Source organism: Pantoea latae (genome assembly GCF_002077695.1).
Classification (GTDB): domain Bacteria; phylum Pseudomonadota; class Gammaproteobacteria; order Enterobacterales; family Enterobacteriaceae; genus Pantoea; species Pantoea latae.
In genome coordinates, this window is the sequence record NZ_MWUE01000019.1 from 113134 (window position 1) to 159216 (window position 46083).

Genomic DNA, 46083 nt, shown 5'->3' on the forward strand with positions numbered 1-46083 from the left:
CTGGCTAGTTTTAACCATCCGGTGGCCGACGCGCAGCGCGCCTTCCGCCGTATTCTGAAAGCGATGAGCGAGCCGGGCGTAATGGTCTCGCTGCCGCTGGCGCAGGGCTGGGGGGCGCTGTCGCCCGCCGCGACCGCAGTACTGCTGACGCTGGTGGATCAGGAGAGTCCGCTGTGGATTGAGCCGCAGATCGACAATGAGATCCTGCGCAGCAACCTGCGCTTTCATACCGGCGTGCCGCTGAGCGAGAGCCGCGACGCGCCTTTTGCGCTGAGCCACGCCAGCAGCAGCCCGCGCCCGGCGGACTTCGCCGCAGGCGACAACCTGGCGCCGGAAAAGAGCACCACGCTGATTATTGAGCTGCCGTCGCTCAACGGTGGGCTGACGCTGCGCCTCTCCGGGCCGGGCCTGCGCGAACCGCGCGCCATCGCGCCGCAGCTGCCGGAGAGCGTGCTGGACTACCTGCGCAACCGACCGCATCCCTTTCCGCAGGGCGTCGATCTGATCTTCACCTGCGGCGAAGCGATGATGGCGTTGCCGCGCACCACCGACGTGGAGGTGTGCTGATGTACGTGGCGGTTAAAGGAGGCGAAAAGGCGATAGCCAACGCCCATCAGCTTCAGGCGGACCTGCGGCGCGGCGCGCGCGAGGTGGCGGAACTGGGCTGCGATCAGGTGGCGCAACAGCTCGGCCTGGCGGTCGATCGCGTCATGACCGAAGGCGGCATCTACGATCCCGAACTGGCGGCGCTGGCGATCAAGCAGGCGAGCGGCGACTTAGTGGAGGCGATCTTCCTGCTGCGCGCCTACCGCACCACGCTGCCGCGCCTGGCGGATAGCGCGCCGCTGGCCACCGGCGAGATGCGCCTCGAACGCCGTATCTCCGCCGTCTATAAAGATCTGCCGGGCGGCCAGGTGCTGGGGCCAACTTACGACTACAGCCATCGCCTGCTTGACTTCACCCTGCTTGCCAACGGCGAGACGCCCGCCGCGCCGCGCGGCGACGAAGCGCTGGCGAGGCGCTGCCCGCATATGTTCGCCATGATGAGCGACGAAGGGCTGGCGGCGCGAGAAAGCGACGACGGCAGCGAGCCGGTGGATATCACCCGCGAGCCGATGGGCTTTCCGGCGACGCGCGCGGCGCGGCTGCAGCAGCTGGTGCGCGGCGACGAGGGCTTTCTGCTGGCGCTCGGCTACTCTACCCAGCGCGGCTACGGTCGCACCCATCCCTTCGCCGGGGAGATCCGCACCGGCTACCTCAGCGTCAGCATCTGCCCGGAAGAGCTGGGCTTTGAGCTGGAGATCGGCGAACTGCTGCTGACCGAATGCGAAATGGTCAACGGCTTCACCACTCAGGGCGACGAGGCGCCGCACTTTACCCGCGGCTACGGCCTGGTGTTTGGCCGCGCCGAGCGCAAGGCGATGGCGATGGCGCTGGTGGATCGCGCGCTGCAAACCCGCGAGCACGGCGAACGCATCACCAGCCCGGCGCAGGACGAAGAGTTCGTGCTGGCGCACGCCGACAACGTCGAGGCCGCCGGCTTCGTCTCCCACCTCAAACTGCCGCACTACGTCGACTTTCAGGCCGAGCTGGCGCTGCTCAGACAGCTGCGCCAGGAGCATCAGGAGGCGAACCATGAGTGAGCTGAGCGGCTATAACCCAGGCTATCTCGACGAGCAAACTAAGCGCGCCATTCGTCGCGCCATCCTCAAGGCGGTGGCGATCCCCGGCTATCAGGTGCCGTTCGCCGGACGCGAGATGCCGATGCCCTACGGCTGGGGCACCGGCGGCATTCAGATCACCGCCAGCGTGATCGGCGACGCCGACGTGCTGAAGGTGATCGACCAGGGCGCAGACGACACCACCAACGCGGTGTCGATCCGCCGCTTTTTCCAGCGCGTCAGCGGCGCGGCGACCACCGAGCGCACCCGCGACGCCACCCTGATCCAGACGCGCCACCGCATCCCGGAGACGCCGCTGGAAGAGGATCAGATCCTGATTTTTCAGGTGCCGATCCCGGAGCCGCTGCGCTTTATTGAGCCGCGCGAAACCGAAACCCGCACCATGCACGCGCTGGAGGAGTACGGCGTGATGCAGGTGAAGCTGTATGAGGACATCGCGCGCTACGGCCATATCGCCACCACCTACGCCTATCCGGTGAAGGTCAACGACCGCTACGTAATGGACCCGTCGCCGATCCCCAAATTCGATAACCCGAAGATGCACAGGATGCCCGCGCTGCAGCTGTTCGGCGCCGGACGCGAAAAGCGCATTTACGCGCTGCCGCCCTTTACCAAAGTTGAAAGCCTCGACTTCGAGGATCACCCCTTTAGCGTGCAGCAGTGGGATGAACCCTGCGCCCTGTGCGGTTCGCGCCACAGCTATCTCGACGAGGTGGTGATGGATGACCAGGGCACGCGCCTGTTCGTCTGCTCCGACACCGACTTTTGCCACCAGCAGCAGGAACAGCAACATGCACAGTGAACAGCCGCTGCTTGCGGTCCATAACCTGACGCATCTCTACGCGCCGGGCAAAGGCTTTGAAGCCGTCAGCTTCGATCTCTATCCCGGCGAAGTGCTGGGCATCGTCGGCGAGTCCGGCTCCGGCAAAACCACGCTGCTGCACAGCCTCTCGGCGCGCCTGACGCCGCAGCAGGGCAACATTCTCTACAGCCAGCGCGACCTGTACGCGCTGTCGGAGAGCGAGCGCCGTCGCCTGCTGCGCACCGAATGGGGCGTGGTGCATCAGCATCCGCTTGACGGGCTGCGCCCACAGGTGACGGCGGGCGGCAATATCGGCGAGCGGCTGATGGCGGTGGGCCATCGCCACTACGGCGACATCCGCGCCCAAGCGGGCCGCTGGCTGCAGGAGGTAGAGATTGCCGCCAGCCGGATTGACGACCTGCCCACCACCTTTTCCGGCGGCATGCAGCAGCGTCTGCAGATCGCCCGCAACCTCGTCACCCAGCCGAAGCTGGTGTTTATGGACGAGCCGACCGGCGGGCTGGACGTTTCGGTGCAGGCGCGCCTGCTCGATCTGCTGCGCACCCTGGTGCGCGAACTGAACCTGGCGGTGATTATCGTCACCCACGATCTCGGCGTGGCGCGCCTGCTGGCGCACCGGCTGCTGGTGATGAAGCAGGGCCGCGTGGTGGAGAGCGGCCTGACCGACCGCGTGCTGGACGATCCTCATCACCCCTACACCCAACTGCTGGTCTCATCGGTGCTGAACTAATGACGGAGTCAGGCATGAACAGACAACTGCGCGTCGAGAATCTGTGCAAAACCTTTGTGCTGCACAATCAAGGCGGCGTCGCGCTGCCGGTATTACATAACGCCTCGCTGGAGGTCAGCCAGGGCGAAGTGGTGGTGCTGCACGGCCGCTCCGGCAGCGGCAAGTCGACGCTGCTGCGCGCGCTTTACGGCAACTATCAGGCCAACAGCGGCCATATCTGGCTGCGTCATCATGATGAGTGGGTCGATATGGTTGACGCCCCGGCGCGCCAGATGCTGGCGATGCGCCGCGACACCCTGGGCTGGGTCAGCCAGTTTCTGCGCGTGATCCCGCGCGTGCCGACGCTGGAGATTGTGATGCAGCCGCTGCTGGAGCGCGGCGTTGAGCGCGCCTTATGCGAGAAGCGCGCAAAAGAGCTGCTGACGCGGCTCAACGTGCCGCCGCGCCTCTGGTCGCTGGCACCTTCGACCTTCTCTGGCGGCGAGCAGCAGCGCGTCAATATCGCGCGCGGCTTTATCGCCGACTATCCCGTGCTTCTGCTGGATGAGCCCACCGCCTCGCTGGATAAAACCAACAGCGCGGCGGTGGTGGAGCTGATTGAGCAGGCGCGCGCGCGCGGCGCGGCGATTGTCGGCATTTTTCATGATGACGTGGTGCGCGAACGGGTGGCGGATCGCCTGCACGTAATGCAGCCGATGAGCAGCGGAGCGGAAGCATGATTATCAATAATGTTCGACTGATTCTGGAAAACGAGGTGGTGGCCGGATCGCTGGAGATGCGCGACGGCCTGATCGCCAGCTTTAGCGAAACCCCGAGCCGCCAGCCTGGCGCGCTGGACGGCGAGGGCGCGTATCTGCTGCCTGGGCTGGTGGAGCTGCACACCGACAATCTCGACAAGTTCTTCGCCCCGCGTCCGAAAGTAGACTGGCCCGCCCACTCGGCGATGAGCAGTCACGACGCGCTGATGGTAGCCAGCGGCATCACCACGGTGCTGGACGCCATCGGCGTCGGCGACGTGCGCGACGGCGGCCATCGCCTCGACAACCTGACTAAAATGATCGACGCCATCCGCGACAGCAACCGCAAAGGGCTTAACCGCGCCGAACATCGGCTGCATCTGCGCTGCGAGCTGCCGCATCACGCTACCCAGCCGCTGTTCGAGGCGCTGATGCAGACGCCGGAGCTGTCGCTGGTGTCGCTGATGGATCACTCGCCGGGCCAGCGCCAGTACGCCTCGCTGGAGAAGTACCGCGAATATTATCAGGGCAAGTACGCGCTCAACGATCGGCAGATGGACGCCTTCGAGCAGGAGCAGCTGACGCTGGCGGCGCAGTGGTCGCAGCCGAACCGTGAGGCGATCGCCGCGCTCTGCCGCGCGCGCCATATCGCCATCGCCAGCCACGACGACGCCACCGAGGCGCACGTCGAGGAGTCGCACGGCGTCGGCAGCGCCATTGCCGAGTTCCCTACCACGCTTGCGGCGGCGCGCGCCTCACGCGCGCGCGGCATGCAGATCCTGATGGGCGCGCCCAATATCGTGCGCGGCGGCTCCCACTCCGGCAATGTCGCCGCCTGGGCGCTGGCGGCGGAAGGCCTGCTCGATATTCTCTCCTCTGACTACTATCCGGCGTCGCTGCTGGACGCGGCGTTCCGCCTCGCCGCCGACGAGCGCAACGCGCTGGCGCTGCCGCAGGCGATGGCGCTGGTGACGCGCAATCCGGCGCGCGCGCTTGGCCTGGAGGATCGCGGCGCCATCGCCGAAGGACGCCGCGCCGATCTGGTGCTGGCGCACACCGATCACGGCCATCCGCATATTCGCCACGTATGGACGCAGGGCAGGCAGGTTTACTGATGGCGCGTCTGATCTGGCTTATCGGGCCGTCAGGCTCGGGCAAGGACAGTCTGCTCAACGCGCTGCGCGAAGCGCCGCCGCGCAACCTGCTGATCGCCCATCGCTATATTACCCGGCCGGCCGATGCTGGCGGCGAGAACCATATCGCCCTGACCGAAACGGAGTTCGCGCGGCGTGCGGCGCAGGGGCTGTTCGCCCTGCGCTGGACGGCGCACGGCCTGCACTACGGGCTGGGTCTGGAGCTGGATCTCTGGCTGACGCGCGGCCATGACGTGCTGGTCAACGGCTCGCGCCAGCATCTGGCGCAGGCGCAGGCGCGCTACGGCGCCCGGCTGCTGCCGCTCTGCCTGACGGTGTCGCCGGAGGTGCTGGCGGCGCGTCTGCGCCAGCGCGGGCGGGAGAGCGAGACGGAGATCGCGCGGCGGCTGGATCGCGCTGCTCAGCTGCCGCCGGCGGGCTGCCGCCTGCTGAACAACAACGGCGCGCTGTCGCAGACCCTGCTGCAGCTGCGCCAGCTGCTGGAGCCGCTGCCATGAAGCTCACCTTTCTCGGCACCGGCGGCGTCACCGCCGCGCCGCTCTTTGGCTGCGACTGCGCCGCCTGTCAGCGGGCGCGCCGCGAGGTAAAGCGGCGACGCGCGCCCTGCAGCGCGCTGATCGAGGCGGGCGGCGAGCGCATTCTGCTCGACGCCGGGCTGCCGCTGCTGGCGGAGCGCTTCGCCCCCGGCGCGCTGTCGCGCATTCTGCTGACGCACTACCACATGGATCACGTGCAGGGGCTGTTCGCGCTGCGCTGGGGCGTCGGCGCGGCGATCCCGGTCTGGGGGCCGCCGGATGAGAAGGGCTGCGACGATCTCTTTAAGCATCCCGGCCTGCTCGACTTTCGCCCGTCGCTGACGCCTTTCGTGCCGCATCCGTTCGGCGCGCTGCAGGTGACGCCGCTGCCGCTGCAGCACTCGAAGCTGACGCACGGCTACCTGTTCGACTGGCACGGCGCGCGGCTCGTCTGGCTGTGCGACACCTGCGGGCTGCCGCCCGACACCGACGATTTCCTGCGCGGCCAGCGCATCGATGAGCTGGTGATCGACTGCAACGATCCGCCGTCGCCTGCTGCGCGCAATCATAACGATCTGACGCGCGCGCTGGCGATTATCGACCGGCTGGCGCCGCGCCGCGCCTGGCTGACGCACCTGTCGCATCAGATGGATAACTGGTTATCTGACAATGCGTTGCCGACGTCGGTGCTGGCCGCCGCCGACGGCCTGACGCTGTCGCTGGGCGCCGACGACCCTGTCACCGTTTGATCACCTCTCTGTCATCAGAGAGTCATGGCGTCGGGCCGTAATAGGCGTCAACTTACGACCTGTCAACGACTACGGAGTTAATCATGGCACAGGCACTGTTAAGAACCGTGGTGGACAACCGCCGCGCGCCGCTGCAGCCAGGCGGCCAGAAGCTGTTATCCGTGCAGGGACTGGGCAAAAGCTGGGGCGAAAACCGCGTGCTGGACAATGTCAGTTTTGATCTGCATGCGGGAGAAATGGTTGCCGTGATCGGCCGCTCGGGCGCAGGCAAATCGACGCTGCTGCACATGCTGAACGGCACTATCGACGCCTCGGAAGGGGCGGTTTACAGCCTGCGCGACGGCGAGGCGCAGCGCAATCTGCTGGCGCTCAACAGCCGCCAGCTGCGCCAGTGGCGCAGCGAGTGCGGCATGATTTTCCAGGACTTCTGTCTGGTGCCGCGCCTCGACGTGCTGACCAACGTGCTGCTGGGCCGCCTGAGCCAGACCTCGACGCTGAAATCCTTTTTTAAACTCTTCTCCGACAGCGATCGCGCCCACGCCATCGAGCTGCTGCAGTGGATGAATATGCTGCCACAGGCGCTGCAGCGCGCTGAGAACCTGTCGGGCGGGCAGATGCAGCGCGTCGCCATCTGCCGCGCGCTGATGCAGAACCCGAAGATCCTGCTGGCCGATGAGCCGGTGGCGTCGCTCGATCCCAAAAATACCAAACGCATTATGGATGTGCTGCGCCAGGTGAGCGAGCAGGGCATCAGCGTGATGGTGAACCTGCACTCGGTTGAGCTGGTGAAAAGCTACTGCACCCGCGTCATCGGCATTCAGCGCGGTCGCGTGCTGTTCGACGGCCATCCGGCGCAGCTGACCGATAGCCTGCTGCACCAGCTCTACGGCGATGAAATCAATCAGCTTCACTAACCTCCACGGCAAGAGAAAAACCTCGAATGAAACTGACTTTATTAGCGTTACTGACCGGCGTAATGACCTTTGGCGCGCACGCAGCGGATGCGCCGAAAACGCTCAATCTGGGCATTCTCGGCGGCCAGAACGCCACCCAGCAGATTGGCGATAACCAGTGCGTGAAGGATTTTTTTGATAAAGAACTCAACGTCGACACAAAACTACGCAATTCCTCCGACTACGCGGGCGTGATCCAGGGCCTGCTGGGCGGCAAGATCGATATGGTGCTGAGCATGTCGCCCGCCTCGTACGCCTCGGTCTATCTGCAGGATGAGAAAGCGGTGGATGTGGTGGGGATTCTGGTGGACGACAAAGATGGTTCGCAGGGCTATCACTCGGTGGTGATCGTGAAGAACGACAGCCCCTATAAGAAGCTGGACGATCTAAAAAACAAGTCGTTCGGCATGGCCGATCCCGATTCCACCTCTGGCTTCCTGATGCCGAACCAGGCGTTTAAAAAGCAGTTCGGCGGCAGCGTCGACGACAAGTACAACGGCTTTTTCTCCAGCGTCACCTTTTCTGGCGGTCACGAGCAGGACATTCTCGGCGTGCTGAACAATCAGTTCGACGGCGCGGTGACCTGGAGTTCGCTGGTGGGCGACTATAACAGCGGCTACAGCTCCGGCGCCTTTGGCCGCCTGATCCGCATGGATCATCCCGATCTGATGAAGCAGATCCGCATTATCTGGCAGTCGCCGCTGATCCCGAACGGCCCGCTGCTGGTGAGCAATAAGCTGCCGGCGGACTTCAAGCAGAAGGTGGTGGAGACCATTCGCAAGCTGGATAAAGAGCAGCACGCCTGCTTCGTCAAGGCGGTCGGCGGCGCGCAGCATATTGGCCCGGCGTCGGTGGCAGACTATCAGACGATTATCGATATGAAGCGCGACCTGGCGAAAGGCCAGCGCGGCTAAGGTCGATACCCGGCGCTGACGCGGGTGACAGGGAGAGATCGCAAAGACGCAAGGGCGGCATCCCTGCCGGCTCGGCCCGCACCTTCCATGGCGCGGGACGCTTTGCTCTTCTCTCCCTGTCACCCGCTAATCTAGCTTTTTTGCGGCCTGAAAATCTGCCTGTTACACGCACCGGTTAATTGCTTTTATTATGCAGGACTCTTCTTTTGACTGATTTCGAACGCTACTACCAACGCATCCGCCGCCAGCAGAAACGCGACACGCTGATCTGGTCGCTGCTGCTGGTCACGCTCTACCTGATCGCGGGCAAGATGTCAGAGTTCAGCCTGACAACGCTCTGGACGTCGATGCCGCACTTCTTCGACTACCTGTGGGAAACCCTGCCAGTGCTGCACCTTTCCACGCTGTTCGACAGCGTAAAGACGGAGGGATCGCTCGCTTACTGGGGCTACCGGCTTCATTTTCAGCTGCCGCTGATCTGGGAGACGCTGCAGCTGGCGCTCGCCTCCACCCTCGTGGCGGTAGCTATCGCCGCGGTGCTGGCGTTTTTCGCCGCTGACAACACCAAAACCCCGGCCAGCCTGCGCGTTGCCATTCGCGCCGCCGTCGCCTTTCTGCGCACCATGCCGGAGCTGGCCTGGGCGGTGATGTTCGTAATGGCGTTCGGCATTGGTGCCATTCCCGGCTTCCTCGCGCTGGCGCTGCACACCATCGGCAGCCTGACCAAGCTGTTCTACGAGGCGATCGAAAGCGCCTCCGACAGGCCGGTGCGCGGGCTGGCCGCGTGCGGTGCCAGCAAGCTGCAGCGGATGCGCTTCGCCTTCTGGCCGCAGGTGAAACCGATTTTCCTCTCCTACAGCTTTATGCGTCTGGAGATTAACTTTCGCTCATCGACCATTCTCGGGCTGGTGGGCGCGGGCGGCATCGGCCAGGAGCTGATGACCAATATCAAACTCGATCGTTACGATCAGGTCAGCATCACGCTGCTGCTGATTATTGTGGTGGTGTCGCTGCTGGATACGCTCTCTGGCCAGCTGCGCCGCCGCGTGGTGGAGGGATCATCATGATTGCGCTGGCGCCAGATATCGGCAAGCTCATGCGGGAACACCCGGCGCTGTTTAGCGCGCAGCGGCGCTATCTGCGCCGACTCGCGCTGACCGCCGCAGCGATCCTGCTTTACTACCTCTTTTTCTTCGAATTTTACGGCATCGAGTGGAGCCGCGCCGCGATGGGCGCGCAGCAGCTGGGGCGCTACTTTGTGCGCATGTTCGTCTGGCACGATTTTATTAACTGGCCGTTCGGCTACTACTTCTCGCAAATCGGCATTACGCTGGCGATCGTCTTCGCCGGCACCCTGACCGCGTCGATTATCGCGCTGCCGCTGTCGTTTTTCGCCGCGCGCAACGTGATGCACAACCGCGCGATGCGGCCAGTCGCCTGGGCGGTGCGTCGCCTGCTCGATCTGCTGCGCGGCATCGATATGGCGATTTGGGGGCTGATCTTCGTGCGCGCCGTCGGCATGGGGCCGCTGGCAGGCGTGCTGGCGATTGTGATGCAGGATGTCGGGCTGCTCGGCAAGCTCTACTCAGAGGGGCATGAGGCGGTGGAGCGCTCGCCGAGCCGCGGGCTAAGCGCGGTGGGCGCCAGCAGCCTGCAAAAGCATCGCTTCGGCATCTTTACCCAGTCGTTTCCGCACTTTCTGGCGCTCAGCCTCTATCAGATCGAGTCCAATACCCGCTCGGCGGCGGTGCTCGGCTTTGTCGGCGCGGGCGGCGTCGGGCTGGTCTACGCCGAGAATATGCGCCTGTGGAACTGGGACGTGGTGATGTTTCTGACCCTGATCCTCGTGGCGGTGGTGATGATCATGGATGCGATCTCCAGCCGGCTGCGCAAGCGCTATATTAGCGGGAAGCCGGTGCCGCTCTGGCAGCCTGCCGCGCGCGACTGAGGCGCTCGCTGCGCTGCCAGGCGCGCGCCAGCGCCTGCGCCAGCTGCGCCTGCTGCCAGGGTTTCGCCAGCCGCTCGCACAGCGGCAGCGCCACCGGCTGCAGGCGCAGATCCTGCCCGCTGATCAGCAGCGTTGCCAGCTGTGGCCAGTGCTGCTGCGCCTGACGGATAACGTCGGCACCGTTCAGCGCGCCGGGCAGCATCAGGTCGCTGATCAGCAGATCGATATCGGGCGTCTGGCGCAGCAGCGCCAGCGCCTCCTCGCCGCTGGCGCACTCCAGCGTCACGTAGCCGAGCTGATGCAGATGCTCGCACAGCGTCTGGCGCACTGCCGGCTCGTCATCCAGCACCAGCACCAGCTTGTCGCGCGGCGTTGGCGGGTCGACCGGCTGCACCGGCGGCGCTGCGACGGCGCTTTCGGGCGCGCGCGGCAGCAGCAGGCGCACGGTGGTGCCGCGTGTCGGCGCGGTATCGATCTCGATCTGGCCGCCCGACTGGCGCACAAAGCCATACACCATCGACAGACCGAGCCCGCTGCCGCTGCCGGTCTCTTTGGTGGTGAAGAAGGGTTCGAACACCTGGGCGCGCACCTCCTCCGTCATGCCGCAGCCCTGATCGACCACCTCAATCACCACGCGCTCGCGCGTCTCCCGCCGTTGATTACAGATGCGCAGCCGGATCTCGCCGCCTCGCTGCTGCATGGCGTCGCGCGCGTTGACCACCAGATTCATCAGCGCGTTTTCCAGCTGGCTGGCGTCGATCCAGGCGAGCCAGCCGGGCTGCTGCGCCTCAATGATCAGACGCTGGCCAGGCAGCAGCGAGTGCTGCAGCAGACCCTGCAGTTCATCTACCAGCTGTGCCACCGAGACGGCGCGCGGATGCAGCGCCTGCTTGCGCGAGAAGGCGAGCAGGCGCTGGGTCAGCAGCGCGGCGCGATCCGCCGCCTGCCGGGCGCGATCGATGCGGCTCGCCAGCGCACCCGGCGGCAGCTGGCCCTGGGTCAGCGCCAGGCTGCCGATGATCACCGCCAGCAGATTGTTAAAGTCGTGGGCGAGGCCGCCGGTCAGCTGGCCGACCGCCTTCATCTTCTGGCTGTGCACCAGCGCCTCTTCCAGCGCCTTGCGCGCGGTGCGCTCCAGCACGGTGTTGACAATGCCGCGACGCGGCACCGGGCTGAAGCGCAGCTCCAGCGTGCGGCCATCCGCCAGCCGCACCTCCTGCGGCTCGCCGGAATCCTGCAGATCCACCCCGGCGCGCCGCAGCAGCTGGCGGTAGTGCAGGCCGCGATGCAGCGCCTGCCCGGGCAGCCCCAGCAGCTGCGGGTACTGCGCATTCCACACCACCAGCGCGCCGTCGTTATCGAACAGCGCAAAGCCGTCGCGCATTGCGAGGAAGGTGGACTCGAGCTGGCTGCTTTTCTCCTTCAGCAGGCGCGAGGTGTGCGCCAGCGACGCGGTATTGCGCGCAAAGACGTTAAAGGCGCGCGCCAGATCCCCCAGTTCGTCGCGGCGCTGCAGGCCAGGCACCGAGACGTGTTTTTCTCCCTGCGCCAGCCGCGTCATGGCCTCGGCGATGGCGGTAAGGCTGGAGCCGAGGTTGCGGTAGATATAGATGCCGGCGTAGCCGGTGATCGCCAGCGCCAGCAGGGCAAACAGGGCGATAAACAGGATCACGGAGTTGAGTTCGCGGTGGGTCTCCGCGCTGCGCGTTTCGCTCTGCAGCGCCACCTGCTGCACGCAGGCGGTAATGTCGTCGTTGAGCATCGCCACCAGCGCCTTGATGCGATAGGTCGAGTAGGCGATCGCCAGATCGTTCTCCGCCAGCTGCGCCGCCAGCGGCGTCAGCGACTGCTGGGTTGCTATCAGCCGCGCGACTTTGTCATCCAGCCGTGCATCGCCGGAGTCTGCGCGCCAGGCGCTCATCACCTGCTGCAGCTGGTCGATGACCGCGATGGGCGAGGGGGTGCGGATCGCCACGTTGATCAGGCGCTCGGTTTGCTGACGCAGCGTCGGCGCCGGCCCGCGCGTGGCGGCGAGCCGATCGATGCGCCCCAGCAGCAGCGCTGACTGCCACAGCCCGCTGAGCAGGGCGTTGCGCTGCAGGTGGCGCTGATGGCCGTTGACCAGCAGCCGGGTAACGGTCTGCTCCAGCATCAGGCTGCGCGCGCGAATGCGCGCCACCCGCTCCGGCTGGCGCGCCGCCAGCGGCGCCGAGGCGAGCAGCGCCAGCGACTGCTGTAAGGCCTGCTGGTTCTGCTGCAGCCGCTGCGACTCGCTCTGATACTCCAGCGCGCCCACCACCTGCGACAGCCGCACCGCCGCCGTGGCGACGCTGGCGGTGTCGCGCGCCAGCGCCAGGCTGGCGCTCATATCGGCCAGGGTTTGCGCCTGCGCCTGCTCCTGAATGCGTCCGGCGTGGCGAAAGCCGAGGATCGCCACCGCGCTCACCATCAGCGTCACGCACACCACCAGCAGATTAAACAGCAGCAGACGGCCGCGCGCGCCCGCCTGCCAGGGATGTTGATGCCGCATTCGCCGCCTCCGCGCGCCCGCCGTCACTGGGGCGAGTATAGGCCGCGGCCCAACGCCGTTTATGACAAATATGAACGGGCGCTGACATTTTCCATTTATCTGGCGTTGCTTTACTCAGCGCTCATCCCGCTTATCTGGAGCGACCCATGACAGCCACACCGATTCTGCAAATGCGCGCCATTACGCGGCGCTTCGGCCAGTTTTATGCGCTGAAAGGGGTCGATCTCACGGTCTACGCCGGAGAAATTCATGCGCTGATGGGCGAGAACGGCGCGGGCAAGAGCACGCTGATGAAGATCCTCGCCGGCGCCTACAGCGCCACCAGCGGCGAGATCCTGATCGACGGCCAGCCCTACGTGATTAAAGGGCCGAAGGCGGCGCTGGCGGCGGGCATTACGCTGATTTACCAGGAGATTAACCTCGCGCCCAACCTGACGGTGGCCGAAAACATCTTCCTCGGCAGCGAAATGACGCGCGGCGGATTGATTCGGCGACGGCAGATGGCGGAAGAGGCGCAGCAGGTGATCGATCGGCTCGGCGCGCAGTTCAGCGCCACCGATCGGGTCAGCCGGCTCAGTATCGCCGAGCAGCAGCAGGTGGAGATCGCCCGCGCGCTGCACCGCAACAGCCGCATTCTGGTGATGGACGAGCCCACCGCCGCGCTGAGCAACCGCGAAACCGAACAGCTTTTCGCCCTGATCAAGCGCCTGCGCGCCGAAGGCATGGCGATTATCTACATCAGCCACCGCATGGCGGAGGTCTATGAGCTTTCCGATCGCGTCAGCGTGCTGCGCGACGGCCAGTATGTCGGCAGCCTGACCCGCGACAACCTTAACGCCAGCGAGCTGGTGCGCATGATGGTTGGCCGACCGCTGAGCGATCTCTTCAACAAAGATGGCACCATTCCGTTCGGCGACATCCGGCTGGCGGTCAATCACCTCACCGACGGCGGCAAGGTGCGGCCGAGCAGCCTGGCGGTGCGCGCCGGCGAGATCGTCGGGCTGGCCGGGCTGGTCGGCGCCGGGCGCAGCGAGCTGGCGCAGCTGATCTTTGGCGTGCATAAACCCAGCGGCGGCGAGATCTGGATCGACGGAGAGAAGGTGACCATTCATTCGCCGCGCGACGCCATCGCGCGCGGCATCGGCTTTCTTACCGAGAACCGCAAAGAGCAGGGGCTGTTTCTCGATATGGCGGCGCAGGAGAACATCGTGATGGCGACGCTGGAGCGCGACGCCAGCTACGGCCTGCTCAACCGGCGCAAAGGAAAAAAGATCGCCGGCGACGCCATCGCCACGCTCAATATCCGCGTGCCCCATGCGCAGGTGCGCGCAGGCGGGCTCTCCGGCGGCAACCAGCAGAAGCTGCTGATTTCGCGCTGGGTATCGATTGGGCCGCGCATTCTGATCCTCGATGAGCCAACGCGCGGCGTCGATGTCGGCGCCAAAAGCGAGATCTACCGCATGATGAATCAGATGGCGCAGCAGGGCGTGGCGATCCTGATGATCTCCAGCGAGCTGCCGGAGGTGGTCGGCATGAGCGACCGGGTTTACGTGATGCGCGAAGGCGCTATCGCCGGGGAGCTGGATCAGCATCGCATCAGCCAGGAAAACATAATGACGCTCGCCACCGGTGCGCATGCCGCGTCGCCAGTGGATCTATAAGGAGAGGACCGTGACAACAGAAACCACGCGCGTGAAATCGCCCACCGTTAAGCGGGCGCTGATGGGCGATCTGCTGCAAACCGTCGGCATCCTGCCGATCTTGGTGCTGATTGTGGTGGTGTTCGGCGTGGTCGCGCCGAATTTCTTCACCGAGGCCAACCTGCTCAACATTACTCGTCAGGCGTCGATCAATATCGTGCTGGCGGCCGGCATGACCTTTGTGATTTTAACCGGCGGCATCGATCTCTCGGTGGGATCGATGCTCGGCACCACGGCGGTGGTGGCGATGGTGGCGTCCCTGGACCCGATGCTTGCCAGTATGACCATTCCCATGGCGCTGGGCGCCGGGCTGGTGATGGGGCTGTTCAACGGCATTCTGGTCGCCTGGGCCGGGCTGCCGCCCTTTATCGTCACGCTCGGCACTTACACGGCGCTGCGCGGTGCCGCCTATCTGCTGGCGAACGGCACCACGGTGATTAACTCCGATATCAGTTTTGAGTGGATAGGCAACGGCTATCTCGGGCCGGTGCCCTGGCTGATCGTGATCGCCTTCGCGGTGATCGCCCTCTGCTGGTTTATCCTGCGCCGCACCACGCTGGGCGTTCATATCTACGCGGTCGGCGGCAATATGCAGGCGGCGCGGCTCACCGGCATTAAAGTCGGCGCGGTGCTGGTGTTCGTCTACGCCATGAGCGGGCTGCTCTCGGGGCTGGGCGGGCTGATGTCCGCGTCGCGCCTCTACAGCGCCAACGGCAACCTCGGCGTTGGCTATGAGCTGGACGCCATCGCCGCGGTGATCCTCGGCGGCACCAGCTTTGTTGGCGGCATCGGCACCATTACCGGCACGCTGATCGGCGCCCTGATTATCGCCACGCTCAATAACGGCATGACGCTGATGGGCGTCTCCTATTTCTGGCAGCTGGTGATCAAGGGCGCGGTGATCATTATCGCGGTGCTGATCGACAAATATCGCACCCGACACCATGTGTCCTGAGCGCGCCGCGCCGCTTTTACCCCTCCGCCATTCAGCCGTTGGCGATTCATATAACAGCAGGAGAAGGTCTATGCGTTTTAATCCGATCGTAACCGGGCTGCTGGCGGCGACGCTGTTCAGCGGCTCCTTCGCCCAGGCAAAAGATCTCAAATCTATCGGTGTCACCGTCGGCGATCTCGCCAACCCGTTTTTCGTGCAGATCACCAAAGGCGCGGAGATGAAGGCGCACGAACTGGCGGGCGATAAAGTCAACGTAACGCTGGTCTCCAGCGGCTACGATCTGGGCCAGCAGGTGGCGCAGATCGACAACTTTATCGCGGCGAAAGTGGACATGATTATTCTTAACGCCGCCGATTCCAAAGGCATCGCGCCGGCGGTGAAACGCGCGCGCGACGCCGGCATCGTGGTGGTGGCGGTAGACGTCGCCGCTGACGGCGCCAACGCCACCATCACCTCGGACAACACCCAGGCGGGCGTGATGGCCTGTAAATATATCGCCGATCGCCTGAAAGAGAAGGGCAACGTCCTGATCATCAACGGGCCGCCGGTGTCGGCGGTGCAGAACCGCGTTGAGGGCTGCATGACCGAACTGAAGCGCCATCCTGAGATCAAACTGCTCTCCTGGAATCAGAACGCCAAAGGCAGCCGCGAAGGGGGGCTGGAGGTGATGACCGGCCTGCTGTCGGCCAATCCGAAGGTGGACGCGGTGTTCGCCATTAACGATCCGACGGCAATCGGCGCCGATCTGGCGGCGAAACAGGCGCAGCGCAGCGAATTCTTTATTGTCGGCGTCGATGGCTCGCCCGATGGCGAAGAGGCGCTGAAGCGCAAGAATTCGCTGTTCGTCGCCACGCCGGCGCAGGATCCGCAGGTAATGGCGGCGAAAGCGGTGGAGATCGGCTACGACATCCTGCAGGGCAAAGCGGCGCCGGATAAGCCGGTGCTGATCCCGGTTTCCCTGATCGATCGCAACAATGTCGGCAGCTATAAAGGCTGGACGGTGAAATAACCGCGCGGCGCGGTCGGGCTGAACGTCCTGTCAGGCGCTCAGCCGCACCGCTTCCGGCCGCGCCACGTCGGCGGAAAAAACATAGCCGAGGCCGCGAATCGTACGGATCAGGCTCGGCTGGTGCGGATGGGTTTCGATTTTGCGCCGCAGCCGCATGATCAGCACGTCGATGGTGCGGTCAAACACGTCGAGGCTTTCGCCGTGCGTCAGCTCCAGCAGCTGATCGCGCGTCAGCACTTTCCGCGCATGGCGCACCAGCGCGCGCAGCAGCGCGTATTCGCCCTGGGTAAGCGGCACCGGTTCGCGCTGCGGGTTGAGCAGCTGGCAGCGCGCCTCGTCAAGCTGCCAGCCGTTAAAGCGCCAGCTACTTTCCGCCGTTTCCGGCTGCGCAAGACGGCCGCCGCGCCGCAGTGCCGCGCGGGCGCGCGCCACCACCACCCGCGGGTTAAAGGGCTTGGCGATATAGTCGTCCGCGCCCATCTCCAGCCCTATCACCATCTCCGCTTCTGAGCCCATGCCGGTCAGCATGATTACCAGCAGGTCTGGGCGCTGGCGCTGAAGCTGCTGCAGCACCAGCAGCCCGTTGGTGTCGGGCAGCATCATATCCAGCATCACCAGCGCGATGTCGCCGTGCTGCGCCAGCAGGGCCGACGCGTCGCGTCCGTATTGGCAGCAGTAGACGCTAAACTGCTGTTCATTCAGCACATCCTGCAGCAGTTCGCACACCGCTTTATCATCATCGACAATCAGAATGGCGGGCTTCATGCGGCTCGACCTCAAGGTTAAAAAAAGGTTAACAAGAGTGTACACGGGGCGTTTCGCGCCGCGCTGGCAAGCAGTGGAAACGTGAGCGACATCGCGCTTGATTTTATCGAAGCGTGCGTTGGCGCAGAATTTTACCGGGGTGATAGCCACGCGATGAAAACGATTGCGCAGCGGCGGGGCAATGCACCATAATCGCGCCTTCTTTTGGTTCGGATTTCTCTTAGAAAATGCCAGGCCTGGCAAGGTAAACGATTGCGTTTGCAGCTGGCATAGCGATTGCTATGTCTTCAGGCCTTATGGAGATTCAGGGCGTGACGATCGTAGCCGTCAGCATGCAGCGGCGCGTCGTGCGGTAACACAATAATCAGCATGTAACCCACACTGGCAAGTGAGAACGCGCATTCGTGCCGTCTCCGCTCTTGAGAGATGATGATGTTAGAAAAACTGTTCAAGCTAAAAGCGCACAACACGACGGTTCGCACCGAAGTGATCGCCGGGATCACCACCTTCCTGGCGATGGCCTATATCCTGTTTGTTAACCCCAGCATTCTGGGCGCCACGGGGATGGACAAAGGCGCGGTGTTTGTCGCCACCTGTCTGGCGGCGGCGATTGGCTCGGTGCTGATGGGCCTGATTGCCAACTACCCGATCGCGCTGGCGCCGGGTATGGGGCTGAACGCCTTCTTTACCTATACCGTGGTGCTGCACATGGGCTACACCTGGCAGATCGCGCTGGGCGCGGTGTTCCTGTCGGCGATCATCTTCTTCGCGCTGTCGATTTTCAAAATCCGCGAATGGATCATCGCCAGCATTCCGCTGCCGCTGCGCGCCGGCATTGCCGCGGGCATCGGGCTGTTTCTCGCGCTGATCGCGCTGGAAGGCGCGGGCATCGTGGTGGATAACCCGGCGACGCTGGTCGGGCTGGGCGATCTGACCAAACCTGGTCCGCTGCTGGCGCTGCTCGGTTTCGTGGTGATTGTGGTGCTGGAAGCGCGTCGCGTCACCGGCGCGGTGCTGATCGGCATTCTGCTGATTACCTTTATCTCTATGGGCATTGGCCTGTCGCCATTTGCCGGCGTCTTCTCTGCGCCGCCGTCCATTGCGCCGACATTTATGCAGCTCGATATCGCCGGCGCGTTTAACGTTGGTCTGGTGAGCGTGATTTTCGCCTTCCTGTTTGTCGACGTGTTTGACAATACCGGTACGCTGCTGGGCGTGACCAAGCGCGCCGGCCTGGCGGACGAGCAGGGCAATATCCCGAAAATGGGCCGTGCGCTGGTGGCAGACAGCGCCGCCGCGCTGTTTGGTTCGCTGCTTGGCACCTCCACCACCACCAGCTACGTCGAGTCCGCTGCGGGCGTGAGCGCGGGCGGACGCACCGGCTTAACCGCCGTCGTGGTCGCGATCCTGTTTCTGCTGGCGCTGTTTTTCTCGCCGCTGGCGGGCAGCGTGCCGGTCTATGCCACGGCGCCGGCGCTGCTGTTTGTCGCAGTGCTGATGGCCTCCGGTCTGGCGGAGATTGACTGGAAAGATATCACCACCGCCGCGCCGGTCACCGTTACCGCGCTGACCATGCCGCTGACCTACTCTATCGCCAACGGCATCGCCTTCGGCTTTATCACCTGGACGGTGGTGAAGCTGCTGAGCGGCCGGACGAAAGAGATCAATGCGGCGCTGGTGATCCTCTCTTTACTCTTCGTGATCAAGCTGGGCTGGCTCAGCGCCTGATAACGATCGCCGCGCCGGTGCAGACTGGCGCGGTCTTATCCACACTCTGCGCGGCAGACAGACAGCGTCTGCCGCGCTTTTTTTTGTCCAGCCTGCGCGGGTTTGCGCAGCGGCTTCCAGAGTGCGCCAGAAAAACTGTTAACGCCTGGTGTGTACGGTTAGGCTACACCCGCTGGCGCGATGCCGCTCTGCTGCCTGAAGGCGAATTTTCACCGAATTAGTGGAACGGGGAATGCCACAGGAGGGAATAAATGATTAAATTCCCAACAGCAGAGGAGGCGCCAGCGGCAGGCTGTATAACCTTGCAAGGAGAAGCAACACCATGGAACGCCCGCTAAGCACGCTGCCGCACTATTTGCCTCCGCTTTTACGCCCGCTTCGACAGCCAGGAGGAGCTAACATGGAACGACTGACCAGACGCGTTGATCGACTTGAACAGCACACCCAACAGATTAAAAGTGATCTGGCGGTACTCACCGAACGTTCACAGAATTTTGCCACCAAAACGGATGTGGAAGGCCTGCGTACCGACCAGTTCAGGCTGCGCTGTGAAATGCTTGAAGGTTTTGCTCAGACGTCAGCCCAGTTTGCTCGAAGTGATGAGCGGTTTGCGCGAGTCAGTGACTGGACCGGGCAGGCCGACAATAATTTTGCCGCGATTGACAGGCAGTTTGAGCAGATCCACAAACAGTTCGAGCGCGTTGATGAAAATTTCGCGCGCGTTGACGTAAAGTTCGCGCGCGTTGACGAAAATTTCGCGCGCGTTGACGAAAAGTTCGCGCGTGTTGACGAAAAGTTTGACCAGGTTTACGAGAAATTTGACCGGGTTTATGAAAAGTTCGACCGCGTTGACGAAAAGTTCGACCGCCTCAACGATCGCATCACCTGGACGCTGATGGTGCCAGCTGTGTTAGCCGTGCTGGGCTGGCTGGCGAGAGAATTTTGGATAAGGTAGAGAGGCGAAGCTTGTTGCTTCTCTCCGCATCGGGTTATGACAGAGCGCGAGACAGGCGCCTCGCGCTGTGAATAATTACCGGAACGGCGGCTCGTTAAAGGTGCGCAGCTTACGCGAATGCAGCTTATCGCCTTCGGCGCGCAGCAGCTCTACCGCGCAGATGCCGATCTGCAGATGCTCTGAAATCGCCCCTTCATAAAAACGGTTCGCCTGGCCCGGCAGCTTGATTTCGCCATGCAGCGGCTTGTCCGAGACGCAGAGCAGGGTGCCGTAGGGCACGCGGAAGCGATAGCCCTGCGCCGCGATGGTGGCGCTCTCCATATCCACCGCCACCGCGCGGCTCAGGTTGAAACGCAGCGCCGACGCCGAGTAGCGCAGCTCCCAGTTGCGGTCGTCTGTGGTCACCACGGTGCCGGTGCGCAGACGCTGCTTGACCTCTTCGCCCGGCATATTGCTTACCGCTTTGGTGGCGTCATAGAGCGCACGCTGCACCTCGGCGATGCTCGGCACCGGAATATCGGGCGGCAGCACGCTGTCGAGCACGTGGTCGTCGCGTAGATAGGCGTGCGCCAGCACATAGTCGCCGATACGCTGGCTTTCGCGCAGGCCGCCGCAGTGGCCAATCATCAGCCAGGCATGCGGACGCATCACCGCCAGGTGATCGCAGATGGTTTTGGCGTTGGAGGGGCCGACGCCGATATTGACCAGCGTAATGCCGCGTCGGCCAGGCGAGGTAAGATGCCAGGCGGGCATCTGATGCTTTTTCCACGCCAGATCCAGCATCGCCGCGTCGCTGTCCGCCGTATCGGCGGTGATCACCGCGCCGCCCGCGCAGGCCAGGCTGTCGTAGTCGCTGGCGGGATCGCGCACCTGCTCGGTCGCCCAGCGCACAAACTCATCCACATAGCGGGTGTAGTTGGTGAACAGCACAAACGGCTGGAAATGCTCCACAGAGGTGCCGGTGTAGTGGCGCAGGCGCGCCAGGGAAAAATCGGTGCGCAGCGCGTCGAAGTGCGACAGCGGAAACACGGCGTCCGGGTTAAACAGGCCGTCGGCGGTTTCATCACCGATCTGCGACAGCTCGGTGGTAGGGAAATGGCGTGCGATGCTGGCGCTCATGGTGCGGTCCAGCGACAAATCTGAGCCGTCAATCACATAAGGGTAAGGGATCTCCTGGCTGGAAGGGCCGACCTGAATCTCCACCTCATACTCTTTTTCCAGCATCGCCAGCTGCTCGCTAAGATAGTGGCGCAGCAGCGCCGGGCGCGTAATGGTGGTGCTGTAACTGCCGGTATGGGTGAAACGGCCCCAGGCGCGCGTGCGGTTCTGCTGCGGACCTTCGCCGCGCCAGGTGATGCGCAGCTCGGGATAGACGAACAGGCCCTCACGACGTGCGGCCGCATCGGGTAGGTCGCCCCCTTCAATATAGGTTTTGATCGCGGCGCGCAGCGCGTTCACCGCCTCGTCGTATCGACGCTCCAGTTCATCCAGCGCCTGCTGGCGGGTAAGGCTGTTCCATTGTGTAGGCATAAGCTCTCCTGGTGATAAGTGACCTTCCCCACAGCTTAGCGGGTTTGCCGCCGCCGTAGAGCAAGAATCTGTGATCGACCGCATTATGCACCAACAGGGTGCTGGCGTGTTGCGCATCCCCGCCTACGTTTATAAGAATCAGAAGGTGACGTCGTGCGCTGTCGCTGGCGTTGCCACCTTCCTCAGGCGAAATCTTGCTCTGCATGCCGTTGTGGCGAGATTCTTGCTTGCCATCCATGACGGCGGTCGCGGCCGCCCATGGCTTTCCTTAGCGGTATTAACAACATTCATCACTCCTGCGCCGTGGTCTGGCAAATGCTAACGAACTGGGTTGAGGGTAGACAGCATGTCTCAGAAACTGATCAAGTTGTCATTACAAGTCATCATTGCAGGCGGTTTCAGCGCGGCGCTCAGTGCGCAGGCGGATATAAAAATCGGTGTCGCCGGGCCCTTCTCCGGGCCGAACGCCACCTATGGCGCGCAGTACTGGAAAGGGGCGTCGCAGGCGGCAGAGGATATTAACGCAGCGGGCGGCATCAACGGCGAGAAGATCGTGCTGGTGCAGGGCGACGACGCCTGCGAGCCCAAACAGGCGGTTGCGGTGGCGAACCGACTCGTCGATCAGGATAAGGTGATGGCGGTGGTTGGCCATTTCTGCTCCTCCAGCACCATGCCCGCCTCGGAGGTCTATGACGACGCCGGCGTGCTGTCGATCACGCCAGGCTCCACCAACCCGCAGATCACCGAGCGCGGCATGAAAACCCTGTTCCGCATGTGCGGGCGCGACGACCAGCAGGGCGCCATTGCCGCCAACTTTATGATCGACAAGCTGAAGGCGAAAAAGGTGGCGGTGATCCACGATAAAGACACCTACGGCCAGGGGCTGGCCGACGCCACCAAAGCGGCGCTGGAGAAGCGCGGTGTCAAAGAGGTGATGTATGAGGGTCTGTCGCGCGGCGAGAAAGATTTTAACGCATTGGTGACCAAGATCGCCCAGGCGAATCCCGACGTGGTCTACTTCGGCGGCTGTCATCCCGAGGCCGGGCCGCTGGTGCGCCAGATGCGCGAGCAGGGCGTTAAAGCGAACTTTTTCTCGGGCGACTGCATCGTGACGCAGGAGCTGGTCACGGCGGCGGGCGGACCGCAGTACACCAGCGGCATCTATATGACCTTCGGCAATGACCCGCGTCAGATCCCCGACGGTAAAGCGGTGATCGATACATTCCGCAAGGGCGGCTTCGAGCCGGAAGGCTACACCCTCTACGCTTACGCCTCTATTCAGGCGCTGGCCGCCGCCTACAAAGGCGCCGGTAAAGACAATGAGAAAGCCAGCGAATGGCTGAAATCGCACGATGTGCCGACCGTAATGGGCAAAAAAGCCTGGGACGGCAAAGGCGACCTGAAAGTCTCCGACTACGTCATCTATCAGTGGGACGATAAAGGCAAATATCACCAGCTGTAAGCCTGAGCCCGCCCTGCGCACTGCAGGGCGTTTCCTGTCTGGATCGCCTGGCTGCGCGGTCCGCTTTGCGCAGAGAATTCATTATGGACGCCTTTTTACTTCAGCAACTGATTAACGGGCTAACGCTGGGCGCGGTATATGGCCTGATCGCCATCGGCTACACCATGGTCTACGGCATTATCGGCATGATTAATTTCGCCCACGGCGAGGTCTATATGATCTCCGCCTATCTCTGCGCTATCGGGCTGGCGCTGCTCTCTTTTTTCGGCGTGCAGTCGTTTCCGCTGCTGATCTTCGGCACGCTGCTGTTCACCGTGGTGGTGACGGCGGTGTACGGCTGGACCATCGAGCGCATCGCCTACCGGCCGCTGCGCCACTCGACGCGGCTGGCACCGCTGATCTCCGCCATCGGCATGTCGCTGATTTTGCAGAACTACGTTCAGCTGAGCCAGGGGCCCAATCAGCAGGGCGTGCCGACGCTGCTCACCGGCGTGCTGCGCGTCGAGTTTGACGGCGGCGTGGTGCAGATCACCTGGACCAAGGTGTTTATTCTGGTCGCCGCCTTTTGCGGCATGGCGCTGCTGACCTGGATTATTCAGTACACGCGGCTGGGTCGTATCTGCCGCGCGGTGCAGCAGGATCGGCGAATGGCGGCGATCCTCGGCATTAACACCGATCGCGTGATTTCGCTGGTCTTCGTCATCGGCGCGGCGATGGCCGGACTGGCGGGGGTACTGGTGACGATGAACTACGGCACTTTCGATTTTTACGCTGGCTTTATCATCGGCATCAAGGCGTTTACCGCGGCGGTGCTGGGCGGCATCGGATCGCTGCCTGGCGCGATGCTGGGCGGGCTGCTGCTCGGCGTGGCGGAGGCGCAGTTCGCCGGGCTGGTGAATTCCGACTACAAAGACGTCTTCTCCTTCGCGCTGCTGGTGGTGATCCTGATCTTCCGTCCGCAGGGATTACTTGGCCGGCCGCTGGTGGCGAAAGTGTGAGGGCGCAATGATGACTCGATCTATCAATGTGCGCCAGGCGCTGCGCGAGACCCTGCTGGCCGGACTGGTTGCGCTGGTGGTATTCGGGCCGATCGTCGGCGTGGTGCTGAAGGGCTACGCCTTCGCGCTGGCCCCGACGCGCGTGGCGCTGCTGGTGGCGGTGGTGATGGCGGGACGGCTGCTGCTCAGCCTCTTTTTGCAGACCGAGCGCGGGCAGGCGCTGCGGCGGCGCGTCGAAGGCGCGGACGACGGCGTCTACGTGCGTGAGCCGGGCCATCGCTCGCGGCTGCGCTGGATCCTGCCGCTGCTGCTGGCGGCGGCGCTGCTGTTTCCCTTTCTCTCCAGCAAATATCTGCTGACCGTGGCGATACTCGGCCTGATCTACGTGCTGCTGGGGCTGGGGCTGAATATCGTGGTGGGGCTGGCGGGGCTGCTCGACCTCGGCTACGTGGCGTTTTACGCCATCGGCGCCTACGGACTGGCGCTCGGCTATCAGTATCTGGGGCTGGGGTTCTGGAGCATGCTGCCGCTGGCGGCGCTGATGGCGGCGTTCGCCGGGGCGCTGCTCGGCTTTCCGGTGCTGCGCATGCATGGCGACTATCTGGCGATCGTCACGCTGGGTTTCGGCGAGATCATCCGTCTGGTGCTGACCAACTGGCTGAGCTTTACCGGCGGGCCGAATGGCGTCTCCGTGCCGTCGCCAACCTTTCTCGGGCTGGAGTTCGGCCGGCGCGCGCGCGAAGGCGGCGTGCCCTTTCATCAGTTCTTCCACCTCGACTACAACCCCAACATGAAGTTTATCTTTCTCTATGTAGTGCTGGTTCTGGTGGTGGCGCTGGTGCTGTTTATCAAACATCGCCTGACGCGGATGCCCATCGGCCGCGCGTGGGAAGCGCTGCGCGAAGATGAGATCGCCTGTCGCGCCATGGGGCTTAACCATGTGCTGGTGAAGCTGTCGGCTTTTATGCTCGGCGCCTCCACGGCCGGGATCGCAGGGGTCTTTTTCGCCAGCTATCAGGGCTTTGTCAACCCGACGTCGTTTACCTTTTTTGAGTCGGCGCTGATCCTCGCCATCGTGGTGCTGGGCGGCATGGGCTCGACGCTCGGCGTGGTGCTGGCCGCCTTTGTGCTGACGGTGGCGCCGGAGCTGCTGCGCAGCTTCGCTGAATATCGCGTGCTGCTGTTCGGCATGCTGATGGTGCTGATGATGATCTGGCGACCGCGCGGGCTGGTGCGCACCAGCCGCGTCGGCGTCGCGCTGCGTAAAGGGGTGCGCCATGAGTGACGCGATTTTGCAGGTCGATCACCTGATGATGCGCTTCGGCGGCATCAAAGCGCTAAACGACGTCAGCCTGCGCGTGCAGCGCGGCTCGGTCACCTCGCTTATCGGCCCGAACGGCGCAGGTAAAACCACGGTGTTCAACTGTCTGACCGGCTTCTACCGCGCCAGCGGCGGACGCATTCAGCTCAATGCGCAGGCGCGCAGCACCGACGTTATCCAGATTCTCGGCCAAAAAATTCAGCCGCAGGACTGGCTGCGGCCGGCGCAGCTGGGTTCGCGCCTCTGGTACAAAATGTTTGGCGGCGCGCATCTGGTCAATCGCGCCGGGCTGGCGCGCACCTTTCAGAATATCCGCCTGTTTCGCGAGATGTCGGTGATTGAGAACCTGCTGGTGGCGCAGCATATGCTGGCGAACCGCAACCTGCTGGCGGGGGTTTTCAACACGCGCGGCTATCGCGAGGCGGAGAGCCGCGCGCTGGATCGCGCCTTTTACTGGCTGGAGACGGTGGATCTCGCGCCGACGGCCAACCGGCTGGCCGGCACGCTCTCCTATGGCCAGCAGCGGCGGCTGGAGATTGCGCGCGCTATGTGCACCCAGCCGGAGCTCATCTGCCTGGACGAACCGGCGGCGGGCCTCAATCCGATTGAGACCGAGGCGCTGAGCGCCATTCTCTATCGCCTGCGCGCCGATCACCGCATCAGCGTGCTGCTGATCGAACACGATATGCCGATGGTGATGACCATTTCCGACCATATCGTGGTGCTCGATCACGGCGACGTTATCGCGCAGGGCACGCCGGGCGAAATACAGCAGGATCCGCGCGTCATCGCCGCCTATCTGGGCGCAGAGGAGGAGGAGCTTCATGGCTGAGCCGATGCTGAAGTTTGACGCGGTGGATGTTTTTTACGGCCCGGTGCAGGCGCTAAAACAGGTGTCGCTCAGCGTGCAGCCTGGCGAAACCGTGGCGCTAATCGGCGCCAACGGCGCCGGCAAATCGACGCTGCTGATGTCGATATTTGGCCAGCCGCGCATCGCCCAGGGCGAGATCTATTTTCAGGGAGAGCCCATCAGCCAGCGGTCGACCCATTTTATCGCCGCCAGCGGCATCGCCCAGGCGCCGGAAGGGCGCCGCATTTTTGCCGATATGACGGTGGAAGAGAATCTGCAAATGGGCACCATCGCCATCGGCAGCGCCCATCAGAAAAGCGACCTGGCGCGGATGTATGAACTCTTTCCGCGCCTGCTGGAGCGGCGCAAACAGCGGGCGATGACCCTGTCGGGCGGCGAACAGCAGATGCTGGCCATCGCCCGCGCGCTGATGAGCCGCCCGAGACTGCTGCTGCTCGACGAACCGAGCCTTGGTCTGGCGCCGATTGTGGTGAAGCAGATCTTCGCCATCCTGCGCGAGCTGACGCAGCAGGGCATGACGCTGTTTCTCGTCGAGCAAAACGCGCGCCATGCGCTCGCGCTCGCCGATCGCGGCTATGTGATGGCGAACGGCGAGATCCGACTCAGCGGCAGCGGCCAGGCGCTGCTCGACAATGAAGAGGTGCGCAGCGCCTATCTGGGCGGCACGGCAGCCGCTGCGGTGAAAGACGAGAAAAGAGTGTAATAATGATTGAAAAATCAGGGAAACGCTTTGCATAAACAGATAAGGCGACTCATCATTACTACTCCTGTCCAATCTGTTCTGATTTGGTTATTCCCTTGCAAAATCCTGGCGTAGCAGTGATGCAGGCGATAAAGCGCACGGCATGGTATCCCAAACGTCGCTTTTATCGCACGCTGTTCTGGCGTGAGATCACGCCACTGGCGGTGCCCATCTTCATCGAGAACCTGTGCGTGATGCTGATGGGCGTGTTAAGCACATTTTTGGTGAGCTGGCTGGGCAAAGAGGCGATGGCGGGCGTGGGGCTGGCGGACAGCTTCAACATCATCATTATCTCTTTCTTTGCCGCTATCGATCTCGGCACCACGGTGGTGGTCGCCTTTAGCCTGGCGAAGCGCAACGGCAAGCGGGCGCGCGCCGCCACGCGCCAGTCGCTGGCGCTGATGACGGTGCTGTCGCTGGTGCTGGTGTTCGCCATTGAGCTGTGGGGCCATCTGATCATCGATCTGATCGCCGGTGGCGCGGAGCCGAAGGTGAAAGCGCTGGCGCTGAGCTATCTGCAAACTTCGGCGTGGAGCTACCCGGCGGCGGCGATTGCGCTGATCGGCAGCGGCGCGCTGCGCGGCGCGGGCAACACCAAAATCCCGATGCTGATCAACGGCGGGATGAACATCCTGAATATCGTGATCAGCAGCGTGTTGATCTACGGCGCCTTCTCCTGGGAAGGGCTGGGCTTCGTCGGCGCCGGGCTGGGTCTTACCATCTCGCGCTATATCGGCGCTATCGGCGTCATTTACGTGCTGATGATCGGCTTTAACGCCTCGCTGAAGATCAGTCTGCCGAGCTACTTTCGCCGCTGGGACTCGAAGATCCTGATGGAGGTGCTGGGCATCGGCGTGCCGGCCAGTATCGAATCGGTGCTGTTTAACGGCGGCAAGCTGCTGACCCAGGTGTTTGTCGCGGGCATGGGCACCGACGCCATCGCGGGCAACTTTATCGCCTTCTCTATCGCCTCGCTGATTAACCTGCCGGGCAATGCGCTGGGCTCGGCGTCGACCATCATTACCGGCACCCGTCTGGGACGCAACCAGGTCTATCAGGCAGAGCGGCAGATCAGGCACGTTTTCTGGCTGGCGAGCCTCTGCCTCTGCGTGCTGGCGTTTATGACCGTGCCGCTCTCCGGGGTGCTGGCGCGCTTCTACACGCGCGACCCCGACGTTATTAGCGTGACGCAGCATCTGATCTGGCTTAACGCCGCCTTTATGCCGATCTGGGCCGCCTCCTGGGTCTTGCCCGCCGGGCTAAAAGGGGCGCGCGACGCGCGTTATACGATGTACGTTTCGATGTTCAGCATGTGGGGCGCGCGCGTGGTGGTCGGCTATGCGCTGGGGATTATGCTCGGCATGGGCGTGGTAGGCGTCTGGCTCGGCATGTTCCTCGACTGGGCGGTGCGCGGCGTCTGTTTCTGGTGGCGGCTGAAGAGCGGCAAGTGGCTGGATAACTACCGGAAAATGGTGGCAAAGCAGCAGTAGCGTTCGCGCGGCCTGGCGCGGTTATCTGTTTTCCAGCAATCAACCGCAGAAATTGATGGTTCAGTTACGGCGGCCTTGCGGTTTTACTGGGGCTCTGACTTATTGAGGACGCCCCTATGAAAGCATTACTGCAGCTGTGGAAAAACCGTATCGATGCCTGGTTCGCGCGCGGCCCGGGCAGCGAGCATGAAACCAGTCTGGAGCAGGAGCTGCTGCTGCCCATCAGCCAGCTCTACGGCTTCGAATATTTCCCGTCGGTGCATCGCTACCATGAAAAGTAGCGGTCCCTGTTTGACCGCTCTTTCGTAAAGCCCGCTCTCTCTGAGGCGGGCTTTTTTACGTCGGTTATCCAGGCTGTTTTACACGATACCCTCAGGGGAGAATTCAGCCGCAGCGGCTATGGTTAAGAGGGCAGCATGCCTTTTACCTGGAGAAGCAGATGAGCGACAAAGCGAGTGCCGCGCTGATTAGCGCGCGGCTGTCACTGACCGCGCAGCAGCGCGCAGAGACCCGACGCGCGCTGGCGCAGGGCGAATCCGCAGAGCCGGACCGCGCCCGCGCGCAGCGCTACGCCTTTCAGCAGCAAGTGAATCAGGGCGTGATCACCGGCGACAGCAACGATCTGCTGCCCGTCGCCTTTTTGCAGCAGGGCCTCTCCTGCGCCCGCGCCGTGGCGCTGCTGCGCGAGGATGGCGTGCCAAAAGGCAGCGGGTTTCTCACCCACGGCGGCCTGTTTATCACTAACCATCATCTGCTGCCGCAGCCGCCTGCGCAGGGCCGCGTCACGCTGCAGTTTGGCTGGCGGCGCAGCGAAGCGGGCGAGCTGGTCGATGGCGTCACCTGCGCCGTCGATGCCGCGCGTTTTTTCCTCACCAGCCCGTCCGAGGCGCTGGACTGCACCCTGATCGCGCTGGGCGAGCGCGTGGCGGGAGAGGGCGAGGCGCCGCTGCCGCTGGCGCTGAACGACCGCAACGACAAGCATGCGCTGGGTATCAGCCTTAACCTGATCCATCATCCCGGCGGCGCGCCGCAGCAGATCACCCTGCGCAATAACGCGCTGCTGGCGCGTCATCAGCAGCTGCTGCACTACGCGGCCGACACCGACGGCGGTTCGTCCGGCGCGCCGGTGTTTAACGACAGCTGGCAGCTGGTGGCGCTGCATCACGGCGGCGTGGAGAGCGACGACGGCTGGGTCAATGAAGGCATTCGTATCAGCGCCGTTATCGACTGGCTAAAAGGGGAACTGCCGCAGCTGCCCGCCGCGCAGCAGGCGAGGCTGATGCAGGCGCTGACGGGCCGCGAGAACGCGCCGTCGCTGGACGCCTCCGCCGCGTCACAGAACAACTACGCCAACCGCGACGGCTTCCAGTCCGATTTTCTCGGCGGCGCGCCGATCGATTTAGCGGCCATTATCGCGCCGCGCGCCGCCGAGGTGGCGCCGCTGCGCGACGGTCGCCAGGGCGCGGAGGCGCGGCTCGACTATCAGCACTTTTCGCTGCTGATGAACGCAGAGCGGCGGCTCGCCTTTTTTACCGCCACCAACATCGACGGCGCGCGCTATATCGCCATCGATCGCGGCAACGGCCAGCCGTCGCTGCTGGAGGAGGGGGATCGCTGGGTCGACGAGAGCCGCATCGACAGTCGCTACGTTACCGGTCAGGCCTTCTACAGCGAATACAGCCGCTGGTTCGATCGCGGACATCTGACGCGCCGCAGCGATCCCACCTGGGGCACCGCAGAAGAGGCGGTACGCGCCAATAGAGACACCTTTCACTTTACCAACTGCTCGCCGCAGCATTTTCGCTTTAATCAGAGCCTGCAGTACTGGCAGGGCGTAGAGCGCTATATTCTCGAGTCGGGCGTGCTGGAGTCGAAGCGTAAGATCAGCGTGCTGACCGGCCCGGTGCTCAACGACCAGTGGCGACAGTACGCTGAGTGGCAGGTGCCGCTGATGTTCTGGAAAGTGGTGCTGCGCATCAACACCGCCGGCAGGCCGCAGGCGACGGCGCTGCTGGTCAGCCAGGCGGATCTGCTGGATGAGCCGCGCCGCGTGCTGCCCCACGCGCAGAGCGCGCCGCGCCCCAACGTCGACGAATACCGCGTAACGGTGAGCGCGCTGGAGACGCTCACCGGACTGAACTTCGCCGCGTTTCGCGACTGGGAGAGCTGGCAGCCGGATGAAACGCTGCTGGCGCAGCCGCTGCCGGCAAAGCTGATTATGCGCTGGGAGGATCTGCTGTAGCCGCTGCGCTTGCTGTGCCTGAAAGCCCGCTCAGCCCCCTCTGTGCGGGCTTTTTGCAGCAAAATTGTTGTTGCTTCAAGCCGTTACGCTTAGCTCTCGCGCTTGCGGATCGGTGATGGCTGCTACACTTAGGGCTCAAGGCTGATAGCGATTCAGCTCCACAGACGAGAGTGAAAGAGTCACAAAAAGGGGAGAACCTATGACAGACCGTCCACAAAACCCACGCGAGGCGCAGCAGCAGGAATGGCCCGGCAGCTTCCTGAAAATGGATCCTAAGCCCGATCATGGTGAAACCAGCTATCAGGGATCCGGCCGTCTGAAAGGCAAAACCGCTCTTATCACCGGCGGCGACTCCGGCATCGGCCGTGCCGTGGCTATCGCCTACGCCCGGGAAGGCGCGGACGTAGTCATCTCCTACCTGGATGAGCATGAAGACGCAAAAGATACCGCGAAACGGGTGGAAGAGGCGGGCCAGCAGGCGCTGCTGATCGCCGGCGACATCACCGAGGCGGCGCATTGCCGCAGCATCGTGGCGCAGACCGCTGAGCGCTTCGGCAAAATCGACATCGTGGTAAATAACGCCGCCTTCCAGATGACGCGCACCGCGCTGGAGGAGATCGACGATGATGAATTCGATCGCACCATGAAGACCAACCTCTACGCCATGTTCTATATCTGCAAGGCGGCGGTGCCGCATATGCCTGCCGGCGGTTCCATTATCAATACCGCGTCGATCAACGCCGACCAGCCCAAGCCGAAACTGCTGGCCTACTCCGCCACCAAGGCGGCGATCGTTAACTTTTCCGGCGGCCTCGCGGCACTGCTGGCGGAGAAAGGCATTCGCGCCAACGCCGTGGCGCCAGGGCCCATCTGGACGCCGCTGATCCCGGCGACCATGCCGCCTGAGCAGGTGGAAAGCTTCGGCAGCGAAGTGCCGCTGGCGCGTATGGGCCAGCCCGCCGAACTGGCGCCGACCTATGTGATGCTGGCCAGCGACGAATCGAGCTACATTTCCGGCGCCACCGTTGCGGTGACGGGCGGCGTGGCGGTGATTTGACGGGGATGATGCGTCACTATTTCAGGCAGCGTAAGTGGCGACAATGGCTGTAGGCAGGTGAAGCAAACAAAAAGCCCGCTCGGGTTTCCCTGAGCGGGCTTCTTAAATATGGCTCCTCTGACTGGACTCGAACCAGTGACATACGGATTAACAGTCCGCCGTTCTACCGACTGAACTACAGAGGAATCGTTTCGATGGAGCGCATATTAAGGGCAGCGCGCCGGGGTGTCAACAGCAAAAAACACATTAGCATTCAACTGGCTAGCTTTGCAGCAAAGCGATCGCGAATTAAGCGCTGTGGGTGAAAAAGCCCTCAACGCGCGGCAGCGGATGCTGATGATAAAACTGACGCAGGTGGTGATACATCGCCGGAAAGCGCTGATACAGCAGGTCCGGCGCGGTAAAAAAGTATTCGGAGAGCACGGCGAAGCACTCTGCCGGATCGCTGGCGGCGTAGGGATCGATAGTCGCGGCCTGTTCGCCCACCAGCTCAACCTCGTTTTCAATCTCATCCATCGCCGCGCGCAGATCTTTTTCCCACTGCGCCACGTCGCGCAGCGCCATCACGGGAATGCCGCTGGTATAGCCGCGACCGCGCGCGTCCAGCTTGTGCGCCACTTCATGGATCACCAGGTTATAGCCTGAGAGATCGAATGCATCCTGAAGATCGAGCCAGTTAAGCACAATCGGACCCTGGGTCCAGCTCTGTCCGGCATGCACCGCGGCGGCGTGATGCACCAGTCCCTGTTCATCTTCCCAGCTGTCGGCCACCTCGAACGGCTCCGGGTAGATCAGCACGTCATGAAAGCCGTCAAGCCACTCCAGCCCCAGCTTCAGCACCGGCAGGCAAAACAGCAGGGCGATGCGCGCGCTGCGCAAGGCATCCAGCTCCACCTCCTGCAGCGGCACCAGCTTTTTTTGCTGAAGAAAGCGCTGCGCCATGGCGATCAGCGCCTGCTGTTCCTCTTCGTCCAGCCAGCTAAACACCGGCTGCGCCAGCGCCTGCCGCCAGGGCAGATCGGCAAGGAGAATGCGGTTATCGTTTTTCCATGGCCATTTGAACATCGCTAACCTCGCTGACGCCTTATCCGCGCTATCCTGATCTGCCAGAAAAAATGCCAGCATCCGTAACGGCCGCTGGCACTCTACTCTGGCTGCAGGGGTGAAAGCTGTCTATTCAACCGTTTAGCCTGCAATTTGTCTGTGATTCAGCCCGCAAAGCGCAGCTAATCGCGCTCGACGCGCTCGAATTCAATCACCCAGACCCAGGGATTCACCTCCCAGCTGGTGGCGCCGTACTGCTTTTGCCAGGCTTTGCGGTAGGCCTCTTTCGGCGACTCCGCGTTCATGTTCATGGTGAAGAAATTATTCAGGAAGTGCGAATCGGTCTGCACCCCTTCCGCCATGATGTCATCTTCGCTGATATCCTGGATCTTCTCCGCACGCACGGCGGTGATCTGCAGGTTGATGCGGCTGGCCCAGCGTGGCATGTGAATCGCAGTCTGCCAGCCGAACTGATCGGCTTCCGGGCTGCCCTGGCTATGGTGCCCCAGCTCGTTGTTGTCGGCGCGGTACTGACAGAAGGCCGGCAGGCGGAACGGTTGCGGATCGCGTTCATATTCCGCCAGATCGTTTTCCGGCACGATCGGACCGCGCCAGGTTTCGCGCACCCATAAAATATCGCCCGGCTTGCCGTAGGGGCAGTGCTGGCTGATATCCGCCATCGACATCAGCTTATAGCCATGCAGATGGTTAGCGTTAACGTCAAAGGCGTGCACGCCTTCATGGTGATCCTGACCTGGGCCAAAAGCCTGCGTTTTCATGATGCGCCGGGTCTGAGTTTGCTGGCCAACCAACAGGGCGCGAACCCGCTGTTCGGAAAAAAGAATCGGCCGTTCTTTCATTGATTACCTCTGAATAAATATAGAACCCGGTTGACGCGTATCAATCCGCCGCCTTGCGTTTGAGTGCAGATGCGATGATTTCCCATCAGTCTGCTTAACAATTTGTCGCCTTACAATAACGGCAACACGGCGATTTGCCTTTAGGAAAAAACGAAAATGCAAAAAACGCACCAGACCGGGTTTGCTAAGTGGTCCCTTACCTGGTATAGCCCGGATACAGTACGTTATATCCGCCATTTTAGAAACCTTTTCAGAATCTTTCACCTTCACAAAGCAGAAATATGCCATTCAGACGGCTAAACGCCTGGGTGGCATTGTTGAAGAAGCAGGAGGCGCTGGCGTGTATCAGCGAGGATCATTAATAAGTTTCCCTTAAGATAAATTATATGGAGAAATGCTGAAATTTTGTTAATAGCTGGGATATTGCGGCAATTAGCGCTATAACTCGATCCCGGTCTCATTTTTTTGAGCGCCGGTTTGCCTCACAGCGCAGTAACACCACCCTGTGTCAAAAATTTGTCATCGGCTACTCGTTAAGATGACGTCCCACGGCGACCGGCGTGCGGTCACCGCGCCATAGCCAAACTTTAACAGGGAGATAAGCCATGTCGCTCTCACTCTGGCAAACGCGCTTCGAAAGCTGGTTTCAGATTAACTGGGTTCATGATGACAAGGCGCACGATATCGCCCATTTGCGCCGCGTCTGGATGAGCGCGCAGCGCATTATGGCGGGCAGCGACGTCAGCCCGCTGGTGATCCTGACCGCCTGCTACTTTCATGATGTGGTCAACCTGGCGAAAAACCATCCCGAGCGCCATCTCGCCTCGACCTATGCGGCGGAAGAGACCACACGCATTTTAACCCAGGATTTCCCCGATTTCCCCGCCGCGCTGATCCCGGCTGTCGCCCATGCCGTTAAGGCGCACAGCTTCAGCGCGGCCATCGCGCCGGAAACGCTGGAGGCGAAAATCGTGCAGGACGCCGACCGGCTTGAGTCGCTGGGCGCTATCGGCCTCGCGCGGGTGTTTTACACCGCCGGCGCGCTGAATCGCCCGCTGTTCGACAACGAGGATCCGCTCGGCAAAATGCGCGAGCTCAACGACGTCAACTGGACGCTGGATCACTTCCAGAAGAAGCTGCTGCGGCTGCCGGAGACGATGCAAACCGAGACGGGCAGGGCGCTGGCGCAGCATAACGCCGATTTTCTGGTGCACTATATGGCGAAACTCTGCGCCGAACTGCAGGGAAATCTCACCAGCTTCGACGAGTCGGTGCTGCGCGATTTCACCCCGCTACGCGCGTAATATTAAATTTTTATGACAGTATGTTAAAAGCAGGTTGCTTCCGCTACGTTGTGGAGACATAACGAAGGGAGTAACGGAATGACTGATACGGTAAATTTGACGATTAAGATTGATCCGGCGCTGAAGGAGCAGATTAAACAGCTGGCGCTGGAGAATGAGATCTCAATGAGTCAGGAGATTGTTCAGCGTCTGCAGGAGAGCCTGTTGCCGCCTGCCGCTGCGGCGGTCGATAATCAGGATACGGCGGAAAGCGCGTCAAACGTGTTTTCGGCGGATGAGGTTAAGCAGCTCCGCGCCCTGTTGAAGAAGCAGGGCAAAAAGAAAAAATAAAGAGAACCCGTCGCAAGACGGGTTTTTTTATTGGCGCCGTTTACGCCTGCCCGATGCGAAACTGCTGCACGCTTTGCGCCAGCCGCGCCGCCTGCTGCTCCAGCGCATCGGCGGCGCGCTGCTGCTGCGCGCTGAGGCTGGCGCTGGCCTGAAGGGTTTCATCCAGCTTATGGATCTCGGCGGCGATATGGCTGACGCGCGCGCTCTGCGCCGTGGCGTTGTGCTGCAGCGCCTGAAGCTGTCCGGCAATAGCGGTGACCGCGCCGCTGATAGTCTGGAACAGCGTCTCCAGCACTTTGACTTTATTAAAACCCTGCGCCACATGCTGCTGCGTATGCTGGATCAGCCCGTCGATACGCTGTGTCGAACCGCTGCTCTGGCTGGAGAGCATGCCGATCTCTTTTGCCACCACGGAGAAGCTGCGCCCGTACACCCCGGCGTGCGCCGATTCGATCGCCGCATTCAGCGCCAGCAGGCGAGTCTGCAGCGATAGACTCTCCAGCATCTCCACGATGCCGGCGATATCCCCTGAAGCGGAGACAATCTGGCGCATCTGCGTCTCCATCTCGTCGACGCGCGACGCGCACTGCTGCATCAGCGTGTCGGCGTCGTGCGCCTGCCGCGTCGCCTGCTGCGACACCTGAGCGCCTGTTTCGACCTCTTCCGCCACGCGGCGCAGCCGCTGCGACAGATGGGTAAAACTGGCGTTCTGCGCCTGATGCTGCGCGCTGACGCGCGCATTATGCCGCTGCATCTCGCCTGCGCCTGCCGCCACGCTGGCGGCGATGGTGTTGATTTCATGCACGATATGTCGCAGCCCGCTACGCATCTCCGCCAGCGCGCTGAACAGCTGCCGCGTTTCGCGCGCCTGCAGCCGCCCGGCCGCCGGAGGCGACAGCAGATCGCCGGTGGCAATCTGCTGAAGCTGGCGGCTGGCGTGACGCAGCGGCGCAATCACGCCGCGCGCCAGCAGCACGCCGCCCACCAGCAGCAGCGCGAACAGCAGCGCGCTCACCACCAGCGACCCGTTGCGGCTGTGCGTCATGCTCGCCAGCGTGTCGCGGTTGACCGCGCTCAGCTGCCTGTTCGCCGCGTCGATTTCGGCAAACCAGGCGTTGTTGAACTGCTGCTGGTAGGCCTGCATCGGCACCCTAAAAAAGGCGTCGATCTGGTTAGCCTGCAGCCCTTTCAGCTGCTCTTCCAGCCCCTGCGTCAGCAGAGCAAAGCCCTGTGCCAGCGCGCTCTCCTGCTGTGCGCCATAGCGCGCGAACAGGGCTTTAGCCTGAGTGAGCGACGCGTCGGCGCTCTCGGCGAGGCTTTTCCAGCTGTCGACCGAGCCGCTCTGCTGATCCTGCATCAGATAGATGCCGGCGCGATGACTGTTGTCGCTGGCGGTGAGCAGTTCTATTCGCGCTTTATCAAGCAGGGCCAGTCTTTCCCGCAGCAAGGCGGCCTGCGCCAGCGCGTTTTGCGTATGGTTAACCTGCGCGGTGAACAGCGCGACGCCCAGCGCCTGCAGCAGGCAAAAAAGCGTGACGAACAGCGTGAAGTTGCCGCGCAGGCTGCTGAGCCAGCCGGGCAAGCCCGGCCTGCGCAGACGAAAGCGGCGAGAGAACAGTGTGAGAGTGGACATAGCGCAACCTGAAAATAAAAGCGAGTATTCATCGGTTGCGTGACAGCGTTGTGACAGCGGGCGCACGGGCGGAAAAACAGCACAATGCGCTTTACTAAGCTAAACTCTGGCTCTGTTACGGCCTGTTTAACTGGCGGATAGCGGGCAGCAGCAGCTGCGCCACGGCGGCGAATACCGGTACCACCACCGAGTTGCCGAACTGTTTGTAGGCCTGGGTATCGGAAACCGGAATGCGGAAGCGCTGTTCGCCCGGCGCCTCAAACCCCATCAGGCGCGCGCACTCGCGCGGCGACAGGCGGCGCGGTCGGCGCGCCATGTTGGCGGCATTGCCGAAGTCCGCTTCGCCCAGCGCTTTGTCCCAGCCGCGGTCGATCAGGATCTCTGAGCCGTCTTTGTAATAGCGCGCCGACAGCGTGCGCACGCAGACGTCTGCGTTACGCGGATCGTTCAGCCCGAAGCCGAAGCCGTTGCCTTTCGCCTTGTGTTTGCGGGCGTAGTCGTAGAGATAGCGCCACAGCTGCTCAGAAAGAATATATTTCTCCTCTGGCGCTGGCTCCAGCAGGCTTTGCAGGCTCGGCACCGCAGGCGGATAGTGCTGCTGGATCTGACGCAGCGACAGAGTTTTGCTGAAGGGGTAGTCGCGGCGGATGCCCACCAGCACGATGCGCTCGCGATGCTGCGGCAAAAAATGGCGTGCGTCGATGATTTTGGCGTCCGGCGAATCCGCCTCGGCGTCCGCCACGTCGTAGCCCAGCTCATCCAGCGTCGCCATGATGATGGCAAAGGTGCGCCCTTTATCGTGGCTCTTGAGATTTTTGACATTCTCCAGCACAAAGATCGGCGGCTTTTTCGCGGCAATAATGCGCGCTACATCGAAAAACAGCGTGCCCTGCGCCTCGCACTCAAAGCCGTGGGCGCGGCCCAGCGCATTCTTTTTGCTGACGCCCGCCAGCGAGAAAGGCTGGCAGGGAAAGCCGGCCAGCAGCACCTGATGATCGGGGATCGCCGCGTCGATATGGCGGTAGATCGCCGCCTCGTCGCGCAGTCCGTCGGGCTGGGTGATCAGGCGGATATCGGTATTAAAACGGTGCTCCTGCGGATCGCTGTAGTGATTCGCTTTATAGGTGCGCACCGCCTCTTTGTTCCACTCGCTGGTGAAGACGCATTTGCCACCGATGGCGTCGAAGCCGCGTCGGATGCCGCCGATGCCGGCGAAAAGATCGATAAAGCGGAACAGCGGCTGGTCGTAATGGGCGGGACGCGCCGGCAGCAGGCTGCGCAACAGCGCGCATTCCCCTTCGCTCAGCGGCGGCAGCGCGCTTTTATTTTGCCGCAGACGCGTCAGCTGCTGCGGCGTCCAGTCGCGAAAACCCGCCTGATGCAGTCGCGCCGCGACGTCGCGCGCGGCGTAAATCGCCAGCACCTGGCGCATCAGGTCAGCGGCGTCGCTATCGGCAGAGAGCAGGGGAGAAGCGGGTTCCGGCAGAGCGGTGGCGTCATCGACAAGCATGCGTTTTTCCTTAACAGTGAACGGACTATGCTAACACTCCTGAGGCCGCGAAGAAATTAGTGCCGCTCGGGCAGAGAGCTTAACCGCGCCGCAGGCTGTCGCTTTTATTGAGGCAGGCTAAAGTTGATAGACGTAGGCAAAAAGGAGACGCCATGGCCGATGTACACTCCAGCACCACGCGCAGCAAAAATATGCGCGCAATACGCCAGCAGGACACCGCCATCGAACTTCGGGTGGCGCAGCTGCTGAAAGATCGCGGTTTCGCCTATCGTGTTCAGGATAAAAATTTGCCGGGGCGACCCGATTTCGTGCTGCTGGAGCAGCAGGCGATTATCTTTGTGCACGGCTGTTTCTGGCATCACCATCACTGCTATCTGTTTAAAGTGCCGGCGACGCGCACCGAATTCTGGGTAGGCAAAATCAACAGCAACGTCGAGCGGGACAATCGCTATGTACGCCAGCTGCAGGAGAGCGGCTGGAAAGTGCTGATTATCTGGGAGTGCGCGCTGCGTAATAAACTGCGGCTCAGCGATGGCGATCTGCAGGAACGGCTGGAGGAGTGGCTGCTGGCGATGGAGAGCAGTGCGGAGATCGATCACAACGGCATCCAGCACTATCGTCCGCGCTGAGGCCGCCTTGCCTTGCGGGCGTGGCCGGGTTAGATTTCGCCTTCCCCCGCGATCAGGAGTTCTGTATGAGCAGTATTAAACTGACGGTCAAACGTCTTTATCAGCTGCGCGACGAGCGCATGGTCAATGCGCACGCCACCGCGCGCGTGTTTATCGGCGATACGCTGATCGCGACGGAGGAGATTACCGGCCTGACCGAGAGCCCGGTCAGCAAATACCTGCACGCAGGCGAGCTGACCGGCGCGGTCCGCGTAGAGTGGGACTGCGACGGCGTCGCGGATATTAGCGCCGCAGCGCTGGAGCGCTGTCCCTGTTGTCAACATAACGAACCGGAATAAGGAAGAGATTTTGGCAGGATCCAGCTTACTGACTTTATTAGATGATATTGCAACGCTTCTGGACGATATTTCCGTCATGGGGAAAGTGGCGGCGAAAAAAACCGCTGGCGTGCTGGGCGACGACCTGTCGCTGAACGCGCAGCAGGTCACCGGCGTCAAAGCCAACCGCGAACTGCCGGTGGTATGGGGCGTGGCGAAAGGCTCGTTTCTCAACAAGCTGATCCTGGTGCCGCTGGCGCTGCTGATCTCCGCCTTCGCCCCCTGGCTGATCACGCCGCTGCTGATGATCGGCGGCGCCTACCTCTGCTACGAAGGGGTAGAGAAAGTGCTGCACAGTTTGCAGCACGACAAGCAGGAAAAAAGCCCGGAGGCGCGCCAGCAGCGGCTCGATAAGCTGGCGCAGCAGGATCCGCGCGCGTTTGAGAAAGACAAGGTCAAGGGCGCGGTGCGCACCGACTTTATCCTCTCCGCGGAAATCGTCGCCATCACGCTCGGCATCGTCTCCGACGCGCCGCTGCTGAATCAGGTGCTGATTCTGGCGGGCATCGCCATTCTGGTGACCATTGGCGTTTACGGCATTGTCGCCGCTATCGTCAAGATCGACGATCTCGGTGACTGGCTGACAAAGAAATCGTCCTCTGTCGCTCAGGCTATCGGCGGTTTCCTGCTCGGCTTCGCGCCCTGGCTGATGAAAATTCTCACCGTCGTCGGCACGCTGGCGATGTTTCTGGTGGGCGGCGGCATTATCGTGCACGGCCTGACGCCGCTGCATCACCTGATTGAAACCCTCACCGGCGATATGAGCGGGCTGGTAGCAAGTTTGCTCAGCAATGGCGCCAACCTGGTGCTCGGTTTTATCGTTGGGTCGATCGTGCTGTTGGTGGTGAATCTGATTGCTAAACTGCGCGGTAAATCGGTATAAAGCGCACTTGCATCATGAAGTGAAGTCAGGAGAGGAGACGCTATGAACGACGATATGTTTGAATTTGATATTGATGCGCAGCTGGAGCAGGCGGAAGCCAAAGCGGCGGAAAAGGTCAACGAAGTACCTGCTGATTTAGGCGACGACGCGGACTGCGAAGGCTGCAAAATCTGATTTCAGGCCTTATGAACACTAAAAGCGGATAATAATTTTTATCCGCTTTTTTTATTTTCAACATTTCTTACTGCTTTATTCTGAATTTACGATTTTTTTGCGTACCTTAACGGGCAGGATGTCCGGATGGCTGCTATAGATAGAGAGGTTCTGTTAACGGTCACCTGGAGGACGCAACATCATGTTTACCATTAGCGATGAAGTGCAGCATAAAGAGGGCGGGCCTGCTATGGTCGTCACCGGCTTTGCCAGCGGCATGGTGGAATGCCGCTGGTATGACGGCTATGCCGTGCGCCGCGAAGCCTTTCATCAGGATGAGCTGAGCCACGCAGCAGCGGAGTCGCCGCTCGCCAGCTAGCGCGCTTTTAACGGGGATGCGATCTCCATCCCCCGTGACCTCCCGCAGTTTTTCCCTCTCCACGCCTGCTATACTCGCCAGATCCCTGTTATTCGGAGCATGGTTGCTGATGGCTGTTTTGCCGCTCTCTGTGCGGACGTTACGTCCTGTAATGCGCGTTCACCTCTTATTTTTAGCGGTCTTTCTTTTCTCTCTGTTTCTGACCTGGCGCGAACTCTACACCCTGAAAGCGAACGATGAGGCCCGGCAGCGTGCCGCGCTGGTCGATCTGCAAAACGGGCTGGAAAGCCAGTTTCAGGAAAGCATTGACGGCATCATCTTTTATCGCCGCATGTTCAGCTACGCGCTGGCGCATCCGCTGGACGCCGATCACGGCCGCCGCGCGCTGGCGAGATTTCAACATCTGCGCGCGCAGCCCGCCTGGCAGCTGCGGCTCGATATGCCGCGCAGCATGCCGATCAACGGCGTCGGCGACGGCTGGCTGACTCAGGATGCGCTGCTGCAGCGCGATCCGCAGCGGCTGGACGGCGAGCTGCGCGCCGCGCTGGAGTTCAGCTTTATTCTGCAGTTCAGCGACGCGGCGAACGATTTCCACTCCCGCTTCTGGTACACCTCGCGCGCGGGTTTCTACATCAGCTCGCGTCCGCCGCAAGATTTAGCCGCGCTCGCCGCCAGCTACGCCACTATGGTGTCGCGGCCCTGGTTCCGCGCGGGCGCCGCGCAGGCTGGCCTTCAGCCGCGCTGGTCCGGCGTCTATCAGGGTGCGGAGCAGGAAGGGCCGATGCTGACCGCCAGTATGCCGGTGATCGATGACGGCTACTGGTACGGCACGCTGTCGATGGACTTTACCCAACAGCGCATCGCCGGGCTGCTGAACACCCTGCGCCACGGCGCATTGCAGGGCAGCGTGCTGCTGCTGGATAAAACCCTGCAGCCGGTGGCGTCGCTCAACGTTCCGGACGGCAAGACGCTGAGCCGTGCTGCCCGTCAGCAGCTTTATGCGCAGATGACACACCAGCCATATGGCGCGCTACGTCTGGAGCGGCAGTTTATCAGCTGGATCAAGCTGAGAAACGTTGACGGCTATCTGGTGAATCAGCAAACCCTGACGCAGGGGCTACGGCAGGATTTAGGGCGCGCGATGCTGTTTATGCTCACCATGTGGCTGTTGTTCGTGCTGCTGCTGCTGCTGGCGCATCAGGTGATTGTGCGGCTGGTGCGGCGGCTGAGCCAGCTCTCCGCCCGGCTGGAGTGGCGCGCCAGCTACGATGGCCTGACGCGCCTGCTCAACCGCAGCACTTTTTTTGAGCGCTTCGAGGCAGAGGCGACGCGTTGCGCGCAGCTCAGGGTGCCGCTGGCGGTGATCCAGCTTGATATCGACCACTTTAAGTCGGTCAACGACACCTGGGGGCATCAGGCGGGCGATCGGGCGCTGATGCGCGTCGCCGCGACGATAACGCAGGCGCTGCGTAAAAACGATCTGGCCGGCCGCGTCGGCGGCGAGGAGTTTTGCGTGGTATTGCCGGAGACCAGTCTGGCGGATGCGGTGAAGGTCGCGGAGCGTATGCGTCAGCGGCTGGCGGAGAAAACCATACTGGCCAGCGCCAGCCGCAGTTTTCGCGTCACTATCTCGGCAGGCGTCGCCAGCAGCGAAGCGCAGAACGACTACCAGCCGCAGCGGCTGCAGGCGGATGCGGACCGTCGCCTCTATCTGGCGAAGCGTCAGGGCCGCAACCGCGTGGTGGCCGAGGATTAGACCTTGCCGTCGTTATCCTCTTCCACCGCCTGGTAGATGCGCTGCAGGATGTCGGGAAAGGCGGACTGCACGCGGCTCCAGCTGGGAATAAACGGCTTGTCGTTCGGGCGTTCGATAAACGCCTGGCCCGCTTCCAGAATCGACTGGGTGAACATTTCGACCGCGGCCTCTTCGATGTGCTGATCGAACTTCAGGCCGTTCATCGCCGCCTCGTGATTGTAGATCTCCATCATATCGAGCGCGTTGCGGTAGTAGGTCGCCTTCAGCACGCGAAAGGAGTCGCTGGTGAGCGGCACGCCCATGGTCGCCAGCTTGCGCAGCAGCGACTGCACAATATCGCTGCTCATGCGCTTCAGCCCGCCGGTGCCGTCATCTTCTGCCAGCGGCTGATGCTTGTGGTCGTAGTTGTGGGCGATCTCCACCTGACAGGTCTGGCGCGTGGTGTAGTTGCGGTAGATCTCCGACAGCACGCCGATTTCCAGCCCCCAGTCGCCGGGGATCTTAATGCCGTTAAGCACATGGGTGCGCATGGCGAACTCGCCCGACAGCGGATAGCGGAAGCTGGCGAGGTAGTCGAGATACTCGGAGTGGCCGTAGACTTTTTGCAGCGAACGCAGCAGCGGCCCCACCAGCAGCCGACCGACGCGGCCGTTCAGCTTGCCGTCGGCGACGCGGGCGTAGAACCCTTTGCAGAACTCATACTGAAAGGCAGGGTTGGCCAGCGGATAGAGCAGGCGCGCCAGCATGCCGCGTTCGTAGGTGACGATATCGCAGTCGTGCAGCGCCACGCACTGGGTGCGATCCGAGGCCAGGGTAAAGCCGGTGCAGAACCAGACGTTGCGTCCCTTGCCCGGCTGGGAAGGGGAGAGCCCCTCTTTATCCAGCTCGGCGTCGATCGCCTTCAGGCGCGGGCCGTCGTTCCATAAAATGCGGTGGCGCTGCGGCAGGCGCGAGAAAAATTCGCGCGCGTAGAGAAACTGATCGCGGTCGGCGCGATCGAGACCAATCACAATCTCGTCGAGATAGGGCACTTTGGCCAGCTCATCAACGATATGGCTCAGCGCCGGGCCTTCCAGTTCAGAGAAAAGCGACGGCAGGATCAGCCCCATTTTGCGTTTGCGCGCGAAGCGCACCATCTCTTTTTCCAGCGACTCGACGCTGCGGTCGGTCAGATTATGGAAATTGGTAATCACGCCATTCTGATAAAAATCGCTCATCGCGCTTTCCTTTTGATAAACAGTGGGTGCGGCTTAATCGGGCTGGGTGAGAAAGTAATCAAGACCCTCTTTCCAGCCCTCCGGGCCGTAGTGCGCCGTAGCGTAGATCCGTTGCGTATCCTGCCGGCTCAGCGAGACGGGCGTTTTGCTGTAGCCTTTGATCACCACCGCGTAGTCAACCGCATCGAGCATCGGCGCGTCGTTAGGGCCATCGCCGAGGCCGAGGGTCGCCGGTGCGCTGTCATACTGGGTCAGCAGCCAGCGCAGCGCCTCGCCTTTGCCGCTGCCTGCTGGCATTACGTGCCAGAAGCGGCCGCCCTGGGTGAGCTGCAGCTGATGCTGCTGCAGCGCGGCGCGAAAGGCGTCGAGCTTCTCTTCATCGTCGCGCCAGACAATCACCTCCGACGCCTGACGCTGCCGCGCCAGCGCCGAGTCGCTTTCCGTCAGGCCGGTCATCGCTGCCACTTCCGGATCGCTAAAGTCATGAAAGCCTTTAAACCTGTATGTTGCCTGTAATGCCTTGAGCTGCTGGTAGAGGCTGTCATAGTCAGGGCTCTGCGGCGGAATGCGCACCTGGCGCGTGGCCGACATCTGCACCAGCGCGCCGTTTTCCGCAATAAAAGGCAGGCCCGCCAGGCCGAGGCGCTTTTGCAGCGGCGCGATTTCCGCAGCGGTTTTGCTGGAGCAGAGCACGACCGGCACCTGATGGCGCTGAAGCTCGGCCAGCCAGTCGGCGGCGGCGTCCCAGCGGTAGGTATGATGATCGAGCAGGGAACCATCCAGGTCGGTGACGATTAACAGCGGCTGTTGCAAACTGGGCATAGCGGGCTCCTTGCGACATTAACTGGCGGATTTTCAGTATTATAGTCAGAGCGGTTTTACGCCTGCTTTTCACCTGCCGCGCGGCACTTCCAGGATAATTCTTAAAACACCAGCGCAAAGCAGGGTGGGATGCACAAAGAGTGCAGAGGCAACGCGGCTAAATCAGGGCTGTTCCGCTTGCCGGTCGGTGTGTTTAGCAGAAAAAGTCGCAGGCTTGTGCATCTCCAGGACTTGTCTTAATGGCGTTCAGGCGTACTCTGCAAAGGTGTCAAGAATTTCCTGACGTAACGAATAGGCTGTTTATTTACCCGGCGCTCCCTGCCGGGTATTTTTTTGCCGCGCGCTCAGCGATTCATTTCATTGCAGCTGCAGTCGCGGATATCCAGTTCATACTCGTCCGCCAGCTCGATACTGCTGCCCCAGGCTCTGCCGCCTGGCCGGTGAGGGCGGTCGCCCTCCGCCTGCGGCAAAGGGGGCTGCGTTGCGCTGCGCGGCAGGGTTTCCAGCAGCGCGTCGACGTCGGGTTTATCGTGAGGCTGCGGGGCGGGGCCGGTGTGGTGTGTAGGCGCCATTATCGCTCTCCTTTTGAGTGAAAAGGATCTACAGGCTTGCTGTGACCCGGCATAACGACGGATCGATTAAGTATAGACGGCGGCTGGCGCGGGGCGAGGGCGGAATAGCGGGCAAAAAAAAGCCCGCGCTGCGCGGGCAAAATCCTTGTTACTTTTAGGTTGACTGCCCCTTTGGGGTTGGCGCAGTGAGGAAAGTGTAAAAGGTTGCCCTGTCAGAAGTCTTGTTGCGAAACGTTAAGAAAGCGAAAAATTCCCCGCTTACCTAAATTTACCTGCTTTTTCCTTGGTAATCAGCGTCATCGTCTATAGTTAGTCACGGAGTTGAATCATAACGCGACAAGGAGAGACCATGGATTTATTACGCATTATTATCGCGATTATTCTGCCGCCGCTGGGCGTTTTTATGCAGGTGGGCTTTGGCGGCGCCTTCTGGCTCAATATCTTGCTGACGCTGTGCGGCTATATCCCCGGCATCATTCATGCGGTATGGGTGATTGCGCGTCGCTGAGTCCTGGCTCTTCGTTTACACTGATGCGCAGGAAAATCATCAGGAGCAACGCGCATGAAGGTCAATGACCGCGTCACCGTAAAGACCGATGGCGGCCCGCGCCGCCTCGGCACCATCCTCGCCGTCGAGCCGTTTAATGAAGGAGTCATGTATCTGGTGGCGCTGGAGGATTATCCGCTGGGCATCTGGTTTTTCAATGAGGGCGACCATCCGGAAGGGGTGTTTGTCGAGCCGTATCACGAGACCTGAGCGCTGCACAAAAATAACAGGAGCCGTTAAGGCTTAATGCTTGTTAGTTAAGGCTGCTATTTTCTTAAAATGGCGGCCTTTTCATTTATGAGTATGAGCATGCTGGTGCGGGCCACTGCACCTCCTCTGCTGCCGGGCCGTCCTCGCGCCGCTTCGCGGTGCCTTCGGCTGCAACGCCGTGCCGGACGGACCGTTCGGGTACGGCCATCCAGGCCTACCCGAACTGCCGGTCGCATCCCTGCGACCGGCTCCTGGCACAACGTTTCCGCCTCAGCGCTGCGAATAGCCCTCTACAGC

The 46083-nt window shown here is 62.1% G+C and carries 46 protein-coding genes and 1 tRNA gene (1 of these 47 only partly in view); 36 read left to right on the plus strand and 11 right to left on the minus strand.

Features of this window, described 5'->3' with window-relative positions:
- The 12 genes from phnH to phnE (B2J69_RS13750) all read left to right on the plus strand — a co-directional run.
- Window positions 1-567 carry the 3' portion of a phosphonate C-P lyase system protein PhnH gene (gene phnH / locus B2J69_RS13695; RefSeq protein ID WP_081140057.1) on the plus strand. Its footprint begins 9 nt before the window's first position, so only the last 567 of its 576 coding nucleotides appear in the window; the start codon falls outside the window, past its left edge; the stop codon is at window positions 565-567.
- Window positions 567-1643 (plus strand): carbon-phosphorus lyase complex subunit PhnI, encoded by a 1077-nt coding sequence (locus tag B2J69_RS13700; protein ID WP_081140059.1) that lies wholly within the window; start codon window positions 567-569, stop codon window positions 1641-1643. The genes phnH and B2J69_RS13700 overlap by 1 nt, the downstream gene beginning before the upstream one ends.
- A complete protein-coding gene (locus tag B2J69_RS13705; protein ID WP_081140061.1) occupies window positions 1636-2484 on the plus strand; it encodes an alpha-D-ribose 1-methylphosphonate 5-phosphate C-P-lyase PhnJ in 849 nt (282 codons plus the stop codon). The genes B2J69_RS13700 and B2J69_RS13705 overlap by 8 nt, the downstream gene beginning before the upstream one ends.
- The gene (gene phnK / locus B2J69_RS13710) at window positions 2474-3235 is read left to right on the plus strand and encodes a phosphonate C-P lyase system protein PhnK (protein ID WP_081140063.1); all 762 of its coding nucleotides are present in this window, start codon (window positions 2474-2476) and stop codon (window positions 3233-3235) included. Before B2J69_RS13705 ends, phnK begins: the two co-directional genes overlap by 11 nt.
- Window positions 3236-3249: 14 nt before the next feature.
- Complete coding sequence (phnL, locus tag B2J69_RS13715; protein ID WP_094078515.1) at window positions 3250-3954, plus strand: phosphonate C-P lyase system protein PhnL; 705 nt, start codon at window positions 3250-3252, stop codon at window positions 3952-3954.
- Window positions 3951-5087, plus strand: coding sequence for an alpha-D-ribose 1-methylphosphonate 5-triphosphate diphosphatase (gene phnM, locus B2J69_RS13720; RefSeq protein WP_081140066.1), 1137 nt, complete (start codon window positions 3951-3953; stop codon window positions 5085-5087). The genes phnL and phnM overlap by 4 nt, the downstream gene beginning before the upstream one ends.
- On the plus strand, window positions 5087-5623 hold the full coding sequence (gene phnN, locus B2J69_RS13725) for a ribose 1,5-bisphosphokinase (RefSeq protein WP_081140068.1): 537 nt from the start codon (window positions 5087-5089) through the stop codon (window positions 5621-5623). Before phnM ends, phnN begins: the two co-directional genes overlap by 1 nt.
- Window positions 5620-6390 carry a phosphonate metabolism protein PhnP gene (gene phnP, locus B2J69_RS13730; RefSeq protein ID WP_081140070.1) on the plus strand — a complete coding sequence of 257 codons (771 nt, stop codon included), beginning with the start codon at window positions 5620-5622 and terminating at the stop codon, window positions 6388-6390. Before phnN ends, phnP begins: the two co-directional genes overlap by 4 nt.
- Window positions 6391-6473: 83 nt before the next feature.
- Complete coding sequence (gene phnC, locus B2J69_RS13735) at window positions 6474-7304, plus strand: phosphonate ABC transporter ATP-binding protein (RefSeq protein ID WP_081140072.1); 831 nt, start codon at window positions 6474-6476, stop codon at window positions 7302-7304.
- Window positions 7305-7330: 26 nt separating this feature from the next.
- The gene (gene phnD / locus B2J69_RS13740; RefSeq protein WP_081140074.1) at window positions 7331-8257 is read left to right on the plus strand and encodes a phosphonate ABC transporter substrate-binding protein; all 927 of its coding nucleotides are present in this window, start codon (window positions 7331-7333) and stop codon (window positions 8255-8257) included.
- Window positions 8258-8463: 206 nt separating this feature from the next.
- Entirely contained in the window at window positions 8464-9324 is an 861-nt protein-coding gene (gene phnE / locus B2J69_RS13745; RefSeq protein WP_081140076.1) for a phosphonate ABC transporter, permease protein PhnE, read from the plus strand.
- Window positions 9321-10205, plus strand: coding sequence for a phosphonate ABC transporter, permease protein PhnE (phnE, locus tag B2J69_RS13750; RefSeq protein WP_081140078.1), 885 nt, complete (start codon window positions 9321-9323; stop codon window positions 10203-10205). Before phnE (B2J69_RS13745) ends, phnE (B2J69_RS13750) begins: the two co-directional genes overlap by 4 nt.
- Here the strand turns inward: phnE (B2J69_RS13750) and B2J69_RS13755 are convergent.
- Window positions 10159-12735, minus strand: a complete 2577-nt coding sequence (locus B2J69_RS13755) for an ATP-binding protein (RefSeq protein WP_081140080.1) — start codon at window positions 12733-12735, stop codon at window positions 10159-10161. The two genes, phnE (B2J69_RS13750) and B2J69_RS13755, sit on opposite strands and share 47 nt — an antisense overlap.
- Window positions 12736-12881: 146 nt before the next feature.
- On the opposite strand from B2J69_RS13755, the gene B2J69_RS13760 reads away from it, so the two are divergent.
- The 3 genes from B2J69_RS13760 (at window position 12882) to B2J69_RS13770 (ending at window position 16399) form a co-directional block, all read left to right on the plus strand.
- Window positions 12882-14396 (plus strand): sugar ABC transporter ATP-binding protein, encoded by a 1515-nt coding sequence (locus B2J69_RS13760; protein WP_081140082.1) that lies wholly within the window; start codon window positions 12882-12884, stop codon window positions 14394-14396.
- A 61-nt stretch (window positions 14397-14457) separates the two neighbouring features.
- Window positions 14458-15390, plus strand: coding sequence for an ABC transporter permease subunit (locus tag B2J69_RS13765; protein ID WP_407944746.1), 933 nt, complete (start codon window positions 14458-14460; stop codon window positions 15388-15390).
- 70 nt (window positions 15391-15460) lie between these two features.
- Entirely contained in the window at window positions 15461-16399 is a 939-nt protein-coding gene (locus tag B2J69_RS13770) for an ABC transporter substrate-binding protein (protein ID WP_081140085.1), read from the plus strand.
- A 30-nt stretch (window positions 16400-16429) separates the two neighbouring features.
- Here the strand turns inward: B2J69_RS13770 and B2J69_RS13775 are convergent, their stop codons facing one another.
- Window positions 16430-17164, minus strand: coding sequence for a response regulator (locus B2J69_RS13775; protein WP_081140087.1), 735 nt, complete (start codon window positions 17162-17164; stop codon window positions 16430-16432).
- Window positions 17165-17593: 429 nt separating this feature from the next.
- On the opposite strand from B2J69_RS13775, the gene B2J69_RS13780 reads away from it, so the two are divergent.
- Together B2J69_RS13780 and B2J69_RS13785 are read left to right on the plus strand one after the other, a co-directional pair.
- Complete coding sequence (locus tag B2J69_RS13780) at window positions 17594-18892, plus strand: NCS2 family permease (RefSeq protein WP_236722731.1); 1299 nt, start codon at window positions 17594-17596, stop codon at window positions 18890-18892.
- Between the two features lie 400 nt (window positions 18893-19292).
- Window positions 19293-19847, plus strand: a complete 555-nt coding sequence (locus B2J69_RS13785) for a hypothetical protein (protein ID WP_081140089.1) — start codon at window positions 19293-19295, stop codon at window positions 19845-19847.
- A 75-nt stretch (window positions 19848-19922) separates the two neighbouring features.
- Here B2J69_RS13785 and B2J69_RS13790 read toward each other — a convergent pair whose 3' ends face one another.
- The gene (locus B2J69_RS13790; RefSeq protein WP_081140090.1) at window positions 19923-21377 is read right to left on the minus strand and encodes an AMP nucleosidase; all 1455 of its coding nucleotides are present in this window, start codon (window positions 21375-21377) and stop codon (window positions 19923-19925) included.
- Between the two features lie 346 nt (window positions 21378-21723).
- Between B2J69_RS13790 and B2J69_RS13795 the strand changes: the two genes are divergently transcribed.
- The 9 genes from B2J69_RS13795 to B2J69_RS13830 all read left to right on the plus strand — a co-directional run bounded on the left by B2J69_RS13795 (window position 21724) and on the right by B2J69_RS13830 (window position 31560).
- Entirely contained in the window at window positions 21724-22839 is a 1116-nt protein-coding gene (locus B2J69_RS13795; RefSeq protein ID WP_081140092.1) for a branched-chain amino acid ABC transporter substrate-binding protein, read from the plus strand.
- An 83-nt stretch (window positions 22840-22922) separates the two neighbouring features.
- Window positions 22923-23837, plus strand: a complete 915-nt coding sequence (locus tag B2J69_RS13800; protein WP_081140094.1) for an ABC transporter permease subunit — start codon at window positions 22923-22925, stop codon at window positions 23835-23837.
- 7 nt (window positions 23838-23844) lie between these two features.
- Window positions 23845-25122, plus strand: coding sequence for a high-affinity branched-chain amino acid ABC transporter permease LivM (gene livM / locus B2J69_RS13805; RefSeq protein WP_081140096.1), 1278 nt, complete (start codon window positions 23845-23847; stop codon window positions 25120-25122).
- Window positions 25115-25990: an ABC transporter ATP-binding protein gene (locus B2J69_RS13810; RefSeq protein WP_081140097.1), complete on the plus strand. Its 876-nt coding sequence runs from the start codon at window positions 25115-25117 to the stop codon at window positions 25988-25990. The genes livM and B2J69_RS13810 overlap by 8 nt, the downstream gene beginning before the upstream one ends.
- Window positions 25983-26732, plus strand: coding sequence for an ABC transporter ATP-binding protein (locus B2J69_RS13815; RefSeq protein WP_081140099.1), 750 nt, complete (start codon window positions 25983-25985; stop codon window positions 26730-26732). The genes B2J69_RS13810 and B2J69_RS13815 overlap by 8 nt, the downstream gene beginning before the upstream one ends.
- 119 nt (window positions 26733-26851) lie before the next feature.
- On the plus strand, window positions 26852-28261 hold the full coding sequence (locus B2J69_RS13820; protein WP_081140100.1) for an EmmdR/YeeO family multidrug/toxin efflux MATE transporter: 1410 nt from the start codon (window positions 26852-26854) through the stop codon (window positions 28259-28261).
- A 116-nt stretch (window positions 28262-28377) separates the two neighbouring features.
- Window positions 28378-28542, plus strand: a complete 165-nt coding sequence (locus tag B2J69_RS24205) for a hypothetical protein (protein ID WP_167376579.1) — start codon at window positions 28378-28380, stop codon at window positions 28540-28542.
- A gap of 158 nt (window positions 28543-28700) precedes the next feature.
- On the plus strand, window positions 28701-30503 hold the full coding sequence (locus B2J69_RS13825) for a DNA/RNA non-specific endonuclease (RefSeq protein ID WP_081140101.1): 1803 nt from the start codon (window positions 28701-28703) through the stop codon (window positions 30501-30503).
- Between the two features lie 199 nt (window positions 30504-30702).
- Window positions 30703-31560 (plus strand): glucose 1-dehydrogenase, encoded by an 858-nt coding sequence (locus B2J69_RS13830; RefSeq protein ID WP_081140102.1) that lies wholly within the window; start codon window positions 30703-30705, stop codon window positions 31558-31560.
- Window positions 31561-31669: 109 nt separating this feature from the next.
- Here B2J69_RS13830 and B2J69_RS13835 read toward each other — a convergent pair.
- The 3 genes from B2J69_RS13835 to B2J69_RS13845 all read right to left on the minus strand — a co-directional run bounded on the left by B2J69_RS13835 (window position 31670) and on the right by B2J69_RS13845 (window position 33464).
- Window positions 31670-31745, minus strand: a tRNA-Asn gene (locus B2J69_RS13835).
- A gap of 103 nt (window positions 31746-31848) precedes the next feature.
- Complete coding sequence (gene mtfA, locus B2J69_RS13840; protein WP_174580907.1) at window positions 31849-32625, minus strand: DgsA anti-repressor MtfA; 777 nt, start codon at window positions 32623-32625, stop codon at window positions 31849-31851.
- Between the two features lie 161 nt (window positions 32626-32786).
- Window positions 32787-33464, minus strand: a complete 678-nt coding sequence (locus tag B2J69_RS13845; RefSeq protein ID WP_081140105.1) for an ASCH domain-containing protein — start codon at window positions 33462-33464, stop codon at window positions 32787-32789.
- Window positions 33465-34069: 605 nt separating this feature from the next.
- On the opposite strand from B2J69_RS13845, the gene B2J69_RS13850 reads away from it, so the two are divergent.
- Window positions 34070-34768 carry a phosphohydrolase gene (locus tag B2J69_RS13850; protein ID WP_081140106.1) on the plus strand — a complete coding sequence of 233 codons (699 nt, stop codon included), beginning with the start codon at window positions 34070-34072 and terminating at the stop codon, window positions 34766-34768.
- A gap of 78 nt (window positions 34769-34846) precedes the next feature.
- Window positions 34847-35098: an Arc family DNA-binding protein gene (locus tag B2J69_RS13855; protein WP_081140107.1), complete on the plus strand. Its 252-nt coding sequence runs from the start codon at window positions 34847-34849 to the stop codon at window positions 35096-35098.
- A gap of 40 nt (window positions 35099-35138) precedes the next feature.
- On the opposite strand, the gene B2J69_RS13860 is transcribed toward B2J69_RS13855, so the two are convergent.
- Entirely contained in the window at window positions 35139-36731 is a 1593-nt protein-coding gene (locus B2J69_RS13860) for a methyl-accepting chemotaxis protein (protein ID WP_081140109.1), read from the minus strand.
- A 115-nt stretch (window positions 36732-36846) separates the two neighbouring features.
- Complete coding sequence (dcm, locus tag B2J69_RS13865; protein ID WP_081140110.1) at window positions 36847-38241, minus strand: DNA (cytosine-5-)-methyltransferase; 1395 nt, start codon at window positions 38239-38241, stop codon at window positions 36847-36849.
- A gap of 152 nt (window positions 38242-38393) precedes the next feature.
- On the opposite strand from dcm, the gene B2J69_RS13870 reads away from it, so the two are divergent.
- The 6 genes from B2J69_RS13870 to dgcQ all read left to right on the plus strand — a co-directional run bounded on the left by B2J69_RS13870 (window position 38394) and on the right by dgcQ (window position 42418).
- Entirely contained in the window at window positions 38394-38870 is a 477-nt protein-coding gene (locus tag B2J69_RS13870) for a very short patch repair endonuclease (RefSeq protein WP_081140111.1), read from the plus strand.
- Window positions 38871-38935: 65 nt separating this feature from the next.
- Entirely contained in the window at window positions 38936-39208 is a 273-nt protein-coding gene (locus B2J69_RS13875; protein ID WP_081140113.1) for a hotdog family protein, read from the plus strand.
- 10 nt (window positions 39209-39218) lie between these two features.
- Window positions 39219-40130, plus strand: a complete 912-nt coding sequence (locus B2J69_RS13880; RefSeq protein ID WP_081140114.1) for a DUF808 domain-containing protein — start codon at window positions 39219-39221, stop codon at window positions 40128-40130.
- A gap of 42 nt (window positions 40131-40172) precedes the next feature.
- Window positions 40173-40304 carry a hypothetical protein gene (locus B2J69_RS24450; protein WP_256461758.1) on the plus strand — a complete coding sequence of 44 codons (132 nt, stop codon included), beginning with the start codon at window positions 40173-40175 and terminating at the stop codon, window positions 40302-40304.
- Between the two features lie 178 nt (window positions 40305-40482).
- Window positions 40483-40662 carry a YodC family protein gene (locus B2J69_RS13885; RefSeq protein WP_081140115.1) on the plus strand — a complete coding sequence of 60 codons (180 nt, stop codon included), beginning with the start codon at window positions 40483-40485 and terminating at the stop codon, window positions 40660-40662.
- A gap of 109 nt (window positions 40663-40771) precedes the next feature.
- A complete protein-coding gene (dgcQ, locus tag B2J69_RS13890) occupies window positions 40772-42418 on the plus strand; it encodes a cellulose biosynthesis regulator diguanylate cyclase DgcQ (protein ID WP_081140117.1) in 1647 nt (548 codons plus the stop codon).
- On the opposite strand, the gene B2J69_RS13895 is transcribed toward dgcQ, so the two are convergent.
- The 3 genes from B2J69_RS13895 to B2J69_RS13905 form a co-directional block, all read right to left on the minus strand.
- A complete protein-coding gene (locus B2J69_RS13895; RefSeq protein WP_081140119.1) occupies window positions 42415-43635 on the minus strand; it encodes a glycosyltransferase family protein in 1221 nt (406 codons plus the stop codon). The genes dgcQ and B2J69_RS13895 overlap by 4 nt on opposite strands.
- A 33-nt stretch (window positions 43636-43668) precedes the next feature.
- Window positions 43669-44457, minus strand: coding sequence for a mannosyl-3-phosphoglycerate phosphatase-related protein (locus tag B2J69_RS13900; protein WP_081140121.1), 789 nt, complete (start codon window positions 44455-44457; stop codon window positions 43669-43671).
- A 344-nt stretch (window positions 44458-44801) separates the two neighbouring features.
- A complete protein-coding gene (locus B2J69_RS13905; RefSeq protein WP_081140123.1) occupies window positions 44802-45029 on the minus strand; it encodes a DUF2525 domain-containing protein in 228 nt (75 codons plus the stop codon).
- A 349-nt stretch (window positions 45030-45378) separates the two neighbouring features.
- On the opposite strand from B2J69_RS13905, the gene B2J69_RS13910 reads away from it, so the two are divergent.
- Window positions 45379-45537: a YqaE/Pmp3 family membrane protein gene (locus tag B2J69_RS13910; protein ID WP_033749833.1), complete on the plus strand. Its 159-nt coding sequence runs from the start codon at window positions 45379-45381 to the stop codon at window positions 45535-45537.
- A gap of 54 nt (window positions 45538-45591) precedes the next feature.
- Window positions 45592-45786, plus strand: a complete 195-nt coding sequence (gene dsrB, locus B2J69_RS13915) for a protein DsrB (protein WP_081140125.1) — start codon at window positions 45592-45594, stop codon at window positions 45784-45786.
- Window positions 45787-46083: the final 297 nt, after the last annotated feature.

What these genes read in the sequence shown, in the direction of transcription:
- B2J69_RS13700 (WP_081140059.1), top strand. Translation starts at nt 567, where the DNA reads ATGTACGTGGCGGTTAAAGGAGGCGAAAAGGCGATAGCCAACGCCCAT.
- B2J69_RS13705 (WP_081140061.1), top strand. Translation starts at nt 1,636, where the DNA reads ATGAGTGAGCTGAGCGGCTATAACCCAGGCTATCTCGACGAGCAAACT.
- phnK (WP_081140063.1), top strand. Translation starts at nt 2,474, where the DNA reads ATGCACAGTGAACAGCCGCTGCTTGCGGTCCATAACCTGACGCATCTC.
- phnL (WP_094078515.1), top strand. Translation starts at nt 3,250, where the DNA reads ATGAACAGACAACTGCGCGTCGAGAATCTGTGCAAAACCTTTGTGCTG.
- phnM (WP_081140066.1), top strand. Translation starts at nt 3,951, where the DNA reads ATGATTATCAATAATGTTCGACTGATTCTGGAAAACGAGGTGGTGGCC.
- phnN (WP_081140068.1), top strand. Translation starts at nt 5,087, where the DNA reads ATGGCGCGTCTGATCTGGCTTATCGGGCCGTCAGGCTCGGGCAAGGAC.
- phnP (WP_081140070.1), top strand. Translation starts at nt 5,620, where the DNA reads ATGAAGCTCACCTTTCTCGGCACCGGCGGCGTCACCGCCGCGCCGCTC.
- phnC (WP_081140072.1), top strand. Translation starts at nt 6,474, where the DNA reads ATGGCACAGGCACTGTTAAGAACCGTGGTGGACAACCGCCGCGCGCCG.
- phnD (WP_081140074.1), top strand. Translation starts at nt 7,331, where the DNA reads ATGAAACTGACTTTATTAGCGTTACTGACCGGCGTAATGACCTTTGGC.
- phnE (WP_081140078.1), top strand. Translation starts at nt 9,321, where the DNA reads ATGATTGCGCTGGCGCCAGATATCGGCAAGCTCATGCGGGAACACCCG.
- B2J69_RS13755 (WP_081140080.1), bottom strand. Translation starts at nt 12,735, where the DNA reads ATGCGGCATCAACATCCCTGGCAGGCGGGCGCGCGCGGCCGTCTGCTG.
- B2J69_RS13760 (WP_081140082.1), top strand. Translation starts at nt 12,882, where the DNA reads ATGACAGCCACACCGATTCTGCAAATGCGCGCCATTACGCGGCGCTTC.
- B2J69_RS13765 (WP_407944746.1), top strand. Translation starts at nt 14,458, where the DNA reads ATGGGCGATCTGCTGCAAACCGTCGGCATCCTGCCGATCTTGGTGCTG.
- B2J69_RS13770 (WP_081140085.1), top strand. Translation starts at nt 15,461, where the DNA reads ATGCGTTTTAATCCGATCGTAACCGGGCTGCTGGCGGCGACGCTGTTC.
- B2J69_RS13775 (WP_081140087.1), bottom strand. Translation starts at nt 17,164, where the DNA reads ATGAAGCCCGCCATTCTGATTGTCGATGATGATAAAGCGGTGTGCGAA.
- B2J69_RS13780 (WP_236722731.1), top strand. Translation starts at nt 17,594, where the DNA reads ATGATGTTAGAAAAACTGTTCAAGCTAAAAGCGCACAACACGACGGTT.
- B2J69_RS13785 (WP_081140089.1), top strand. Translation starts at nt 19,293, where the DNA reads ATGGAACGACTGACCAGACGCGTTGATCGACTTGAACAGCACACCCAA.
- B2J69_RS13790 (WP_081140090.1), bottom strand. Translation starts at nt 21,377, where the DNA reads ATGCCTACACAATGGAACAGCCTTACCCGCCAGCAGGCGCTGGATGAA.
- B2J69_RS13795 (WP_081140092.1), top strand. Translation starts at nt 21,724, where the DNA reads ATGTCTCAGAAACTGATCAAGTTGTCATTACAAGTCATCATTGCAGGC.
- B2J69_RS13800 (WP_081140094.1), top strand. Translation starts at nt 22,923, where the DNA reads ATGGACGCCTTTTTACTTCAGCAACTGATTAACGGGCTAACGCTGGGC.
- livM (WP_081140096.1), top strand. Translation starts at nt 23,845, where the DNA reads ATGATGACTCGATCTATCAATGTGCGCCAGGCGCTGCGCGAGACCCTG.
- B2J69_RS13810 (WP_081140097.1), top strand. Translation starts at nt 25,115, where the DNA reads ATGAGTGACGCGATTTTGCAGGTCGATCACCTGATGATGCGCTTCGGC.
- B2J69_RS13815 (WP_081140099.1), top strand. Translation starts at nt 25,983, where the DNA reads ATGGCTGAGCCGATGCTGAAGTTTGACGCGGTGGATGTTTTTTACGGC.
- B2J69_RS13820 (WP_081140100.1), top strand. Translation starts at nt 26,852, where the DNA reads ATGCAGGCGATAAAGCGCACGGCATGGTATCCCAAACGTCGCTTTTAT.
- B2J69_RS24205 (WP_167376579.1), top strand. Translation starts at nt 28,378, where the DNA reads ATGAAAGCATTACTGCAGCTGTGGAAAAACCGTATCGATGCCTGGTTC.
- B2J69_RS13825 (WP_081140101.1), top strand. Translation starts at nt 28,701, where the DNA reads ATGAGCGACAAAGCGAGTGCCGCGCTGATTAGCGCGCGGCTGTCACTG.
- B2J69_RS13830 (WP_081140102.1), top strand. Translation starts at nt 30,703, where the DNA reads ATGACAGACCGTCCACAAAACCCACGCGAGGCGCAGCAGCAGGAATGG.
- mtfA (WP_174580907.1), bottom strand. Translation starts at nt 32,625, where the DNA reads ATGTTCAAATGGCCATGGAAAAACGATAACCGCATTCTCCTTGCCGAT.
- B2J69_RS13845 (WP_081140105.1), bottom strand. Translation starts at nt 33,464, where the DNA reads ATGAAAGAACGGCCGATTCTTTTTTCCGAACAGCGGGTTCGCGCCCTG.
- B2J69_RS13850 (WP_081140106.1), top strand. Translation starts at nt 34,070, where the DNA reads ATGTCGCTCTCACTCTGGCAAACGCGCTTCGAAAGCTGGTTTCAGATT.
- B2J69_RS13855 (WP_081140107.1), top strand. Translation starts at nt 34,847, where the DNA reads ATGACTGATACGGTAAATTTGACGATTAAGATTGATCCGGCGCTGAAG.
- B2J69_RS13860 (WP_081140109.1), bottom strand. Translation starts at nt 36,731, where the DNA reads ATGTCCACTCTCACACTGTTCTCTCGCCGCTTTCGTCTGCGCAGGCCG.
- dcm (WP_081140110.1), bottom strand. Translation starts at nt 38,241, where the DNA reads ATGCTTGTCGATGACGCCACCGCTCTGCCGGAACCCGCTTCTCCCCTG.
- B2J69_RS13870 (WP_081140111.1), top strand. Translation starts at nt 38,394, where the DNA reads ATGGCCGATGTACACTCCAGCACCACGCGCAGCAAAAATATGCGCGCA.
- B2J69_RS13875 (WP_081140113.1), top strand. Translation starts at nt 38,936, where the DNA reads ATGAGCAGTATTAAACTGACGGTCAAACGTCTTTATCAGCTGCGCGAC.
- B2J69_RS24450 (WP_256461758.1), top strand. Translation starts at nt 40,173, where the DNA reads ATGAACGACGATATGTTTGAATTTGATATTGATGCGCAGCTGGAGCAG.
- dgcQ (WP_081140117.1), top strand. Translation starts at nt 40,772, where the DNA reads ATGGCTGTTTTGCCGCTCTCTGTGCGGACGTTACGTCCTGTAATGCGC.
- B2J69_RS13895 (WP_081140119.1), bottom strand. Translation starts at nt 43,635, where the DNA reads ATGAGCGATTTTTATCAGAATGGCGTGATTACCAATTTCCATAATCTG.
- B2J69_RS13900 (WP_081140121.1), bottom strand. Translation starts at nt 44,457, where the DNA reads ATGCCCAGTTTGCAACAGCCGCTGTTAATCGTCACCGACCTGGATGGT.
- B2J69_RS13905 (WP_081140123.1), bottom strand. Translation starts at nt 45,029, where the DNA reads ATGGCGCCTACACACCACACCGGCCCCGCCCCGCAGCCTCACGATAAA.
- B2J69_RS13910 (WP_033749833.1), top strand. Translation starts at nt 45,379, where the DNA reads ATGGATTTATTACGCATTATTATCGCGATTATTCTGCCGCCGCTGGGC.
- dsrB (WP_081140125.1), top strand. Translation starts at nt 45,592, where the DNA reads ATGAAGGTCAATGACCGCGTCACCGTAAAGACCGATGGCGGCCCGCGC.